The following is a 41,816-nucleotide window of genomic DNA, read 5'->3' as shown; positions in this document are numbered from 1 at the left end:
GAGGTGAACACGACTCCGCCCGCTCGCAATTGCGGCAGAGCTGAGAATACGGTGTCGAACTCTTGCTCGGTGCTGGCGTGCAGGACGAATTCCTCCCGAACCACCACATGCTTGGAATAGCCGCCCTGCGTCATCTCCCGCGTGAGGCGGTCGAGACCCCTGTAAGTGCCCGTATTGCCTTCCCGGCAGAGCTGCTCTTCGCCCTTCCGGCACTGGTCGCAGCGCTGACAGCTATCAACCATGCAGCCCACCGCCACATGATCGCCTGCATTGAAGCGCGTGACCTCCGGGCCGACCTCGATCACGCGGCCGACGATCTCATGGCCCGGGACGACCGGATAGGCTGACCAGCCCCAATCGTTGCGCGCCCAGTGGAGATCCGAGTGGCAGACGCCACAGTAGAGGATCTCCATCGCGACGTCGTTCGCGCGCAGCGCGCCGCTCGAAGGAGAAGGGCTGAAGGCGCGCGCCGGCGGACAGAGCGGCGTAGCCGAAGGTCTTGTAACGAAAGCTGGCCATGGTGTCGTTTCCACTCGTTGGATCGATGTTCTGAAAGGCAAACCGACGATCCGGCACCGCAACCAAATTCTGCAGGCGCCGGCTTCGTGCCGATCTTGAACGCAAACTTGTGTTCAGACTCCGGTCATTCTCATCAACGGCTCGGGATAACGCGCCCGCGAGGCTGATCTCGGCCGCAGCACGCTCCGTCTCGTCGAAATCGCGTAGCGTTAGCGCGAGGTCGACCGCGCCGAGGTTGTCCTCGAGACTGTGGGGACTGGTAGTGCGGGGGACCGACACGATCCGGCCTACTGCTGTTATGACGTCGCTCGCAGGTCTGCGTAGGCACACTGGTATTGGCCACGGTCTCGACCAACTTGGCGGCCTGCAACTCACCGCCGCGACTTCCAGTCTGGCAGCCTAGATCACTGGCGGCGCATGGCGCTCAGCTCGGGCCCGCCAATGTGCTCGGCAGCATCCGCACGGCGGTAGCTACTTTCCCCGACCCGAATCCGTATCCCGATTCCGGTTGGGGCCGAAGTTGGGGCCGGAAAACCTACCGAATAAAAAAATTATTAGTAATCAAATACTTAAACTATAATATTGGCGGAAGGGGTGGGATTCGAACCCACGGTGGGCTTGCACCCACGGCGGTTTTCAAGACCGCTGCCTTAAACCACTCGGCCACCCTTCCATCTGACGCATCGCTCTTTCGAGCGCCCAGCATGGCGTACCTGCTGTCTAAGGCGGTGGGCCGTTCCCCGTCAACATGCAATGGCCACGTCACGGGGGGAGGGCAGGGAACGCCCCATCATGTGACCCAAACGCGTCATGGCGTCGAAAAACGGGGGATATCGGGCAGCAATCGCCCAATTCGTTGCGCAGGGTTAACGAGACGGGCCTCGTTCGCCGCTAAGTCCCGTTTTTGGCGGCCAGGCGTTGCAGAAAACCCCTTTAAGGTCTTGCCTCGTCTGGGTTCCCGTGTGGCCTCCCACGCCGGCTCGGCGCGGTTGGATTGAAGGCAAATTGTGTCCCGCCCCTGTCCGCCGCGACCGTCGAAAAGCGGCGCAGGGAATCGGCAATCTCGACGACGTCGTTGATTTTTCAGTGGTTTCTCGCTGGTGAGAGAGAATTGCGCCGTCCGAGCTTCGCCATTGACAAGCGGGGGCATTTCACCTTCTTTTAGCCGCCGGAGGGCCACGTATGGGGCTTTTCCGGAGTTGCGAAACTGGCCGCACGCCTTGCGGTCGAGGGGATGCAAAGCAGGATGCAGTCAGATAGCGCCGAATCGAAAGCCGGATTGGACGGGACTTTTCGCCGTCCCATTCCTCTCCTTCGCATCGTTGGCGTCACCGCAATCGCGCTGACCGCCGCCAATTGCTCCTCGAACGTTCGGGGCGGCATCGACCCCAAATATGGCGTGGCCGCGAGCCCCCGGGTCATTCGCGACGGTGAACCCGTTCCCAAGGGCGGCGGACGTGAGCAGGTCGGCAAGGCCTACACGGTTGCGGGGCGCACCTATGTCCCGCAGGTCAATCCCGGCTACAAGAACGAGGGTCTGGCTTCCTGGTACGGGTCGAATTTCCATGGCCGCCGCACGGCCAATGGTGAAGTGTTCGACCGTGGCTCGGTCGCGGCCGCCCACACCACGATGCCGCTGCCCAGCTATGCGCGCGTCACCAACACCCAGAACGGTCACTCCATGATCGTTCGCGTCAATGACCGCGGGCCTTTTCACGGCAACCGCATCATCGACGTGTCGGAGCGCGCCGCCATTGCCCTTGGCTTCAAGCAACAGGGCACCGCGCGGGTGAAGGTCGAGTATGTCGGCCGCGCCTCCACCAATGGCAGCGACGACCAAATCCTTCTTGCGAGCCTGCGCACCGATGGCGCGCCCGCCTCGCTCACCGGCGGCCGTCCGACGATGCTCGCCGAGGCAACGCCGCGTCCGGCGCCGGTGCTGACAGCTTCACGGGCGTCGGAGCCGCTCGAGATGGATGAGCCGATCCAGACCTATGCGCCACCGCGCGTCATGGCGTCGGCGGTTCCGGCCTCCGTTCCTTTGCCGCCTGAGCGGCCCTTCGATCTCGGAACCATTCCGGGGGCTGTGACGCCGGTGCGCGTCAGCTCCGTTTCGCCGAATATCCTGCAGCCCCGCCCGGTGGTCGCCCGCCTCTATTACGCAGAGAATCAGAAGGCGCAGGCCGGATTTCAGAAGAGCAGCGGCTTCGCGCCTCTCGATCAGTCGCGTTTCCTGACGCGCTGATCCGCGAGCTGGCGGCTCGCCTCCTTTCCCGACCCCGCGGGGGCGGGCGGGGTGTACCCGGCCACTGTAGGGCAGCCATTAAGCTTTCCGAAAAGAAGCTTGGCGTTGATTTTCCGCCTTCATGCTACAGATTCCAGCTCTCCCAAGGGAAGAGTTCGGCATGGCTGGAAAAACGCACCTCATCACCGCCCGCGTGAGCGGCATGAAATACCTTGTTTTCAGTCTCTTACTGGGCGTTCTTGGTGCGCCGCACGAAGCGTCCGCGCAGGCGTTTCAGACCATCGCGCCGACCGCGATTCTCCTCGATGCGGATACGCGCGCGGTTCTCTTTGAAAAGAGYCCCGACGAGTTGGTGGCGCCCGCCAGCATGGCCAAAATCATGACCGCCGAGATTCTCTTTAACGAACTGAAGAGCGGCAGGCTGACCATGGACCACGAGTTCACCGTCTCGGTGAATGCCTGGAAGAAGGGTGGGGCCGGTTCCGGCGGCTCCGCGATGTTTGCGAAGGTCAACACGCCCATCCGGATCGAGGACCTGCTCCGGGGGCTGGTGGTGCAGTCGGGCAACGACGCCGCGATCACCATCGCCGAGGGTATTTCCGGAACGGAGGAGAACTTCGCGCGGCGGATGACCGATCGCGCCCGCGAACTCGGTCTCACGAAGTCCACGTTCCGCAACGCTACCGGCTACAGCGAACCCGACCAGAAAGTCACGGTCCGCGATCTGGCGAAGCTTGCGCTCCACGTGATCGAAACCTACCCGGATTATTATCCGATGTTCGCCGAGCGCGAATTCACCTGGAACAAGATCCGTCAGCTCAACCGAAATCCCTTGCTCACCATGGATATCGGCGCCGATGGCCTGAAAACCGGGAACGTGGACGAATCCGGCTACGGGCTCGTCGGCTCCGCCGTCCAGAACGGGCAGCGTCTCGTGGTCGTCGTCAACGGCCTGAAGACCGCCCGCGACCGGGCCGCCGAGTCCCGCAAGCTTCTGGAATGGGGGTTCCGCTCGTTCGAGCCGCATCTGCTGTTCGAGGCCGGACAGCCGGTGGGCGATGCGGATGTGTTTGGCGGAGATCGCAGGTCCCTGCCGCTTGTCTCGGACCGGCCGATTCGTGTACTCGTTCGTCGCGGGGACGGTGAGCGGCTCTCGGCGCGCATCGTCTATCAGGGTCCGCTGAAAGCTCCCGTGAAGAAGGGTGCCCAGGTGGCCCGTATCGAAGTCACCCGCGGCGACACGAAGGCTCTCGAAATGCCGCTTTACGCCAGCGAAGATGTGGGAGTCGGGACGTTGCGGCAGCGCGCGTTCGACGGTTTGCTGGAGGTGAGCACGGGCTGGGTCAGGCGCGCGCTTTCGGATGCGTTCAGCGGTATTTGATGGCGGGTCACTTCATCACATTCGAAGGCGGCGAGGGGACCGGCAAATCGACCCAGATCGGGCGGCTTCGGGCTCGCATCGAGGCCTTGGGGAAATCGGTCGTCGCCACCCGCGAGCCCGGCGGCTCTCCCTATGCGGAAAACGTCCGGGCTTTCATTCTGGGCGGAAAGGCGAAACCGCTCGGACCGTTTGCCGAGGCGCTTCTTTTCACCGCCGCGCGCATCGACCATATCGACCAGACCATCACCCCGGCGTTGCGCGAGGGCAGCCACGTGTTGTGCGACCGCTTCGCCGATTCGACCCGGGCCTATCAGGGGGCATCCGGCGAGGTCGACACGACCCTCATCAATGCCCTTGAGCGCGCCGCCCTGAACGGCCTTCGCCCCGACCTGACGCTTGTGCTCGACCTTCCCGCTGAGGAAGGCCTCAAGAGGGCAGGCGCTCGTCGGGAAACGAAAGGGGAGGGCGTCGACCGGTTCGAGGAGGAAGACCTCGCATTCCACAACAAGCTCCGCGAGACCTTCCTCTCCATCGCCAGAGCAGACCCGTCGCGTTGCGTGGTGATCGCGGCGGATCGTTCACCCGACGAGGTCGAGTCGGCCATCTGGGAGGCGGTCGAGGCTCGCCTGCCGAAACTGGCGGGCAGGGCCATGAGGCCGAACCATGGCGCGTGAAATCAGCGAGACCGAGCCGGACGCCTTCGAGGGCGCGCCGCACCCGCGCGAACAATTCGCCTTTTTCGGCCACCGCGAGGGGGAGGCGGCGTTCCTCGACGGATTGCGCCAGGGCAGGCTTCACCACGCCTGGCTGATCGGCGGGCCCCAGGGCATCGGGAAGGCGACCCTCGCCTACCGGGTCGCGCGGGCCGTGCTCGACCCGACGAGAAGTCACGATCGCTTCATCGACACGCTCGATTGCCCGCCGGATTCCCGGGTGGCGCGGCAGGTCATGGCGCTCTCCCATCCGAATCTCACCGTGCTGCGCCGCACGCCGGCAACGGACAAGAAGGCGGCCTCCACGACCATCCCGGTCGATGCCGTGCGCAAGACCATCGAAATGTTCGGCTCCACCTCGGCCGACGGCGGCTATCGCGTCTGTATCGTTGATTGCGCCGAGGATCTCGCCGCCGCCGGCGCCAATGCGCTCCTGAAGGTCATCGAAGAGCCGCCGCCACGCTCGATCTTTCTCATCGTCAGCCATGCCCCCCAGCGGGTCCTGCCGACCATCCGCTCGCGATCGCGGCGATTGCTCCTGCGGCCGCTGGCGGATTCGGATGTGAATTCAGCCATCGCGTCTCTGGGTGGGCCCTGGACGGAGGTGTCGCCGGATCTTCTCGCCGAAGCCCGCAAGCTCGGCGAGGGGTCGGTCCGGCGCACGCTTGAATTGCTCGACGCCGACAAGGTCGCGCTGGTGGGGCAGATCGGCGCGATCCTCGAAAAGCTGCCGCGTACGGACCCCAAGGCCATTCTGGCGCTCGGTGAAACGCTCGCGAGGCGCGACGCCGATGCGAGCTACGAACTGGCCCTCGAGACCATCGACAGATGGGTGTCGGCGCGGCTTCACGAGACGGCGGCGCTTGGCGCCGCGCGCCTTGCGCCCCTTGTGGAGGTATGTGAGAAGATCGCCCGGCACGCGCGCGAGATCGACATCTACAATCTCGACCGCCGCCCGCTCGTTCTCGGCATGTTCGACGATCTTGCGGAGGCGGTGCGCAAAACGGCGTGACGATCGCCGCCACCGCTTCAGGAACTGACCAAGGTTGCCCCATGGCCGACAAACAGAAATTCTACCTCACGACGGCCATTTCCTACCCGAACGGTGCCCCTCATATCGGGCACGCCTATGAAATCATCGCGTCCGACGCGGTGGCGCGTTTCAAGCGCATCGACGGATACGACGTGTTCTTTCTCACGGGGACGGACGAGCACGGGCTCAAGATCCAGCAGACGGCGGACCGCGGCGGAACCACGCCGAAGGCCCTCGTCGACGAAATGGCTGCGAAATTCAAGGCCATGGCCGACCGGATGGGCGCGACCTATGATCGTTTCATCCGAACCACCGATGCCGATCACGTCGCCTCCACGCAGGAGCTCTGGCGCCGGATGGAGGAGCGGGGAGATATCTATCTCTCCAAATATTCCGGCTGGTACTCGGTCCGCGACGAAGCCTATTACGACGAGGCCGAGCTGACGAAACAGCCCGACGGGAGCTGGCGTGCGCCGAGCGGCACACCCGTCGAGTGGATCGAGGAGGAGAGCTATTTCTTCCGCCTTTCCGCCTATCAAGACCGCCTGCTCCAGCATTACGCCGACCATCCCGATTTCGTCAGCCCGGCGACGCGCCGCAACGAGATCGTCAGTTTCGTGCGCGGCGGCCTGCAGGATCTCTCGATCAGCCGCACCACCTTCGATTGGGGCCTTCCCGTTCCGGGCGACCCGAAGCACGTCATGTATGTGTGGGTCGACGCGCTTGCCAACTACATCACCGGCTGCGGCTTCCCGGACGAGAGCACCGATCGCTGGGCCTATTGGCCGGCGGACGTGCACATCATCGGCAAGGACATCGTGCGCTTCCACACGGTCTATTGGCCGGCCTTCCTCATGTCCGCAAATCTCCCGTTGCCGAAGCGGGTCTTCGGCCATGGCTTTCTGTTCAACCGCGGCGAGAAGATGTCGAAATCGGTCGGCAACGTGATCGACCCCTTCTCGCTGGCCGATACCTACGGCGTCGACCAGCTGCGCTACTTCTTCATGCGCGAGGTGCCGTTCGGCCAGGACGGCAACTATTCGCACGAGGCCATCGTCAACCGCATCAACGCCGATCTGGCGAACGACCTCGGCAATCTGGCCCAGCGCTCGCTGTCGATGATCGCCAAGAATTGCGACGCGGCAGTGCCTTCGCCCGGCCCGTTCGCCCAGGCCGATCAGGATATGCTCTGGCTTGCCGACGCTCTGCCGGCGAAGGCGAGGGCGGCGATGGGCGATTACGCGCTCCATACGACACTTGCCGAAATCTGGGCCGTGGTGGCGGAAGCCAACCGCTATTTCGCCTCGCAGGAGCCTTGGAAGCTTCGCAAGAGCGATCCTGAGCGGATGGCGACCGTTCTCTACGTGACGGCCGAAATCCTCCGCGCCGTCGGCATTCTGGCCCAGCCCTTCGTGCCCCAGGCCGCAGGTAAGCTCCTGGATCTTCTGGCGGTGGCCCCGGAAGAGCGGCAGCTTTCTCACGTCGGGCCGACCCACAGGCTGGTGGCCGGCAAAGGACTTCCGCAACCTGAGCCCATCTTCCCGCGTTACATCGAGGCGGAGGCCTGACGCTTCCGCTCAACGGGGGCCTTTGGCCGCGAGCGGGAGACAAGATGTTTTCGACCTTCATGTTCGCAACCGGGATCGAGAACAGCATCCCGACGATCAACAATGGCCGGACGCGCATCGACGAGATGGAAAAATGCGGCCACTACAAGCTGTGGCGCAAGGATTTCTCCCTGCTCGACGAGCTCGATATCCAGGTTCTGCGCTACGGCCCGCCGCTCCATACCACCTTCATCGGCCCCGGCCGCTATGACTGGTCCTTCGCCGACGAAACCTTCGCCGAACTCAAGCGGCTCAACGTCATTCCGATCGTCGATCTCTGCCATTTCGGCGTGCCCGACTGGCTCGGCAATTTCCAGAACCCCGATTTTCCCGAGCTTTTCGCGTCCTACGCCGAGGATTTCGCCCGTCGGTTTCCATGGGTCCAGCTCTACACGCCCATCAACGAAATGTTCGTCTGCGCGCTGTTCTCGGCCTCCTACGGCTGGTGGAACGAGCAATTGACGAGCGATCAGGCGTTCGTCACGGCGCTCAAGCATCTGGTCAAGGCGAATGTGCTGGCCATGGAGCGCATTCTCGAGGTGCGGCGGGACGCGATCTTCGTCCAGAGCGAGAGCTCGGAATATTTCCACGCCGAGAATCCGGCGGCGATCAGGCCCGCCGAGGTGATGAATTCCAAGCGCTTCCTGTCCCTCGACCTCAATTACGGCCGCCGCGTCGATTCCGAGATGTACGAGTTTCTCATGGGCAACGGCATGACGCGGGAGGAATACCATTTCTTCCTCAACCGCTCGTCGCTGCGCCACCACTGCATCATGGGCAACGATTACTACGTGACGAACGAACATCGCGTCCATGCCAACGGCACGACGGTGTCGGCCGGCGACATCTTCGGGTACGACGAAATCACGCGGCAATATTACGACCGCTACATGCTGCCGGTGATGCACACCGAAACGAACCTTATGGAGGGTCCGCGCGGCGATGAGGCCGTCAACTGGCTGTGGAAGCAATGGGCCAACGTCCTGCGGGTGCGCAACACCGGCGTCCCGATTCTCGGGTTCACATGGTATTCGCTGACCGACCAGATCGACTGGGATACAGCCCTTCGCGAGGAGAACGATCGCGTCTGCCCCGTCGGTCTCTATGATCTCGACCGCAACATCCGTCCTGTCGGAACCTCCTACAAGCAACTGATCAAGGATTGGTGCGACGTGCTCCCGGCCCAGAGCGTCTGCCTCACGCTGCCGCTGACGATGCCGCAGGAATACGAGGAGGAGATGGCGTTGCCCCGGCATCGTAGCCAAGTGCTGCAACGCCTGTGCCACGCCACCAAGGACGACATCCAGCAATCCTCCCAATGATGGCCGCGGGGTGGACGAACGGGCGGCTATCGGCTTTATGAAATCCGTCGCGCCGGAGCAGGGGGCGCCGGCGGAACAGGGACGCTCTCGGTATGTTGGTCGACAGTCATTGCCATCTGGATTTTCCCGAGCTTCAGTCCCGGTTGCCGGAAATCCTCGCGGCCGCCGACGCGGCAGGCGTCGGGCGCATGGTGACGATCTCGACCTACGTGTCACGTTACGACACCTATCGGCTGCTCGCCGAGACGCACGGAAACGTCTTCTTCACCGTCGGAACGCACCCCCATAACGCCGCGCAGGAGCCGGACGTGCCGACGGCCCGGCTCGTGGAATTGTCGCGTCATCCGCGTTGCATCGGGATCGGGGAGGCGGGGCTCGATTATCATTATGACAAGAGCCCACGGGACGTGCAGCGGCAGGTCTTCCGGACCCACATCGCCGCCGCGCGCGAGGCCCGGCTGCCGTTGATCATCCATGCCCGCAACGCCGACGAGGACATGATCGAGATCCTGACCGACGAAATGGGAAGAGGGCGCTTCGATGCCGTCCTGCACTGCTTCTCGTCCGGCGCCACGCTCGCCTCGATCGGTGTGGAACTCGGACTCTCCGTCTCGTTCTCGGGAATTCTCACCTTCAAGAATTCCGAGGATATCCGCCGGATCGCGGCCGCTGTCCCGCACGATCGGCTGCTGGTGGAAAYGGATGCGCCCTACCTCGCGCCGGCGCCCCATCGCGGACGGACGAACGAGCCGGCTTATGTGGCGAATACTGCCCGCGTGCTCGCCGAGGTGGTGGGCTTGAGCGAAAGCGACATCGCCCGTGTGACGACCGAGAACTTCTATCGCCTGTTCGAAAAAGCCAGAGCCGCCGATCGGGTCTCCGCCTCATGACGCACAGGGTGACCATACTCGGCTGCGGCTCGTCCGGCGGTGTGCCTCGGGTCGGGTCGGGCTGGGGCGCGTGCGATCCGCACAACCCCAAAAACCGCCGCCGGCGTTGCTCGATCCTCGTGCAGACCGGAAGCGGCGACGGCACCACGAGCGTGCTGGTGGACACCTCGCCTGACCTGCGGGAACAGCTACTGGACGCCCACGTGAAGCGCCTCGACGCTGTGCTCTTCACGCATTCCCATGCCGACCACGTGCATGGGATCGACGATCTCAGGCCGCTCGTCATCGCCATGCGGCGCAAGATCCCGATCTACGCCGACGTCATGACGAGCGAACTCCTGCAGGCGCGGTTCGGCTATTGTTTCGAGGCACCGGCCGGCAGCGACTATCCGCCGATCCTCGTGGCGCATCACCTCGATCGCGAGGCCGCGACCTCGATTGCCGGCCCCGGAGGAACGATCACCGCGATGCCGTTCCGCATGATCCACGGCGACATGGACGCCCATGGCTTCCGCTTCGGAAAATTCGCTTACGCTCCGGACGTGAACAAGATGCCGGCGGAGAGCGTCGAGATGCTGCGGGGTCTCGACGTCCTGATTCTGGACGCCTTGCGGTACACGCCGCACCCGACGCATTTCTCGGTCGACGAGGCCCTGGCGCTGATCGCCGAAGTCAAGCCGCGGCGCGCCATCCTCACCAACATGCACACGGACGTGGATTACGACACGCTGCGCCGACGAATCCCGGACGATGTCGAGCCGGCCTTTGACGGGATGGCGTTCGAAGCGGGTTGAGGAAGGTTGGAGAGTGGGGGCTGTTCAGATGCCGGTATGGCCACGTGGCGAGGCCCGGCCGGTCGGTCTCACGGCTATCCCTTTAACACTTAACGAGCTTTTTAGTTCCATAATATATCTTATGCGAATTATATCTATAGGCACGCGGCCGGGCGCGACAGCTCCTCCTCCTCACGCCTCTCGCAAACACGGCCCATCGATGATGACCTGGGAGCACCGCCTTGAGCATCTCTCGATCCTGCCGTCGACCTTGTAGATGTCCTTGAGAAGCCCGGGCGTGATCACCGTCTCGGCCGGCCCACATCTCACCATCGTCCCCGCATCGATCACCATGACGCGATCGGCTACGCGCAGGACCTGGTTGAGGTCGTGAATGGCAAGCACCACGCAGATCTGCCGCTTGCGCGCCATTGCCTGGATCAGCGCCAGCACTTCGACCTGCCGGTGAAGGTCAAGGGCGCTCGTCGGCTCATCGAGCAGCAGAATCTCCGGATTGCGCACCAGGGTCTGGGCCAGCGAGACGAGCTGGCGTTGGCCGCCGCTGAGCTCACACAAGCCCTTGAATGCGATTCCTTCGATGCGCAGCTCTCCCAGAACGTCATCCACCGCTTCAAGGTCCTCGTCGGTGACCCGGGGATCGGATTCCTGCTTGCGCACCAGCAGGATTGACTCGTAGACCGTCAGGACCGTGTTCACGGAAGTGTCCTGAGGCATGTAGCAGAGGCCGCGGGATGCAAGTCCGGTCGAGAGGCCGCCGATCGCGATGTCGCCCGGCCCGCCGAGAAGGCCCGCGATCCTTCGGAACAGGCTCGACTTTCCAGCGGCGTTCGGCCCGATCACGGCCGTCACCTCGCCTCCTTTCAGCACCGGTGTGGAGATGCCCGAGAGCACCTCCTGCCTTCCGTAGCGAACCCCGACGCCGTTGAGTTGCAGTGTGGCTACCATGCCCGTCCCCTGTTCATCATGATGAGGCTGAAAAGAAACGGCACGCCCACCAGGGCCGTGATGATGCCGATGGGAATGATGCTGCCGGGGATGAGCGATTTGCTGATCACGGATGTCAGCGACAGCATGGCGGCGCCCGCGAGCGCGGATGCCGGCAGGAAGAATCTCTGATCCTCGCCGATCAGCATGCGGGCCACGTGAGGACCGACGAGACCGACGAATCCGATCGTGCCGACGAAGGCGACGGGAACCGCGGCGAGCACGCTGACGACGAGCATCGTCTCGAGCCTGAGCCAGCGCACATTCACCCCGAAACTCGCCGCCTTGTCCTCGCCGAGGCGAAGCGCCGTCAGGGCCCAGGAGCGGCGGAAGAAGAGCGGAAGCGACACGGCAAGGATCGCGGCCGTGATGGTTAATTTCGGCCACGTCGCCCGGGTGAGGCTGCCCATCGTCCAGAAGACGACGGCTGCGAGCGCCTGCTCGGAGGCAAGAAATTGCACGAGTGCGAGCAAGGCGTTGAAGGTGAAGACGAGAGTGATGCCCAGCAGGACGATGGTTTCGACCGTCACCCCTCGCCTCTGGCTCATGAGGTGAATGAACAGAGCGGCGGCCATCGCCATCAACAATGCGTTGATCGAGACCACGTATTCGATGGCGAAAGGCAKGAGACCGACTCCGAACACGAGGGCAAGCGACGCGCCGAAGCTCGCGGCGGCGGAGATCCCGAGCGTGAAGGGGCTCGCCAGCGGATTGTTCAGGATCGTTTGCATCTGCGCGCCCGCGGCCGACAGGGCCGCTCCGACGACCACCGCCATCAGGGCCACGGGCATCCGGATCTCCCAGATCACGACGCTGATCTGGTGTGACACTTCTTCCGATCCCGATAGGGCGAGCAGCACCTCCCCCATCGTATAGCGAGCCGGCCCCAGGCCCAGATCCGCGATGACAGACAGCGCCAGAACAATGGTGAGCGCCAGGAGTACGAGTTTCTTGCGCTGGACCAGGGCGCGGTAGGCCCCGCGCCCCGGCTGAACTCCAATGGATGCGGGGTGAGCCAAGACCTATTCCTTGTCCGACAGCGAGACCCAATAGCCCGGCTTGTAGGAAACCGGGAGGAAGCGCTCGTAGAGCGTGCGCATTGTCTGGTCGGGGTCGAGGTCGCGGAACAGCTCCGGGTGCAGCCACTTCGCCATCTGCTGGATGGCGACGAACTGATAGGGGCTGTTGTAGAACTGGTGCCAGATGGCATGGACCTGCTTGTTCTGCACCGCCTTCACGCCCGTGTATGCCGGACGTTTCATCAGCGCGTCGAGCTTGGCCCTGGCATTCGCCTTGTCGGCGCCCGAGCCCACTCCCACCCACTTGCCCCCGGGTACATAAAGTTCCCAGTTCGATCCCGTGACGATGACCTGATCCGGATTGGCGGCGATGACCTGCTCCGGATTCACGACGCCGAAGGTTCCCGGGATGATGGTGCCGGCGAGATTCGTGCCTCCGGCCATCTCGACCATCTTGCCGAAGTTTTCATTGCCGAAGGACATGCAGCAATCGTCGCCATAGCCGGCCGCGCGCTCCATCATCACGAGCGGTTTTGCTGCATTGGCCTTGGCGAGACGCCCGGTGACGCGCTCGATCTGCTCCTTCCGGAAGGCGATGAACTCCTCTGCCCGCGCTTCTTCGCCGAACAGCTTGCCGATCAGGCGCATGCTGGGCTCGGTGTTCTCGAAGGGCTTGTCGCGGAAATCCACGAACACGACGGGAATGCCGACCTTGGCGAGTTTCTCGATGAGCTTCGAGTCGTCGGTGGCCGTCTTCGCCTCGATGTTCATGATCATGACATCGGGCGCCAGCGCAACCGCCTGCTCAATGTCGAACGTGCCCTCCTTCGATCCGCCGAACTTCGGAAGGTCCGCGATCTGCGGATATTTCGCGAGGTAGTCCTTATAGCCGTCGAGATCCGCCTTCTCGAAATCATCCCGCCAGGCGACGACGCGCTTGAACGGAGCCGCGGTGTCGAGAGCCGCAACGAAATAGACCTGACGCCCCTCGCCCAGGATCACCTTTTTGGCCGGAGACTTGATCGCGACCTGACGGCCGGCGATGTCGGTGACGGTGATCGTCGTGTCGGCCGCTTTCGCTGGGAGAAGCGAGACGAGCGCGAGGGCCGCGCCGAGCGCCAATTTGGACATTTGCATCATGTGTCTCGCATAGAAAAGAAGAACTCCCTCCTATGGAGTCAAAATAAGTATATCAAGCTCTATCTTTTAGAATTACTATAATCAAACAAGTTAATATGACACATTGGAATTATTATATTCTGTAGTTTGGAAAAACTATAATGTATTCATGACGGTCGTAATTTGACGAACCTGAAATTTGACGGTAGAGCCGGCCGCCGCATATCTGGAACAGGTCCAATGTCGTCAAATTACAGCCTTCGCGATGAAATCCGTGACTACTGGTCCGCTCGCGCCCCGACATTCGACAAGCAGGTGGGGCATGAGATCTTCTCAGAGGCTGAGAGGCAGGCGTGGCGCGAACTTCTTCTTCGCCATCTCGGCCACGGAGCCGAGCGCCGTGCGCTCGACCTCGCAAGCGGAACCGGAGTGATCTCGCATCTGCTCGACGAAATCGGTTTCCAGGTGACCGGGCTCGACTGGTCCGAGGCCATGCTGGCCCGCGCCCGCGCCAAGGCCGAATCACGCGGGGCGCGCATTCATTTTGTCGTGGGTGACGCCGAGCGGACGCTGGAGAAGCCGGAGAGCTACGACGTCATCGTCACGCGTCATCTCGTCTGGACGCTGATCGACCCGCGGGCTGCGTTCAGCGAATGGCATTCCCTGCTGAAGCCGGGCGGAAAAGTTCTCATTGTCGACGGCGATTTCGTCTCAGACACGCTCGTGAAGCGGATGATCAGGGTGATTGAACGGCTGACGCGGCGAACCTCCCTTGCATCCCATACACCGGACGCGATGCGCGAAACACATGAGCGGATTTTGCGACAGGTCCACTTCTCGGGGGGAGCGCGAGCGGGCGAGGTCTCGGACCTGCTGCGCGAGACAGGCTTTGCCGAAGTCACCGTGGATCACGATCTCAAACGTATTCACCGCGAGCAGGCAAAACACCTGCCGCTGCTCAAGGGCCTGGAGCGTGCAACCCAGCACCGCTATGCGATCGCGGCGACGAAGCGTTGAGGGTATTGCGGCGTCGATGCGCCCTGCCCCGGCGGGCCGCATGGGGTCCGCCGGGGTGGGCCACTTCACGGATTCGTCATCAGCGACCGACTGGCTCGATGCCAGAGTTCACTGTGATCCTGAACGGCACAGACGGTGCCGTGTCCTTCGGTGGTCGGGCCTCAGATCACCAGGAAGTGGTCTGCGGTCAACGCCGTGCCAGCCGCTACTACCGCGAACTTGACCGCCGCTTGCGCGCCTGTCCCATCCACATCCAGAAACAGCTCGCCGCTGCCCTTGTTGTAGAGAATTTGTGGCCCGGCTGCCGTGGCGAATGTGCCCAACTTGAACGCCGAGGCCTTCAGAGCACTAGGCGCAAATCCCGCTAAGGCGCTTTGGCTCAGATGGATGCGATCCTCGGTCGTCACGAAGTCGAGGATCTGATCGACGTTGCCGGAGTCTGGCGTCGTATCGAACAGGAACGCGTCGCTGCCGCTCCCGCCTATCAGGACGTCGTTGCCCGCGCCGCCGACGAGAGTGTCGAGGCCGCTGCCACCATCGAGCGTGTCGGCGCTGCCGCCGCCGCTCAACAGATCGTTGCCGCCGGCGCCAGAAAGCACATTGGCCACCTGGTTACCGATGAGTTGGTCGGCATAGCCCGATCCGCTCAATCCTTCGACCGCGATGAAGCTGTCGCCCGTCGCATCGCCGGTGTTGATCGACGAATTGGCAAGGTTGGCGATCACGCCGCCTGAGGCCGTCGCGTAAACCGCCACGTCCATGCCCGCACCGCCATTGAGCGCATCGGCTCCTGCGCCTCCCACGAGGTTATCGTCGCCCGCACCGCCATCGAGCGTATCATTGCCCGCATCGGCCCTCAGATAGTCGTTGCCGCCATTGCCTGAGAGCGTGTTGGCGCCCGCGTCGCCGGTAAGCTGATCGTCGAAGTTGGAGCCCCGAAGTCCCTCGATGCCGATCAACGTATCGCCAGCCGCAACGCCGGTCGCGAGATTCACGATCACGCCGTAGCCGGCATCCTCATAGGAAGCCACGTCAAAGCCGGCGCCGCCGTCGAGCAGGTCGAGGCCGCTATTGCCCATGAGCACGTCATTGCCGTCCCCGCCGCTCAATTGATCGCTGTCGTCACCGCCATCGATCGTGTCGGCGCCCTCCGAACCGTAGAGCGTGTCGTTGCCCCTGCCCCCGTTGACGATATCGTCGCCGCCACCGGCGATCATCCAGTTGGCGTTGAGGTTGCCCCCCAGGATATCACTGTGAGCCGAACCGAAGACGCCGTTGACGTCGACGAAGACGTCACCCGCCGCCAGATCGCCTGTGCTGCTGCCGGAATTATTCAGGCGAACGGTCACTGCGCTCTGCGCGTTGCGGTAGTCCGCCACGCCCCAACCGCCGGCGCCGTCGAGCGTATCGGCGCCCGCCCCGCCATCGAGGATGTTGTTGCCGGTGCCGGCCACGAGGTAATCGTTGCCGTCGCCGCCGAGCAGCGTGTCGTCGCCGTCCGAGCCGTAGAGCGAGTCGTTGCCGGCTTGGCCATCGATGAGATCGTTGCCGCTATCGCCGACGAACCAGTTGGCGTTGCCGTCACCGACCAGCGTGTCGCCGAACATCGATCCCCAGGCGCCCATGATGTTGATGTACACATCGCCTTCCGCCGCAGTCCCTGTATTCTCCGAGCTGTCGGCGAGATGCACCGTCACGGCGCTGTAGGCGCGTCGATAATCGGCGATGCCGCAGCCGCCGCTACCATCCAGAGTGTCGGCGCCGTGTCCGTCTTCAAGCAGATTGTTGCCGGTGCCACCGACGAGATAATCGTCGCCCTCGCTACCTCAGCGTATCGTCGCCGTCCCCGCCGAAGAGCCGGTCGTCGCCCCAGCCGCCACCGATGAGATCATTGCCGCCATTGCCGACGAGCAGGTTGTCGCTGTCGTCGCCATAGAGCTTATCGTCATGGGCCGAGCCCAGCACGCCCGCGATGTTGATGAACACATCGCCTTGCGCCTCGTCGCCCGTGCTGCCCGTGCCGTCGAGACGCACCGCCACACCGCCGTGGGCATGGCTGTAATCCGCAAGCGAGACGCCGTCGCCGCCGCCCACCAGCGTGTCAGCGCCATACCCCCCCTCGAGGAGGTTGCTGCCCGCGCCGCCCTTGAGGCAATCGTCGCCTTCGCCGCCGATCAGCGTGTCGTCGCCATCCTCGCCATCGACCCGGTCATCGCCCTGCTTTGCGGCGTCGCCGCTGCCCCACTTCAGCTTACCTTTGTATTTCGGTGGTCCTGTCGGAGGTCCAATCCTGAAATCCCAAGTCACACCCCAGCCAGTGCCGCTCGGTGCATTGCTTCCACTGCCCGATTGATCGCCTGTCGGCCCACCATTGGCGGCCGGTGTGCCCGCCAAAATCCTCTGCTCCAACAGCTCCATTTCGGTTGCCAGATCCATATCGTCCTCCGTGTATCATTCTCTTCCGCAACTTCAGGTTATGGTGTAACGTTCCTGAGGGCTTTCAAGGAGCGGTTTTAAGATTTTGTCCCGTCTCGGACTGCGATGTGCCAAATCGCACGGCTGGCCTTGGYCCTCCTCCCCGGTCTATGAAGGCGGCATCTCGAAACGGAGCCAACCGTGACGCCCTCCTCCGAAATCTCCCGCCTCATCGAAATCATGGCGGCGCTCCGCGCGCCGGGCACCGGTTGCCCGTGGGACCTCGAACAGACCTTCGCGTCGATTACGCCATACACCATCGAAGAAGCCTATGAGGTGGTGGACGCCATCCAGCGGGGCGATCTCGCCGACCTTCGGGACGAACTGGGCGACCTGCTGCTCCAGGTGGTCTTTCACGCCCAGATGGCGCGGGAGCAGGGCGTGTTCGGGTTCGGCGACGTGGTCGAGGCGATCACCACCAAGCTGATCCGGCGTCATCCGCACGTCTTCGGCGCGGCGCGCGACCTGTCGCCGGCCGAGGTCAAGAATCTGTGGGACGACATCAAGCGCACCGAGAAGGACGAGCGTCGGTCAAACCGCCTCGAGGCCGGTGTCGCGGACGAACCCGAGGAGGGCTTCCTCGGCGGTGTTCCCATGGCGCTCCCCGCCCTGACCCGCGCTCACAAGCTCACGGCGAAAGCCGCGAAGGTCGGTTTCGATTGGCCGGAGGCCGCTCAGGTGGTCGAGAAGATTCACGAGGAACTGGACGAGGTCGGCGAGGCCGCGGCCTCGGGCGATCGGGACAGGGTCGAGGATGAGATCGGCGACCTTCTGTTCGCCGCGGCCAATCTCGCGCGCCATTACGGCATTGATCCGGAGACGGCGCTCCGGCGCACCAATGCCAAGTTCGAACGCCGTTTCGGGTCGATCGAAAAGGCTCTCGCGCGGCAAGGCCAGTCGCTCAATGAGGCCGATCTCGACACCATGGAAAAGCTCTGGGTGGAGGCCAAGAACGCAGAGCGGGGCTGACGGCGTCTAAACCGTCCGTGCGCCGGGAAACCGGTTGAGCAGGCGAGGTTCCTTGCCCGACATGACCCGCACCCGCAGGATCGAACGCCCACCCTCGGTGGTTTCCCGGTCGAGGATCTCAGCGTTTTCGTGGAGCCATGCGAGCCCCTGCCCGTCAGCGGGCTCGACCTCGACCCGATAGCTCACCCGACCTTTGGAGAGATGCTCCTCGATGGTCGAAAGCAGCTCCGGAATCCCCTCGCCGGTCAGCGCCGAGATCAGGACCGGGCGGCGCTCCTCGTCGGTGCGGCTTGACTTCACCGCCAGTTTGGCGCGGTCGTCCTCCGACATCAGGTCCGCCTTGTTCCAGACCTCGATGATGCGTTTGGTGTCATCCGGATCGATGCCGAGCTCCCGCAGAACCACTGCCACGTCGCCTGCCTGCGCGTCCGTCTCGCCATGCGAGACGTCGCGCACGTGAAGCAGCACATCCGCCTCGACCACATCCTCCAGGGTCGCGCGAAAAGCCGCGACCAGCATGGTCGGAAGCTCGGAGATGAAACCGACGGTGTCGGACAGGATCGCCTTCTCGCCATGCGGGAGATCGATCGCGCGGGAGGTCGGATCAAGGGTGGCGAACAGCATGTTCTCGGCCAGCACGTCGGCCTCCGTCATGCGGTTGAAGAGGGTCGACTTGCCGGCATTCGTGTAGCCCACCAGCGCGATGATCGGGTAAGGCACCCTCCTCCGGCTCTGGCGGTGGAGCGAACGTGTCTTCACGACCGTCTCGAGCTCCCGCTCGATCCGCGTCATGCGCTCCTGAATCATCCGGCGGTCGGCCTCGATCTGCGTCTCGCCCGGGCCGCCGAGAAAGCCGAATCCGCCCCGCTGGCGCTCGAGGTGGGTCCATGAGCGGACAAGGCGGCCTTTCTGGTATGACAGATGGGCCAGCTCGACCTGCAACGTCCCTTCCTTGGTGCGTGCGCGGCGGCCGAAGATTTCTAGAATCAGGCCCGTCCGGTCGATGACCTTGGCGCCCCATTCCTTTTCCAGATTGCGCTGCTGGACCGGGCTCAGCGCGCAATCCATCACCACGAGGCCGATCTCCTCGGCGCGGATGATTCCGGCGATCTCCTCGACCTTGCCGCTGCCGATATAGGTCGCCGGGCGCGGGGAACTCAACGGCGCGATGAGCGTGTGGACGATGTGCAGGTCGATGGCCGCCGCGAGACCCGCGGCCTCGTCGAGACGAGCCTCCGCGGGGCGGGGATTGGCGCCCTCCTCGTCCGGCTTTCGCGGGCCGCCCAGACGCCATTTCCGTGTCAGATAGGGACCGACCACAAGCGTGTTCGTGCCGGCCGCGACATCTTTCTCGGGCTCGGCCAGTTGCAGGAGGCGCTCTTCACCTGGCGTACGCGGTTCGGTCACTTCAAGCCTTTTCGACGACCTCGTCGACGGGGTCGAACAATTGCACCGGCTGTCCGGGCATGATCGTTGAGATGGCGTGCTTGTAGACCAATTGCGAGTGGCCATCCCTGCGCAGTAGGACGCAGAAATTATCGAACCAGGTGACCACGCCCTGGAGCTTGACGCCATTCACGAGGAAAATTGTCAGGGGTATTTTTTGCTTCCGGACATAATTGAGAAAGGTGTCCTGGAGATTCTGCGCGCGATCGCCCGCCATGTAAGTTGCCTCGCCAGCCCATCGCCGCCGGTCTTGGCTATGGGGCCGCTTATATGGTTGTCCGCTTTCGTGCGGTCGGTGACCGGCTTCTTATTACAAGGCCAACCTTGCCGTTAGGCAAGAGGTCATCGCCCCAAAATTGCCCGGAGCGTGTTTTTTGACACGCCCGCGCTATCCGCCGATCCCCAGGGACTTGAGCTTTCGATGCAGGGCCGAGCGCTCCATCCCGATGAATTCCGCCGTGCGCGAGATATTTCCGCTGAACCGCGCGATCTGCGCCAGCAGGTATTCGCGCTCGAAGATCTCGCGGGCGTCGCGCAGCGGCAGGCTCATGAGCTTCTCGCCCCCTGCCCCGCCCGGCGTCGATGGCACCAGGGCGCCGATCTCGCTCGGCAGCATGTCGCTGGTGATCGGCGCATCCGGCTCGCCGGTGGTGAGAATCATCAGACGCTCGACGTTGTTGCGGAGTTGGCGGACGTTGCCGGGCCAGTCGTGCGATTGCAGCACCGCCATCGCGTCCTCTCCGATCTGCCGTTTCGGCAGGCCGGTGGTGGCCGAGATCTGATCCATGAAGAATTCGATCAGTTCGGGCACGTCTTCGCGCCGCTCGGAGAGAGACGGCACGCGAATCGGGACGACGCCCAACCGGTGAAACAGGTCTTCGCGCAGGCGGCCCGCGGCGATCTCGGCGGGCAGGTCCCGGCTCGACGAGGAAATGATCCGCACGTCCACATGGACCCGCGTCGTTCCGCCGACGCGCTGGAAATTTTGATCGACGAGCACGCGCAGGATGCGACTCTGGGTCTCCCGGGGCATGTCGGCGATCTCGTCGAGATAGAGAGTGCCGCCATGGGCCTCCTCCAGCGCGCCGACCCGGCGGCCCTTGCCGTCGTCGCCTTCCCACCCGAACAACTCCGCTTCCATGTTCTCCGGCGTGATGGTGGCGGCAGACACCACCACGAACGGACCGTTGGCACGGCCGGAGAGGCCATGGATCGTGCGCGCCGTCAGCTCCTTGCCGGAGCCGGGCGCACCCGTCACGAGGATGCGGGCATTCGTCGGAGAGGCCCGCTCCACTGCCTGCCGCAACTGGTTGATGGTAACGGACTTGCCGGCAATCCGGCTCGCCTGCACCGAGCGGGCGCGCAGGTCCCGCACCTCGCGCTTGAGCCGCGAGGCCTCGAGCGCGCGTTCCGCAACCAGCACCAGGCGGTCGGCCTTGAAGGGCTTCTCGATGAAGTCGTAGGCGCCGGCCTTGATGGCCGATACCGCCGTTTCCACGTTGCCGTGCCCGGAGATCATCACGACCGGCAGGTCAGGGTGGTCGGCCTTGATGAGGTCGAGAACCTGCAAGCCGTCGAGGCGGCTGCCCTGCAACCAGATGTCGAGAAACACCAGATGGGGCCGCCGTGCTTCGATGGAGCCCAGCGCCTCGTCGGACGAACCCGCCGTGCGCGTGCGGTGCCCTTCATCCTCCAGAATGCCTGCGACGAGATCCCGGATGTCGGCCTCGTCATCGACCACGAGAATATCAGCGCTCATCACGACACCCCGCTCGTCTGCGTGTCGGCAGGGCCGGACGACGATTCTTCCAATGCAACATGCTTCCTCTTCGGTATCCACATGCGAACCTGTCCGCCCCGCCCTTCCGGGTTGTCGACAAGCTCCATGCCACCGCCATGGTCTTCGAGTATTTTCGCGACGATCGGAAGTCCGAGGCCGGTGCCTCCTTCGCGCGTGGTCATATAGGGCTCAAGCAACCGTTGCCTCCCCTCGATTGGAAATCCCTTGCCGTTGTCGGTGATCGCCAGAATGAAATAGTCGGGATGGGTGCCATCGAGCACCACCGAGATGGCCCCCTGTCCGCGCTCGCTTTCCGGCACGGCGGAGATCGCCTCGGTGGCGTTCTTGACGATGTTCTGGACGGCCTGAGAGAGCAGGCGCCGATCGAATGGCGCCGGCACCGGACCGTTCGGCAGCGCGTCGTCGATGGCGATGTCCGGATGCGCGATCCGCATCATGAACACCACCTGCCGGACCATCTCGGCGAGATCGTCCTCTCCGATGGTGGGCTTGGGCATCCGCGCGAAGGACGAGAACTCGTCCACCATGCGCTTGATGTCGTCCACCTGCCGCACGATGGTGTCTGTGCATTGGTCGAACACCTCGCGATCGGTGGTGATCACCTTCCCGTATTTACGGCGGATCCGCTCGGCCGCGAGTTGAATGGGCGTCAGCGGATTCTTGATCTCGTGGGCGATGCGCCGCGCTACGTCGGCCCAGGCGGACGTTCGCTGGGCTGACACAAGGTCGGTGATGTCGTCGAGCGTGATGACAAGGTCGCGCTCGTCGCTGCGCGCCTGCTCGCTCGTCACCCGGACGTCGATGATGCGCTCCTTGCCCCGGCGCGAAATCATGATCTGCTTCTGCATCAGACGATGCCGCCCCTGCCGCATCTCCTCGACGAGATCGGCGACTTCCGGCAGCACGGTCGAAATGGGCGCGCCGAGCAGGCTTTCCGCCGAGGTCGACAGCAGGGCCTCGGTTGAGGGATTGACGATGGTGATGACGCTTCTGGCGTCGATGCCGATGACGCCTGCCGATACGCCGGCGAGCACCGCCTCGGTGAACCTGCGTCGGCGATCCATGAGGTCGCTCGCGGCGGTCAGCCCGTCATGCTGGTGGCGCAACTCGGAGGTCATCTTGTTGAAGGTCTCGCCCAGATGGGCGAGGTCGCCCTCCCCGCGCCGGACCGGAACCTGGACGTAGAAATTGCCGGTCGCCACCTGATCGGTTGCGTGGATCAATCGTCGGATGGGGGCGACGAGCCGGTTTGCGAAGTTCAGCCCGAACCAGATCGCGGACAGCAACACGATCAGCGCGATGAGCGCGAACATGGACGCGAAGGCGATCTGGATGCCCGCGCGTTTCTGCTCGAGCGCCTGGTAGTGACCGAGGCCCGCTTCCGCGACGGGGACGAATTCCACGGATCGCGGGTCCACCGGGCGGGCGACGAACAGGATGCGCCCGCCATGAGCGGAGAGTTTCAACACCGAGCGGAACAGGTTGCCTTCGAAGAGGCAAAGCGCCTCCTCGGTGTTGGCCTCCGCGAGGTCTTCCGGAGACGGAGGGGCGATGCCCTCGATCTTCTTGGGCTCGATCCGCTCCACAACCGTTCCGTCCGGCTCCAGAATCATCGTGAGCGGAAAACTGAGGAAGACCGCGCGGGAATTGACGAAGTCGCGGAAGACCGCCCTGTCGGCGTCGTACAGCACCTTGGCGCGGTTGATGTCCGCCGCCATCAGCTGCGTTTCGCGCGCCAGCGAGGTRCATTGCAGGTCCCGGTAGGCGCGGGCGATGGAGACGGTATTCTCCATCAATTCCTTGATCGATCCGGTGAACCAGGGATCGAGCCCGCGTTCGAGCGTCACCGTCGCAACAAGGGCAACCAGAATAGCAGGAACGACCGCCAAGAGGCTGAAAAGGCCGACGATTCGCACGTGGAGACCGGCGGCGGCAGCACCGGCGCGACGCTCGCGGACCAGACGGCGGGTCTGCCAGGCGACAACCCCCAGGAGCAGCAGGATGAGCGCGCCGTTGAGCACGAACACCCAGATCACCACGAAGTGCGTGGGAACGATGGGGGTCAGGCCCGCAAGGACAAGGAATGTCGCCAGCGCGGAGGCCAGCGCTGCGAGAACCGCCGCCGGTCCGAGCCAGCCGAGCCCGAGCTGGCTCGTCTCCTGCCCCTGTCTCACCGCTTGGGCGACCTGTCGATTCAATAAAATGCCCCATGTTGCCGGCGCTTCGAGGGCCGGACCTGTGCTTGGTGATGCACCAACACAACACTGTGGTCAAATGACCACATTAAGGCAGCATCGCTCATTCCGCGGGCGGAGAGGATTTTCCTGTTAACGGCTGGTGCGCACGACCTGCAACTCCAGATCGCGCACCTTCTTCCGCAAGGTGTTGCGATTGACCCCGAGAAGTTCGGCCGCCCGGATCTGATTACCCCGCGTGGCCGCCAGCGCCGCGCCGATCAGAGGTCCCTCGATTTCCCGGAGAATGCGGTGATAGAGGCCGGGTGGCGGGAGGTTGTCCTTGAAGCCGGAAAAATAATCGAGGAGGTGCCGTTCCACCGCGTCGGAAAGTCCCTCACTCCCCTCCTGACCGTCCCCCCGCCCGGCGGAAAGCGGCGTCGCGATGGGCTGCGCATCGAGCTCCGTATCGATGATCGCGCCGCTGATGACATCCTGTGGATAGAGCGCCGCGAGGCGACGCACGAGGTTTTCCAGCTCACGGACGTTGCCCGGCCAGCGATAGCGCTTCATCCGGTCCATCGCCTCGGAATCGAGCTGCTTGCGCGACAGGCCTTCCTTCTCCACGAGGGCGAAAAAATGCCGGGCAAGGTCGGGGATATCCTCCACCCGCTCCCGAAGCGGCGGCAGGCGCAGCGGCACGACGTTGAGGCGGAAGAACAGGTCCTCGCGGAAGAGCCCCTGCTGGATCAGAATCCGCAGGTCCTTGTTGGTGGCGGCAACGATCCGGACATTGGTCTTGATGGGAACGCGGCCGCCGACGGTGGTGTACTCGCCCTGTTGCAGCACCCGGAGCAGGCGCGTCTGGGCCTCCATCGGCATGTCGCCGATCTCGTCGAGGAAAAGCGTGCCGCCTTCCGCCTGTTCGAAACGGCCGGTGTTGCGGGCCGTCGCGCCCGTGAATGCACCTTTCTCGTGGCCGAACAGATCGGACTCGATCAGCTCGCGGGGGATCGCCGCCATGTTGACGGCGACGAACGGACCCTGGCGGCGCTTGCCATAATCGTGGAGAGCCTTGGCCACCAATTCCTTGCCGGTACCGGATTCCCCCGTGATCATCACGGTCAGGTCCGTCGGCATCAGGCGGGCCAGTGAACGATAGATGTCCTGCATCGCCTGGGACCGGCCAACGAGCGGGATCTCCTCCTGGTCGGACGAATGCGGTGCGCTCGATGGGGCGCGGGGCCGCGACAGGGCCCTGCCGACCACCGCCACCAGTTCCTTGAGGTCGAAGGGCTTCGGCAGATACTCGTAGGCGCCGCGTTCCGATGCCTTGATGGCGGTCATGAAGGTGTTCTGCGCGCTCATGACGATGACGGGGRGGTCCGGGCGCAGCTTCTTGATGCGGGGCAGAAGGTCGAAGGCGTTTTCATCCGGCATCACCACGTCGGTGATGATGAGGTCGCCGTCGCCCTGCGCCACCCATCGCCAGAGCGTCGCGGCATTGCCGGTGGAGCGTACTTCGTACCCCGCCCGCGACAGGGCCTGGTTGAGAACCGTGCGGATGGCGGCGTCGTCGTCGGCGAGAAGGATCTGTCCACTCGGCATGGCGTCAGGTCTCACATTTCGGAGGCGCGGCCGTCATCGGCGCGGTGCATGGGAAGCAGGATGCGGAAGGATGTGCGGCGCGGAGCGGGATCGCATTCGACGATGCCGCCATGGTCGCCGACGATCTTGGCCACGAGCGCAAGGCCAAGGCCGCTGCCCTGCGCCTTCGACGTGACGAAGGGATCGAAGAGATCGCTCACGAGATCGGCAGGAATGCCCGGCCCGTTATCGCGAACGCTGAGTTCAATCGGCAAAGACACGCGCTCGTTAGCGCCCGGCATCTGTAGCCTGACGCCAGTGCGAAATGCCGTCGACAGAATGATTTCGCCCTCGGAGGCGTCGATGCCGATGGCTTCCGCCGCGTTCTTCACGAGGTTCAGCACCACCTGGATGAGCTGGTCGCGGTTGCCGAACACGGGCGGGAGCGAGGGATCGTAGTTTTCGACGAAGCGAATGTGGCGGGCAAAGCCCGACTGGGCGAGGCGCTTCACGTGGTCGAGCACCCCGTGGACGTTGATCGGTCCCCGTTCGGAGGGTCGCTCCTCGCCGAACAGCTCCATCCGCTCGACGAGCTTCACGATGCGGTCGGTCTCGTCGCAGATGAGCCTCGTGAGCTGCCGGTCCTCGTCGTTGGCGGATTGCTCCAGCAACTGGGCGGCGCCGCGAATCCCGGAGAGCGGGTTCTTGATCTCGTGGGCCAGCATCGCCCCCAGCGCCGTGATCGACCGCGCCGCGCCGCGATGGGTGAGTTGCCGGTCCATCTTGTCGGCGATGGTGCGCTCCTGCAGCATGACGATGACGTCTTCGCCCGCATCGCCCATGGGACTCGCGAACACATCGACGATGCGCTCGGGGCCGAGGCGCGGGGACCCGATATCGACCCGGTGCTCACTGACGCTCGACCCGCGCTGCCGCACGTCCTCGACGAGCGCCATGACGGGTGAGCCGAAGGGAATGAAGTCGCTGAGCTTCTGACGCTGCATGACGCGAAGGCTCATGTCGAAGAATGCCTCGGCGGCCGCGTTCGCGTGCGTGACCGCGCCCGAGGCGCCGATGGTCAGGACCGGCAAGGGCAGCGCGTTCATGACGCGATCGTTGACGCCGACACTCATGCGGCCTCCTGCACGCGGTCCGTGTAGAGAGACTGCAACAGCGCGATGACGGTCCTGGAATCGTCGGTTGTGACGAGCTTCATGCGGGCTGGGGCGTCGAAGGCAAAACCCGAACTGATCGCAACATCCGCGTAGGCGGCGAGATGCTTGCGCGCGTGCCGGATGGCGACCTTCTCGCCATAGAGGGCGATGAGACCCTCGTAATGCGCGATGGCGATGGCGGTCATCTCCTCCGGCGACGGGTCCCCGATCGCGCGGCCTTGCAGGCCCRCCCCGATCTGTCCGACGAGCCAGGGTCGTCCGACGGCGCAGCGCCCCACCATCACGGCGGCGGCGCGCGATTGCGCGAGGCAACGCCGGGCATCATCGAGCGAGCCGATATCGCCATTGGCAATGACCGGGATCGTCACGGCATCGACGACGGCTGAAATCGCCTTCCAATCGGCCTCGCCCTTGTAGAATTGCTGCCGTGTGCGGCCATGCACGGTGATGGCCTGGACACCGAGCGCCTCGGCGCGACCGGCGAGCTCCGGCGCGTTGAGGCTGCGCTCGTCCCAGCCAAGCCGCATCTTCACCGTGACGGGCACCGTCGCGGCCGAGACGCTCGCTTCGATCAGCCGGCAGGCATGGTCGAGGTCCCGCATCAAGGCCGACCCCGCATAGCCGCCGATGACACGTTTCGCCGGGCATCCCATGTTGATGTCGACGACCCGCGCCCCCGCCGCTTCCGCGATCCGGACGCCTTCGGCCATCGAGCGGGGGTCGCAGCCGGCAAGCTGCACCACATGCGGCTCCACGCCGCTGCCCTCGGCCCGAAGCTGCGCCTCCGCGTAGCCTTTCACCAGCTCGTCGGACACCACCATTTCGGAGACGACGAGACCCGCGCCGAGACCCTGGGCCGCCCGACGAAAGGCCACATCGGTGACTCCCGACAGAGGCGCGAGGATTGCCGGGACCCGGACCGGCACGTCTCCAATGGTAAAATCGGGCACGCCTATTTTTTGATCAGTTCGCATTGTGCTCAATGAATAGCCAAATATGCGCGAGGCGCAAGTCCCCGCTGGTGTCGTCAATCCGTCATGTTCATGCGGCATTTGCGTTCGCATCGCTCGCCGCTTAGGAGAGCGAACCCCATGCGGAGTGTTCAAGCGAATGTCAGTTGCCGCCCTCATCGTCGCTGCCGGACGTGGTGTCCGGGCGGGAGACGGCCTGCCGAAGCAATATCGCTCCCTCGCCGGTCGGACAATCCTCGCGCGGACGCTTGAAACGTTCCTCCGGCATCCAAAGGTCGACATGACCCTTGTCGTCATCCATCCGGACGACGAGCATTTCTACCGCCACACCATCGCGCAGCTCGAATCGCACGGTGCGAGCCTATCGGCGCCGCCTGCTCATGGAGGCGAAACGCGGCAGGATTCGGTCCACCGGGGCCTGGAAGCGCTGGCGCAGCGGGCGCCGGACCTCGTCCTCGTGCACGACGCCGCCCGCCCCTTCGTCGATACGGATTTCATCGATCGGGCGATCGCCGCCGGTAAGGCCTCCGGCGCCGCGGTGCCGGGGTCGCCGGTGTCCGACACGATCAAGGTCGTCAACGAGCAGGGCAAGGTCCTGCTCACGCCGGACCGTTCCACCCTGCGGGCCATCCAGACCCCCCAGGCCTTTCGCTTCGACACGCTTCTGGACGCCCATCGCCGCGCCGCCGCCGAAGACCTGCATGGCTTTACCGACGACGGGGCGCTGATCGAGTGGGTGGGGTTGCCGGTCCACGTCTTCGACGGCAACGTGCGAAACGTCAAACTGACCCACGGGGCGGATGTCGAAGCCGCCGAAGACCGCCTGAAAGGTCGCGCCATGACCTATGTGACGAGGCTGGGAACGGGCTTCGACGTTCACGCCTTCGCGGACGGCGACCATGTGTGGCTCGGCGGCGTGAAGGTGCCGCATGAGCGGGGCGTCGAGGCGCATTCGGACGGCGACGTCATCCTGCACGCCCTCACCGACGCGGTTCTCGGGGCGCTCGCCGAAGGGGACATCGGCACGCATTTCCCCCCCAGCGACCCGCAATGGCGCGGGGCCTCCTCGGACCGGTTTCTCGCCCACGCCGTGGCGCTCGTCCGGATGCGGGGCGGCATCGTCGATCATCTGGACGCGACCCTCCTGTGCGAGAGGCCCAAGCTCGGGCCCCATCGCGATGCGATCCGTGCCCGCATCGCCGAGATCGCGGGGCTTCGGATCGATCAGGTCTCGGTCAAGGCCACCACCACCGAGAAGCTCGGGTTCACCGGGCGCGGCGAGGGCATCGCGGCCCAGGCCGCGGCCACCATCCGGCTGCCGGAGATCCATTGATGTCGCCACACCTGAAAGACCGCGCCGCCGCCCTGCTCCGCGCCTTCGAGGAGCGGAATTGGATGATTGCCACCGCGGAATCCTGCACCGGCGGCCTCGTTTCTTCCCTTCTGACGGAAATTCCCGGTTCGTCGGCCGTGGTCGAGCGGGGCTTCGTGACCTATTCCAATGAGGCCAAGAGCGAAATGCTCGGCGTGCCGGCGGGTCTCATCGGCACCCACGGCGCGGTCAGCGAGCCTGTCGCGAGAGCGATGGCCGAAGGCGCCCTCGCCCATTCCCGCACAAACGTCGCGGTGTCGATTACCGGTGTCGCGGGTCCAGGTGGCGGCAGCGACGCCAAGCCCGTGGGCCTCGTCCATTTCGCCTTGGCGCAAGAAGGCAGGGAAACGCGCGCGCTGGAGAGACGCTACGGCGATCCGGGGCGGCAGGAGATCCGCGCGCGGGCGGTAGAGGACGCGCTGGGCCTGCTGGAAAGCGCCCTCGACGCGTAAGACCGACTCAGATCAGCCAACCCGGCCAGCCGCATTCGCCCCCCGGGAGAAATACACAAAATCAGCCCGTTCTTCAAAAGCTTCGGCGAATTTTCTGAAAGCTTTGTCGAAGACCGCGCCCATCAGCAGGCCGAGCGCGAAACTCTTGAACTCGTAATTGATGTAGAACCCGACCTCGCTCCCGTCCGGAGTGTCGCGGAAGGTCCAGCGGTTTTCGAGATATTTGAAGGGCCCATCCACGTATTCCACATCGATGCGAAGTCGCGGATGGTCGAGTTCGACCCGGCTCGTGAAGCTCTCGCGGATCGCCTTGTAGCCGACGCTCATGGCCGCCACGATGGTCTCGATCCCCTCGCCGCTTTGCGCCCGTCGAACCACCCGCAGGCTCTCGCAGAGCGGCACGAATTCCGGATAGCGTTCCACATCCGCCACGAGGGCGAACATGTCGGCGGCGCTGTGCTTCACCTGACGCGTGGAGCGGAATGTCGGCATCGTCAGGCGGCCTCGGTTGTTGGCATCAATCGTCTTTCCAGGTCGGCGAGATCGCTCGCCGATCGTATGATGTGGCCCCGCTGCGGCGGGCGAATCRCCTTCATCATACGCGCGGTCCTGATGCCCATATCGTTAGGATAGGTCCAGATCCATCGCATGAAGGACCATTTGAACCGTTCCCGACAATCCGGACCCATGTCCGGCCGCGCGTCGCCCCAATATCGGATGACGCGAAAGCAGACCCGGATCAGGCAGGTCCAGCGTGGAACATCGAGCCAGACGACGTCCGTGGCGCGCGGAACGCGGATGTCGAACGTGCTGGCGTAGTTCCCGTCCATGATCCAATCGGGACGGGCCGCGAGCTCGCCGGCACGCCGCCGCCACGCCTGCTTTTCGGTCTCGGTCCAGCCCGGCCCGAAATATTCGCGGTCGAGATGGATGACCGGGATTCCCAGGCATTCGGAGAGGCGCCGCGAAAGCGTGCTCTTCCCCGCGCCGGGGCTGCCGATGATCAGGATACGCCGCATCGCGAAAGGGCGCCGTCAGGCGAGCGTCGACAGGCGCGCCGCCTTCAGCCTCGCGAAATCCTCGCCCGCGTGGTGGGACGAGCGGGTGAGCGGGGCGGAGGAAATCAGGTGGAAGCCCTTGGCGTAACCGGTCGTCTCGAACGCCTTGAACTCGTCGGGCGTCACGAAGCGGATGACCGGATGGTGCTTCTTGGTGGGCTGGAGATACTGGCCGATGGTCATGAAATCCACATCCGCCGAACGCAGATCGTCCATGAGCTGCAGAACCTCGTTCCGCTCCTCACCCAATCCCACCATGATTCCGGACTTGGTGAAGATGGTGGGGTCGATTTCCTTCACGCGCTGGAGCAGCCGGATGGAGTGGAAATACCGCGCGCCGGGGCGGACCTTCAGGTATTTCGACGGCACCGTCTCGAGGTTGTGGTTGAAGACGTCGGGCTTTGCCTCAACGACGATCTCGAGCGCTCCCGGCTTGCGTAGAAAATCGGGCGTCAGGATCTCGATGGTGGTGCCGGGAGAGCGGGCCCGGATAGCATGGATCACGTCGGCGAAATGCTGCGCCCCGCCATCGTCGAGATCGTCGCGGTCGACGGACGTGATGACCACGTGTTCGAGCCCGAGTTTCTGCACCGCGATGGCGACGTTTTCAGGCTCGTGCGGATCGAGCGCCTGCGGCATGCCGGTCTTCACGTTGCAGAAGGCGCAGGCCCGCGTGCAGGTATCGCCCATGATCATGAAGGTGGCGTGCTTTTTCTCCCAGCACTCGCCGATATTGGGGCAGCCGGCCTCTTCGCAGACCGTGACGAGCTTGTTCTCCTTCACGATCCGGTTGGTCTCGGCCCACTTGGCCGATCCCGGCGCCTTCACGCGGATCCAGTCGGGTTTTCGGCTCTGAACGGGCTGATCCGGGCGGTGAGCCTTTTCCGGATGGCGGGGACGGTTATCCCGGTTCAGAAGGTCGAGAACGACGGCCATGGATCCAGAATCCTTGAGCGAGATCGGCGCAAGGTGCGCCTGAAGCATGACTTAAGGGTTCAGGCCGTCATTCGCAAATCGGGAACCGCGTGCCGGGCGCATGGCAGCTCGGCGCGCCGGCCCGGAATGGTCAGGCCAGCCCCAGCATCAGGCGGATGTTCTGCACCGCCGCGCCGGACGCACCCTTGCCGAGATTGTCGAGCCTCGMGACCAATACCGCGTGGGGATAGGACGGATGCGAGAAGACCCGCAGCTCCATCCGGTCCGTATCGTTCAGCCCTTCCGGCTCGATCCGCTCGACCATTTTGCCGCCGTCGATGGTCGCGACCACCGAAACGTTGCCGCCCTTGGCGTAATAGGCGCTCAACGCAGTCTCCAGGTCCCGCGCCGTGGGGCTGCCGGGCAACAGGTCGAGGTGAAGCGGGATGCTGACCAGCATGCCTTGCGGGAAATTGGCGATCGAGGGCACGAAGATCGGCCGGCGGGTGAGACCGGTGAAAAGCTGAAGCTCCGGCAGGTGCTTGTGCTCGAAGCCGAGGCCGTAGAGCTCGAAGGACGGCGCCGCGCCGGATTCGAACAATTCGATGGTCGGCCGCCCGCCCCCCGTATAGCCGCTGACCGCATTGACGGTAATCGGGTGATCGACGGGGATCAGTCCGGCATCGACCAAGGGCCGCAGCAGCGCGATGGCGCCGGTGGGATAGCAGCCCGGATTGCCGACCCGATCGGCCTTGGCGATCAGCTCGGGCTGGCCGGGCGTCAGTTCCGGAAAGCCGTAGACCCAGCCGGGCGTGACCCGGTGGGTGGAGCTGGCATCGATGATGCGAGGCCCCTTCCCGCCAAGGCTGTCCACGAGGGCGACAGTGTCGCGCGCCGCCTGGTCGTGCAGACAGAGCACGACCAGATCGACCTCCTGAAGGATCTCGCGTTTCGCAGCCGGGTCCTTGCGCAGTTCCGGCGCGATGCTCCGCACGGTGACGCCGTCGACCTGCCGCAGACGGTCGCGGATGCCAAGGCCGGTGGTGCCGGCCTCGCCGTCGATGAAGACGGTCCTGGTAGTCTGGGCTGCGCTTGCGCTTGGCGTGCTGGTGGTCATCGCGATTTTCCCGTCGTCTGTCGGTCTCGAACGTCTGCTTATCGGAAAGATAGGGCCGGAGCCCATAAAAAAAGCCGCGCTCCCGGCGCGGCTCACGATCAGGCTCGGACAGCCGTCATCGCGCTCGCGCAGCGGGAGCGACCGGTCCGCGTCGGAAGGTGGTCGAGCCTGTCTTCATAGAAATTCTGTAGTGGCGAAAGTCGCGTTGTGTCAACGGGTCGCGCCGGCGGCGGTGGCCCTGGCCCTGGACGTGAGGAACGCCGACATTCGCGACCGGAGGTGCGCAAAGCCCCTTTTCAGTCGCGAGCGAGCGCTTCCATCAGGTCGACCAGCTTCCCGCGCACGGAATTGTTTTCGATTTGCGACAGGGCTCGCGCAAGACGCAGGCTTTCGCGATCCGTCAGGCCCGCCAGGGGGTGCGAAGCCGAAGTATCCCCGCCGATCGTCGGAAGCCCCTCGTAAAAGAACGACACGTGTACGTTGAGCACATTGCTGATGTCGTAGAGCCGCCCGGCGCCAACGCGGTTCGTGCCTTTCTCATATTTCTGAACTTGCTGAAAGGTCAGCCCGAGACGCTCGCCGAGTGTCTCCTGGCTCATGCCGATCATCAATCGCCGCAGGCGAATTCTTTGACCGATGTGGCGGTCGGCGTCACCAGGTGTCTTCTGCATCTTTGTCCGCGCTTGTTGCCCTCAGTGCAGAACGCGGGGGCGAACCGGCATCCGGAAGGCCAGGATACGGCTGAACTCGGTGTTCAGACTTTCCCGTTTGTGGCCAGGAAGACCCGCAATCCGTTCCAACACGTAGGATTGCAGGCGCGCCATGTCATCGCCGCAGCGTTCTACCGCCTCCCGGAATAGCTCACCCCAGCAGAGTGCGACACCATCATTGCTTTCAGCCAAAACATCCTCCCTTCAACGCTGATGTAGAACCGCGAAACATCTTAGCCACTATCAAGCCGGTCCGACGGCATGTTTCCTGAGCGCAACGCCAATAAACGCAAGGATTTGCCATGGAACCGGAAAGTCACGGGACGGCCTCCCACGACAATCTCATCCGAGCCGAAATTGTCACCACTCCCGAACAACTCCTGCACGCCTATGCCATCCGGGCGATCTGCTTCATGGAGGAGCATGGGGTCGCGGCGCGGCAGACTTTCGACGGCAACGATTATCAGGCGACCCACATCATCGTTTACGCCGGCTCCGAGCCGGTCGGCACGGCGCGCATACGGTGGTTCAAAGACTTCGCAAAGATGGAGCGGACGAGCTTCCGTAAAGAATGGCGCAACCCGCGCACAATCAAACGTTGCGCAGAGTTCATCTTCGATCACATCAGCCGCAAGGGTTACGACAAGGTCATCACGCATGCGAAGCCGAAATACGCCCGGCTCTGGCGCGCGCTTCTGGGCTTCAAGCAAGTGTCGGCCAAGGAACCGTTGTTCTTCGAAGGTCATGACGAGCCCTATCTCGAGCTCGTGAAGGAGCTCGTGCCGCCACGGGACGCGATCACCGTCGAGACCGAGACGGCCGTGCTCTTCCGCATCGAAGGGTTCTGGGATTCGCGCTCCGAGTATGAGGCGGCGGCCGAACTATGAACAGGCGGGACAGCCAAGAGTATTCGCAAATCCCCGCCGCAAAGAGAGAATTGATCATGGATTATTTTCGCACCCAGCTTCAGGATATCGTCTCGCTCCACACGGCGATGTTCGACAAATTGCTGTTCGATGCCGGGCAGGACGTGCCCCTCGAACTGGCGGAAGTGTTTGAAGATACCGGGAACCGCTATCTGGCCATTTCGGAAAGCATCAGCCGGCTTCATCTCCAACGGCCGCTAAAGATTGAAGAGCATCTTCATCCCGGTATCGAACCGGCTGGGAACTGGATTCAAGCGAAGTTCCTGGYCGAACCAAGGATTGGCGGGTCCGAACATCTCGCAGAGCCAGGCGAAGACGATCCTGACCGGCCGTGAGCGCAGCCGCTCGGTCAGGGCCAGCGCGTAGAGCGGGACCGAGATGCGGATGTCGAGGTCAAGCGGAACGGCATCGCGCTCCAGCACGGTGTAGCTTCCCAGGAGGCCGACCCCGAGGCCGGCCTTCACCAGCATGCCGTAGGCCATCGGCGTGTCGCAGTAGTGAACGACGCTCCCCTGCTCCACGGCGTCGTTCCAGGGCCGCCATAGACCTGTCTTCGCCGTGTAATATTCCGATTGCAGGAAATGGTGACTGTTGAGGTCAGTGCGCTTCGGAATCCCGTGTTCCTGGATGTAGGGCTTCGCCACGACCGGAATAAAATGTAGATAACCGAGCTTGCAGAAGGAGATGTCGGCCGCGTCGACGGGATTGAATCCGATCATCAGGTCGGTCTGGTTCTCGCGCAGATTGACGACATTCGCCGGACTCTTGAGATGGAGCTGGATCTTGGGATGCTCCGCCGAGAAGGTGGACATCGCGGGCGCGATGAAAAACGTGTTGAGCCCGTCCGTCACGCTGACCCGTACGATCCCCTCCGCATCCTTGCTTTCGGCCTTCAGGTCGTTGGTCAGCGAATAGAGCGAATGATTGAGCTTGGTCAGAGACGCCGCGAGCGCCTGGCCTTTCGCGGTGAGCTTGATGCCGTTGCGGGTGGGGACGAAGAGCTGGGACCCCATGAGATCCTGCAACCGCTTCACCTGTCGGCTGACCGTCGGCTGGCTGGTGCTGAGGACCTCGGCCGCCCGATTGAACGATTTCGCCTTGGCGACCGCCAGGAAAACCCGCAACTCGCCCCAAAACTGACCACTGAGAAGATCCTCATCGTCCAGGGGCGATCGGACCAGCGTTCTTTGGTCGTGGTCGAAGGGCTCCATGCAGGTCTCTCTCAGGCTCCGATTATGTTATTTCATAACAGTAGTTGGATGTAAATCACGTTCCGTTGGAGACGGCATGGTGCCGCATCGGGGGGCGCGGATGCGGGCCCAGGGAGGGCGGCGCCAAACAAAAAAGGCGGCCCGGGAGGCCGCCTTTCGAAACTCTTATGTAATCGCTTAGCGCTTCGAGAACTGGAAGCTGCGGCGGGCTTTCTTCTTGCCGTACTTCTTGCGCTCGACGACGCGCGAGTCGCGGGTCAGGAAGCCACCCTTCTTGAGCGGGCCGCGAAGCTCCGGCTCGAAATAGGTCAGAGCCTTCGAAACGCCGTGACGAACGGCGCCGGCCTGGCCCGACAATCCGCCGCCCTTGACGGTGACGGTGATGTCGTACTGGTCGTCGCGGTTCACGATGCCGAGCGGCTGCTTCAGGATCATGCGCAGAACGGGGCGTGCGAAATAGACTTCGAGCGCGCGGCCGTTGACGACGATCTTGCCCGAGCCGGGCTTGATCCAGACGCGGGCGACCGCGTCCTTACGCTTGCCGGTCGCGTAGGCGCGGCCTTGGGCGTCGATCTTCTTGACGTGCTTCGGAGCTTCCGGAGCGACGGTTTCGGCCTGCTGGCCGAGATCGGAGAGGGACTGGAGGGTCGCCATTACTTAGCTCCCACGTTCTTGCGGTTGAGGATGCCGACATCCAGCGCTTCAGGCTGCTGCGCGGTATGCGGATGCTCGGCGCCCTTGTAGACGCGGAGGTTGCCAAGGATCTGGCGGAAAAGCGGGCCGCGGGGGAGCATGCGCTCGACCGCCTTCTCGACGATCCGCTCCGGGAAGCGGCCTTCGAGAATGAACTTCGCCGACCGCTCCTTGATGCCGCCTGCGTAGCCGGTGTGGTGGTAATACACCTTCTGCTCGCGCTTGCGGCCGGTGAAAACCACCTGGTCGGCATTGATCACGATAACATTATCGCCGCAATCGACGTGGGGTGTGTAGCTTGGCTTATGCTTGCCACGAAGGCGCATAGCCACGACCGAAGCGAGGCGACCCACGACGAGGCCCTTCGCATCGATGACAACCCACTTCTTCTCGACCTCGGCGGGCTTGAGCGAAGTAGTCTTCATCGCGCTATATCCCGTTGGAGCTTTTCAGGGCTCAGGTTTTGAAACAAGAAACCGCCGCGATGCGCGGCGGTCGATGGGTCGGGATGTAACCAAGCACCGGCTCGGTGTCAATGAAATTCCTATCCGCAAAAGCCGCAGAATGCCAGCAATCATAAGCCTTTCATGCTAGCGGTATTATGATACCGCATTATTCTGCCGCCGGGATCGAGTACGTCCCGGTGGCATGGCAGACCACCGCCGAATCCCCCTCCGACATCATCGAGACCTCGCCCACCGCCAGCCGCTTGCCGAGTTTCAGGAGCCGGCACTCGGCGATCAGGGCCCGCTGGGCGGGCTTTCGCAGGAAATTGAAGCTCAGGTTGGTGGTGACCGCCAGCGCCACGGGCCCGAGCTGGGCGAGAATGGCAGCGTAGAGGGCAAGGTCCGCCAAAGCCATCATGGACGGGCCCGAAATCGTGCCGCCGGGGCGCAGATGCCGGTCGTGGTAATCCATCCGCAGTCGAGCGAAGTTCGGGCCAATGCCTTCGAGGTGATAGGTCCGTCCGCCGAAATGGATCTGCGGGAATTCCGCATCCAGAAAGGCGCGCAATTCATGGAGGCTCATGATGGGAGCTGGCGTCGTCATCGGTCCTCTTTGTCCATTGAACTGCCCTCGCCTCTCCCATACGGTTCGCCCATGAACCACGACAATTATCCGAACGACTACCTCCGCGGCATTCTGCAGAGCGTCAAGACCATCGCGCTCGTCGGCGCCTCGCAGAACCCGGCCCGTCCGAGCTGGATCGTCACCAAATATCTGCTGGAGCGCGACTACAAGGTCATCCCCATCAATCCCGGCCTCGCGGGCGGCGAATTGCTGGGGCAGAAGGTCTACGGCTCCCTGAGCGACGTGCCGGAGCCCATCGACATGGTGGAGATCTTCCGCAACTCCGAGGCGGCGGGCCCCATCACGGCGGAAGCGCTGGACCTCGCTCCTCTGCCCAAGGTGATCTGGATGCAGCTCTCGGTCCGCAACAATGAGGCGGCCGCCCTCGCGGAGGCGAAGGGAATCAAGGTGGTGATGGACCGCTGTCCGAAGATCGAGTTCGGGCGCTTCTCGGGCGAAATCTCATGGCAGGGCATCAATTCCCGCATGTTGAGTTCAAAAAAGCCCGTGATGTCCGGCAAGGGCTTCCAGAAGCTCAGCATTAATCGCCCGAGATGATCCAGCATGCCGGGGGCCGCGGAGCGAAGCCCGCAACGGGCCGGATCGGAATCGATGTCAGCGGGTATGGGTTCCCGGCTCGCTTCTCGCCCCGGAATGACATAACGGCAACCGCTTCCCTTGACTGACGAACGATCCGTTCTTTAAATAGAACGAATTCTTCGCGACATCACAGAGGGACGCCGCCATGACTGACCGTTTGCCCGGGTTCGACACGCTTGCCATCCATGCGGGAGCGGCCCCCGACGCGGCCACCGGCGCCAGGGCGACGCCGATCTATCAGACCACGTCCTTCGTGTTCGACGACGTCGATCACGCCGCCTCCCTGTTCGGGCTTCAGGCCTTCGGGAACATCTATTCGCGCATCGGCAACCCGACCTGCGCCGTGCTCGAGGAACGGGTCGCGGCTCTCGAGGGCGGCACGGCCGCGCTCGCGGTGGCGTCCGGCCACGCCGCCCAGGTCCTCGTCTTCCACGCGCTGATGCAGCCGGGGGACGAATTCGTCGCCGGCAACAAGCTTTATGGCGGGACGATCAACCAGTTCACCCACTCGTTCAAGAATTTCGGCTGGAACGTCGCCTGGGCCAATCCCGACGAGCCCGCCACTTTCGAGGCGGCCATCACGCCCAAGACCAAGGCGATCTTCATCGAGTCGATCGCCAATCCGGGCGGGGTGATCGTCGACATCAAGGCGATCGCCGCCATCGCCAAGAAGCATCGGCTGCCGCTCATCGTCGACAACACGATGGCGTCGCCTTACCTGATCCGGCCCTTCGAGCACGGGGCCGACATCATCGTCCATTCGGCCACCAAGTTCCTCGGCGGCCATGGCAATTCCATCGGAGGCGTCATCGTGGATGGCGGGTCCTTCAATTTTGCCGGCGACGATCGCTATCCCATGCTCTCCAAACCCCGCCCCGAATATGGCGGCATGGTGCTGGGGGAAACCTTCGGCAATTTCGGCTTTGCCATCGCGTGCCGGGTGCTCGGCCTGCGCGATCTCGGGCCCGCCCTCTCTCCCTTCAACGCCTTCCTGATCCTCACCGGCATCGAAACCCTGCCGTTGCGCATGCAGCGTCACTCGGACAACGCGCTGGCGGTCGCAACCCATCTGGCCTCCCACGACAAGGTCGCGTGGGTCAGCTATCCGGGTCTGCCGGACGACCGCTACTACAAGCTCGCGCAGGAATACTGCCCGAAGGGCGCCGGCGCCGTGTTCACCTTCGGCCTGAAGGGCGGGTACGAGGCGGGCGTCAAGCTGGTGTCGAACCTCAAGCTCTTCTCGCATCTCGCCAATATCGGCGACACGCGCTCGCTAGTGATCCACCCGGCTTCCACCACCCACCGCCAGCTGACGGACGCGCAGAAGACCCAGGCCGGCGCCGGACCGGAGGTGGTGCGCCTGTCCATCGGCATCGAGGACAAGGCGGATCTCATCGACGATCTCGACCAGGCGCTCGCCTCCGCCTGAGCGACGCATGAAAAAGGCACGCCACGATCGATTCGCGGCGTGCCTTTAAAGTTGCTTGAACCCTGCTACGCGGCGCTGCGGGCCCCGCGCGCATAAGCGCCGTGCACCGCCTTCATGGACCGGTCGATGGCGGTCCAGAGACGCTCCATCTCCTCGGCGGCATGCGAGCCGGGCTCGAATTCCTCGGCGCCCTCGCCTTCCGTCAATGCCTGCGAGAAATCCGCCCGGTGGGTGACCTGCCCGGCCCAGACGGGAATCTTGAGGGCGTTCAGCGCACCGCGCGCATCGGCGACGATCGCGACTTCCTGGTTGTTGCGCTTGGGCGGCGCACCGTTGATCACGGCGGCATAGGGCTTGCGCAATTCTCGCGACAATTCCACCGTATCCTGGACGGCCGCGATGTCGAAGACGCCCGGCCGCATGGGAATGATGACCAGCGTTGCCTGCTTGATGGCCTCGACGACGGTCTGAGATTTGTCCGGCGGCGTGTCGATCAGGACCCATTCGTAGCCCTCTCGCTTCGCGGCCTTGAGGGCATCGGCGATGTTGCGTCCGCCATGGCGAAGCGCCGGGTTCTCCTTGCCGCGGATCTTGTGCCAGAACGACAGCGAGCCTTGCGGATCGGCGTCGATCAAAAGGGTGCGGCGCGTCGGGCTGGCGATATAGGTCGCGAGGTGCGCGGCGAGTGTGCTCTTTCCAGAACCGCCCTTCCGTGAAGCAAAAACCAGCACGTTCATGCCTTACTCCTGATCAAGTGCATTCATGAAGCCCGATCGAAGTGCCGGGCCGTTCCGATACAATATCTATTTTGCAGAAGATGTCGCGGATACCCAAGCCGACAGGGCAAATTGTCTCTGGACAATTCGGACCGACGGGTCTGTCGAGGCTAAAACCGAATTTGCAAGCGTGGGCTACAAGCTTGAGTTTAAAGAGGTGATTCGCAGGATCGAAAGACCAGGAAAGCAACGTTTCGCCAGGTTCCGCCAGCCGGCAAACTTTTTTCGCGGAACCACAGAATAAGTTCGCCGTTAGCTCCTCGATTTAGGAAAGAGGAGTTCATCTCATGTCGAAACAGATCCTGTTTGCTGGCGCTATTCTCGCCGTTCTCGCCCCCGCTACTGCCTTCGCACAGACGAATGCTGCCGGTGGCGCTGCGGCGGGTGCGGCGACGGGCGCCGTTGGCGGCGCGGTCGTGGGCGGCCCGGTGGGTGCGGCCGTCGGCGGAGTGACGGGTGCGATCGTTGGCGGAATCGTGGGCGACCAGCAGCCCAAGTTCCGCGAATACGTCGTCACCCAGCGTCCGACGTCCTTCAAGTACGATTCCGAACTTCGGGTCGGTGCGGTTCTGCCTTCGAGCGGCGTGACCTATTACGAGGTCCCGGCCGAATATAAGGTGAAGAACTATCGCTATACCGTCGTGAACGACACGCCGGTCCTGGTCGATCCGGGTTCGCACAAAGTCGTCCAGATCATTCGCTAAGCCTTTGGCTCAAGCCATGATCTGAAGGAGGAGCGGCCCTCGGGCCGCTCCTTTTTCGTGTCGGGGCCTCTCAGCTCAGGCGCGCATGGACCACCGTCATCGCCAATAGCAGCATGGCCAGGACTTGGTGGGCGAGACCGGCCCAGAGCGGCACGACCAAAAGCAACGTGACGATTCCCAGCACCATCTGCGCCAACGCCAGCCCAGCGATTGCGGCCGCGCGCCTCGCTGGGCGGGTTCGGGCATATTGCCGTCCCATGGCGATGGCATGCCACAGGGCAAGTCCGACCACGAGATAGGCGACAAGCCGGTGGTTCAACTGCACCAGCGCCAGGTTGTCGACGAAGTTCTCGACCAGGGGCGACACGCTGAACAGCACCGAGGATGGCGGCACCAGAGAGCCGTCCATGAGCGGCCAGGTATTATACGTCAAGCCGGCTTTCGATCCGGCCACCAACCCGCCGAGCACGATCTGGAACAGGACCAGGCCTAGGAGTACCCGGGGTCCGAGTGGCCTCGAGATCGCTGGAGGCCTCGCCGCATCGGCGGGCCGGATGCCGGCGGCGATCCACACCAGAAGCGCCAGGATGACGCTCGCAACGGTCAGGTGAAGCGCAAGCTTGATGGGCGCGACGGCCGTCATGCCGGGCTCCAGGCCCGACGCGACCATGATCCAGCCGATCCCGGCCTGCAATCCTCCGAGCGCGCCCACGCCCAGGAGCATCAGGGCCAAACGCCCAGTGATCGCCCCGCGAAACCAGAACCACAGGAGCGGCAGGAAGAACACGAGGCCGATCAGCCGCCCGAGCTGGCGGTGGCCCCATTCCCACCCATAGATGAACTTGAACTGGGCGAGAGTCATGCCCTTGTTGAGAATCTCGTATTGGGAAATCTGCCGATACTTCTCGAATTCGGCGAGCCACGCGGCCTCCGAGAGGGGCGGAATGGCACCGGTGACCGGCTTCCACTCGGGGATGGAGAGCCCTGATCCCGTCAGTCGCGTCGCTCCCCCAACGGCGATCATGAGAATCACCAGTCCCGCCAGGCAATAGAGCCAAGTCTTGACGGCGGCGGCGCGACAGRCCGGGCGACTGGTCGCCGATAGGGTTTCGGTGGAGGCTGCGACAGCCATGCGCGTTCTCATCGTCGATTTGGGGTTGAACCCGGGACAGCGCCTGTCCCATAGAGGCAGCATCGTCTCGACGCAATCAATGCCGATGCCGCACCTCCCGGGGCGGATTCCTGGACGGAGATCAGCACACCATGCGAATGCGCACGCGAAAGCTCGTCGGCACCGTCGTGATGCTGGCCTTTATCGGATTTTACGTGCTGTTTGCGATGGCGGCTGCCGAGGGCACCATCACACGGGCCCCGAAGCTTCTCCAGACGGTCTTCTACATTGTCCTCGGACTGATCTGGATCCTGCCGCTCCTGCCCCTCATCCGTTGGATGGGAAAACCGGACGAACGGTAAGATATCGCTCGCAAAAAAGGCCCGCATCGCGGGCCCTTTTCGCGCGCCGTCGACACGCAGGTCTATAC

Annotated in this window: 42 protein-coding genes and 1 tRNA gene; 17 read left to right on the top strand and 26 right to left on the bottom strand. The window is 63.7% G+C overall.

Annotated elements, in window-relative coordinates:
* Positions 1-413: alcohol dehydrogenase catalytic domain-containing protein (locus tag AC1DVM_RS10630; protein ID WP_477254348.1), on the bottom strand; the 413-nt coding region annotated here is incomplete at its 3' end.
* Between the two features lie 689 nt (positions 414-1,102).
* Positions 1,103-1,192 (bottom strand) — tRNA-Ser (locus AC1DVM_RS10625).
* Between the two features lie 573 nt (positions 1,193-1,765).
* On the opposite strand from AC1DVM_RS10625, the gene AC1DVM_RS10620 reads away from it, so the two are divergent.
* From AC1DVM_RS10620 to AC1DVM_RS10585, 8 genes are all read left to right on the top strand, one after another.
* Positions 1,766-2,764 carry a septal ring lytic transglycosylase RlpA family protein gene (locus tag AC1DVM_RS10620; protein WP_477254347.1) on the top strand — a complete coding sequence of 333 codons (999 nt, stop codon included), beginning with the start codon at positions 1,766-1,768 and terminating at the stop codon, positions 2,762-2,764.
* Between the two features lie 202 nt (positions 2,765-2,966).
* Positions 2,967-4,145 carry a D-alanyl-D-alanine carboxypeptidase family protein gene (locus AC1DVM_RS10615; RefSeq protein ID WP_477254350.1) on the top strand — a complete coding sequence of 393 codons (1,179 nt, stop codon included), beginning with the start codon at positions 2,967-2,969 and terminating at the stop codon, positions 4,143-4,145.
* On the top strand, positions 4,145-4,819 hold the full coding sequence (tmk, locus tag AC1DVM_RS10610) for a dTMP kinase (RefSeq protein WP_477254345.1): 675 nt from the start codon (positions 4,145-4,147) through the stop codon (positions 4,817-4,819). Before AC1DVM_RS10615 ends, tmk begins: the two co-directional genes overlap by 1 nt.
* Positions 4,809-5,870: a DNA polymerase III subunit delta' gene (locus tag AC1DVM_RS10605; protein ID WP_477254344.1), complete on the top strand. Its 1,062-nt coding sequence runs from the start codon at positions 4,809-4,811 to the stop codon at positions 5,868-5,870. The genes tmk and AC1DVM_RS10605 overlap by 11 nt, the downstream gene beginning before the upstream one ends.
* A gap of 41 nt (positions 5,871-5,911) precedes the next feature.
* Positions 5,912-7,459 carry a methionine--tRNA ligase gene (gene metG, locus AC1DVM_RS10600; protein WP_477254342.1) on the top strand — a complete coding sequence of 516 codons (1,548 nt, stop codon included), beginning with the start codon at positions 5,912-5,914 and terminating at the stop codon, positions 7,457-7,459.
* Between the two features lie 44 nt (positions 7,460-7,503).
* Entirely contained in the window at positions 7,504-8,820 is a 1,317-nt protein-coding gene (locus AC1DVM_RS10595; protein ID WP_477254340.1) for a family 1 glycosylhydrolase, read from the top strand.
* A gap of 92 nt (positions 8,821-8,912) precedes the next feature.
* Positions 8,913-9,710: a TatD family hydrolase gene (locus AC1DVM_RS10590; protein ID WP_477254338.1), complete on the top strand. Its 798-nt coding sequence runs from the start codon at positions 8,913-8,915 to the stop codon at positions 9,708-9,710.
* Positions 9,707-10,504 carry an MBL fold metallo-hydrolase gene (locus tag AC1DVM_RS10585; RefSeq protein ID WP_477254336.1) on the top strand — a complete coding sequence of 266 codons (798 nt, stop codon included), beginning with the start codon at positions 9,707-9,709 and terminating at the stop codon, positions 10,502-10,504. The genes AC1DVM_RS10590 and AC1DVM_RS10585 overlap by 4 nt, the downstream gene beginning before the upstream one ends.
* A gap of 171 nt (positions 10,505-10,675) precedes the next feature.
* Here the strand turns inward: AC1DVM_RS10585 and AC1DVM_RS10580 are convergent, their stop codons facing one another.
* The 3 genes from AC1DVM_RS10580 to AC1DVM_RS10570 are packed head-to-tail and all read right to left on the bottom strand — an operon-like array spanning position 10,676 to position 13,647.
* Positions 10,676-11,449, bottom strand: a complete 774-nt coding sequence (locus tag AC1DVM_RS10580) for an ABC transporter ATP-binding protein (protein WP_477254335.1) — start codon at positions 11,447-11,449, stop codon at positions 10,676-10,678.
* The gene (locus tag AC1DVM_RS10575) at positions 11,443-12,507 is read right to left on the bottom strand and encodes a FecCD family ABC transporter permease (RefSeq protein WP_477254333.1); all 1,065 of its coding nucleotides are present in this window, start codon (positions 12,505-12,507) and stop codon (positions 11,443-11,445) included. Before AC1DVM_RS10575 ends, AC1DVM_RS10580 begins: the two co-directional genes overlap by 7 nt.
* Positions 12,508-12,510: 3 nt before the next feature.
* Complete coding sequence (locus AC1DVM_RS10570) at positions 12,511-13,647, bottom strand: ABC transporter substrate-binding protein (RefSeq protein ID WP_477254331.1); 1,137 nt, start codon at positions 13,645-13,647, stop codon at positions 12,511-12,513.
* 219 nt (positions 13,648-13,866) lie between these two features.
* On the opposite strand from AC1DVM_RS10570, the gene AC1DVM_RS10565 reads away from it, so the two are divergent.
* The gene (locus tag AC1DVM_RS10565; protein ID WP_477254329.1) at positions 13,867-14,643 is read left to right on the top strand and encodes a class I SAM-dependent methyltransferase; all 777 of its coding nucleotides are present in this window, start codon (positions 13,867-13,869) and stop codon (positions 14,641-14,643) included.
* 161 nt (positions 14,644-14,804) lie between these two features.
* Here AC1DVM_RS10565 and AC1DVM_RS10560 read toward each other — a convergent pair whose 3' ends face one another.
* Positions 14,805-16,283, bottom strand: a complete 1,479-nt coding sequence (locus AC1DVM_RS10560; RefSeq protein ID WP_477254327.1) for a calcium-binding protein — start codon at positions 16,281-16,283, stop codon at positions 14,805-14,807.
* Positions 16,284-16,464: 181 nt separating this feature from the next.
* Positions 16,465-17,079, bottom strand: a complete 615-nt coding sequence (locus tag AC1DVM_RS10555) for a calcium-binding protein (RefSeq protein ID WP_477254325.1) — start codon at positions 17,077-17,079, stop codon at positions 16,465-16,467.
* A 180-nt stretch (positions 17,080-17,259) separates the two neighbouring features.
* On the opposite strand from AC1DVM_RS10555, the gene mazG reads away from it, so the two are divergent.
* Positions 17,260-18,087, top strand: a complete 828-nt coding sequence (mazG, locus tag AC1DVM_RS10550; protein WP_477254324.1) for a nucleoside triphosphate pyrophosphohydrolase — start codon at positions 17,260-17,262, stop codon at positions 18,085-18,087.
* Positions 18,088-18,093: 6 nt separating this feature from the next.
* On the opposite strand, the gene hflX is transcribed toward mazG, so the two are convergent.
* The 7 genes from hflX to dusB form a co-directional block, all read right to left on the bottom strand.
* The gene (hflX, locus tag AC1DVM_RS10545; protein WP_477254322.1) at positions 18,094-19,494 is read right to left on the bottom strand and encodes a GTPase HflX; all 1,401 of its coding nucleotides are present in this window, start codon (positions 19,492-19,494) and stop codon (positions 18,094-18,096) included.
* A 1-nt stretch (position 19,495) separates the two neighbouring features.
* The gene (hfq, locus tag AC1DVM_RS10540) at positions 19,496-19,750 is read right to left on the bottom strand and encodes an RNA chaperone Hfq (protein ID WP_477254320.1); all 255 of its coding nucleotides are present in this window, start codon (positions 19,748-19,750) and stop codon (positions 19,496-19,498) included.
* Between the two features lie 171 nt (positions 19,751-19,921).
* A complete protein-coding gene (gene ntrX / locus AC1DVM_RS10535; protein ID WP_477254319.1) occupies positions 19,922-21,292 on the bottom strand; it encodes a nitrogen assimilation response regulator NtrX in 1,371 nt (456 codons plus the stop codon).
* Positions 21,292-23,532 carry a sensor histidine kinase NtrY-like gene (locus AC1DVM_RS10530; RefSeq protein ID WP_477254317.1) on the bottom strand — a complete coding sequence of 747 codons (2,241 nt, stop codon included), beginning with the start codon at positions 23,530-23,532 and terminating at the stop codon, positions 21,292-21,294. Before AC1DVM_RS10530 ends, ntrX begins: the two co-directional genes overlap by 1 nt.
* A 129-nt stretch (positions 23,533-23,661) precedes the next feature.
* Positions 23,662-25,116 (bottom strand): nitrogen regulation protein NR(I), encoded by a 1,455-nt coding sequence (gene ntrC / locus AC1DVM_RS10525; RefSeq protein WP_477254315.1) that lies wholly within the window; start codon positions 25,114-25,116, stop codon positions 23,662-23,664.
* 11 nt (positions 25,117-25,127) lie between these two features.
* The gene (locus tag AC1DVM_RS10520) at positions 25,128-26,228 is read right to left on the bottom strand and encodes a two-component system sensor histidine kinase NtrB (RefSeq protein ID WP_477254314.1); all 1,101 of its coding nucleotides are present in this window, start codon (positions 26,226-26,228) and stop codon (positions 25,128-25,130) included.
* Positions 26,225-27,244 (bottom strand): tRNA dihydrouridine synthase DusB, encoded by a 1,020-nt coding sequence (gene dusB, locus AC1DVM_RS10515; RefSeq protein WP_477254312.1) that lies wholly within the window; start codon positions 27,242-27,244, stop codon positions 26,225-26,227. The genes AC1DVM_RS10520 and dusB overlap by 4 nt, the downstream gene beginning before the upstream one ends.
* Before the next feature lie 136 nt (positions 27,245-27,380).
* On the opposite strand from dusB, the gene AC1DVM_RS10510 reads away from it, so the two are divergent.
* The gene (locus AC1DVM_RS10510; RefSeq protein WP_477254310.1) at positions 27,381-28,574 is read left to right on the top strand and encodes a bifunctional 2-C-methyl-D-erythritol 4-phosphate cytidylyltransferase/2-C-methyl-D-erythritol 2,4-cyclodiphosphate synthase; all 1,194 of its coding nucleotides are present in this window, start codon (positions 27,381-27,383) and stop codon (positions 28,572-28,574) included.
* Positions 28,574-29,065 (top strand): CinA family protein, encoded by a 492-nt coding sequence (locus AC1DVM_RS10505; RefSeq protein ID WP_477254309.1) that lies wholly within the window; start codon positions 28,574-28,576, stop codon positions 29,063-29,065. Before AC1DVM_RS10510 ends, AC1DVM_RS10505 begins: the two co-directional genes overlap by 1 nt.
* A gap of 12 nt (positions 29,066-29,077) precedes the next feature.
* Here the strand turns inward: AC1DVM_RS10505 and AC1DVM_RS10500 are convergent, their stop codons facing one another.
* The 6 genes from AC1DVM_RS10500 to AC1DVM_RS10475 form a co-directional block, all read right to left on the bottom strand.
* Positions 29,078-29,557 carry a type II toxin-antitoxin system RatA family toxin gene (locus AC1DVM_RS10500; protein ID WP_477254308.1) on the bottom strand — a complete coding sequence of 160 codons (480 nt, stop codon included), beginning with the start codon at positions 29,555-29,557 and terminating at the stop codon, positions 29,078-29,080.
* A gap of 2 nt (positions 29,558-29,559) precedes the next feature.
* Positions 29,560-30,084, bottom strand: a complete 525-nt coding sequence (locus tag AC1DVM_RS10495) for a P-loop NTPase family protein (protein ID WP_477254306.1) — start codon at positions 30,082-30,084, stop codon at positions 29,560-29,562.
* A gap of 15 nt (positions 30,085-30,099) precedes the next feature.
* Positions 30,100-31,059, bottom strand: a complete 960-nt coding sequence (lipA, locus tag AC1DVM_RS10490; protein ID WP_477254304.1) for a lipoyl synthase — start codon at positions 31,057-31,059, stop codon at positions 30,100-30,102.
* A gap of 130 nt (positions 31,060-31,189) precedes the next feature.
* A complete protein-coding gene (argC, locus tag AC1DVM_RS10485; RefSeq protein ID WP_477254303.1) occupies positions 31,190-32,155 on the bottom strand; it encodes an N-acetyl-gamma-glutamyl-phosphate reductase in 966 nt (321 codons plus the stop codon).
* A gap of 296 nt (positions 32,156-32,451) precedes the next feature.
* Positions 32,452-32,826 carry a helix-turn-helix domain-containing protein gene (locus AC1DVM_RS10480; protein WP_477254301.1) on the bottom strand — a complete coding sequence of 125 codons (375 nt, stop codon included), beginning with the start codon at positions 32,824-32,826 and terminating at the stop codon, positions 32,452-32,454.
* Positions 32,827-32,847: 21 nt separating this feature from the next.
* On the bottom strand, positions 32,848-33,057 hold the full coding sequence (locus tag AC1DVM_RS10475) for a hypothetical protein (RefSeq protein WP_477254299.1): 210 nt from the start codon (positions 33,055-33,057) through the stop codon (positions 32,848-32,850).
* A gap of 110 nt (positions 33,058-33,167) precedes the next feature.
* Between AC1DVM_RS10475 and AC1DVM_RS10470 the strand changes: the two genes are divergently transcribed.
* Complete coding sequence (locus AC1DVM_RS10470) at positions 33,168-33,752, top strand: GNAT family N-acetyltransferase (RefSeq protein WP_477254297.1); 585 nt, start codon at positions 33,168-33,170, stop codon at positions 33,750-33,752.
* A gap of 236 nt (positions 33,753-33,988) precedes the next feature.
* Here AC1DVM_RS10470 and AC1DVM_RS10465 read toward each other — a convergent pair whose 3' ends face one another.
* The 4 genes from AC1DVM_RS10465 to AC1DVM_RS10450 all read right to left on the bottom strand — a co-directional run bounded on the left by AC1DVM_RS10465 (position 33,989) and on the right by AC1DVM_RS10450 (position 36,745).
* Positions 33,989-35,002, bottom strand: a complete 1,014-nt coding sequence (locus AC1DVM_RS10465) for a LysR family transcriptional regulator (RefSeq protein WP_477254295.1) — start codon at positions 35,000-35,002, stop codon at positions 33,989-33,991.
* A gap of 177 nt (positions 35,003-35,179) precedes the next feature.
* Positions 35,180-35,656: a 30S ribosomal protein S9 gene (gene rpsI, locus AC1DVM_RS10460; protein ID WP_477254293.1), complete on the bottom strand. Its 477-nt coding sequence runs from the start codon at positions 35,654-35,656 to the stop codon at positions 35,180-35,182.
* Entirely contained in the window at positions 35,656-36,120 is a 465-nt protein-coding gene (rplM, locus tag AC1DVM_RS10455; RefSeq protein ID WP_477254291.1) for a 50S ribosomal protein L13, read from the bottom strand. The genes rpsI and rplM overlap by 1 nt, the downstream gene beginning before the upstream one ends.
* A gap of 187 nt (positions 36,121-36,307) precedes the next feature.
* The gene (locus tag AC1DVM_RS10450) at positions 36,308-36,745 is read right to left on the bottom strand and encodes a PaaI family thioesterase (protein ID WP_477254289.1); all 438 of its coding nucleotides are present in this window, start codon (positions 36,743-36,745) and stop codon (positions 36,308-36,310) included.
* A 51-nt stretch (positions 36,746-36,796) separates the two neighbouring features.
* Between AC1DVM_RS10450 and AC1DVM_RS10445 the strand changes: the two genes are divergently transcribed.
* Both AC1DVM_RS10445 and AC1DVM_RS10440 read left to right on the top strand, forming a co-directional pair.
* Positions 36,797-37,324, top strand: coding sequence for a CoA-binding protein (locus AC1DVM_RS10445; RefSeq protein WP_477254287.1), 528 nt, complete (start codon positions 36,797-36,799; stop codon positions 37,322-37,324).
* A gap of 187 nt (positions 37,325-37,511) precedes the next feature.
* Entirely contained in the window at positions 37,512-38,795 is a 1,284-nt protein-coding gene (locus AC1DVM_RS10440; RefSeq protein WP_477254286.1) for an O-acetylhomoserine aminocarboxypropyltransferase, read from the top strand.
* Positions 38,796-38,860: 65 nt separating this feature from the next.
* Here AC1DVM_RS10440 and AC1DVM_RS10435 read toward each other — a convergent pair whose 3' ends face one another.
* On the bottom strand, positions 38,861-39,532 hold the full coding sequence (locus AC1DVM_RS10435) for an AAA family ATPase (protein ID WP_477254284.1): 672 nt from the start codon (positions 39,530-39,532) through the stop codon (positions 38,861-38,863).
* A 326-nt stretch (positions 39,533-39,858) separates the two neighbouring features.
* Here AC1DVM_RS10435 and AC1DVM_RS10430 point away from each other — a divergent pair, with 326 nt between their 5' ends.
* A complete protein-coding gene (locus tag AC1DVM_RS10430) occupies positions 39,859-40,275 on the top strand; it encodes a DUF1236 domain-containing protein (protein ID WP_477254282.1) in 417 nt (138 codons plus the stop codon).
* A gap of 70 nt (positions 40,276-40,345) precedes the next feature.
* Here the strand turns inward: AC1DVM_RS10430 and AC1DVM_RS10425 are convergent, their stop codons facing one another.
* On the bottom strand, positions 40,346-41,407 hold the full coding sequence (locus tag AC1DVM_RS10425) for a COX15/CtaA family protein (RefSeq protein ID WP_477254280.1): 1,062 nt from the start codon (positions 41,405-41,407) through the stop codon (positions 40,346-40,348).
* Between the two features lie 131 nt (positions 41,408-41,538).
* Between AC1DVM_RS10425 and AC1DVM_RS10420 the strand changes: the two genes are divergently transcribed.
* Positions 41,539-41,748 carry a DUF2842 domain-containing protein gene (locus tag AC1DVM_RS10420; protein WP_477254278.1) on the top strand — a complete coding sequence of 70 codons (210 nt, stop codon included), beginning with the start codon at positions 41,539-41,541 and terminating at the stop codon, positions 41,746-41,748.
* Positions 41,749-41,816 lie beyond the last annotated feature (68 nt).

Source organism: Microvirga sp. P4_A5, from assembly GCF_056402495.1.
This window is presented reverse-complemented; position numbering and strand designations above follow the sequence as displayed.

What these genes read in the sequence shown, in the direction of transcription:
- lipA (WP_477254304.1), bottom strand. Translation starts at nt 31,059, where the DNA reads ATGGCCGTCGTTCTCGACCTTCTGAACCGGGATAACCGTCCCCGCCAT.
- AC1DVM_RS10440 (WP_477254286.1), top strand. Translation starts at nt 37,512, where the DNA reads ATGACTGACCGTTTGCCCGGGTTCGACACGCTTGCCATCCATGCGGGA.
- AC1DVM_RS10585 (WP_477254336.1), top strand. Translation starts at nt 9,707, where the DNA reads ATGACGCACAGGGTGACCATACTCGGCTGCGGCTCGTCCGGCGGTGTG.
- ntrX (WP_477254319.1), bottom strand. Translation starts at nt 21,292, where the DNA reads ATGAGCGCTGATATTCTCGTGGTCGATGACGAGGCCGACATCCGGGAT.
- AC1DVM_RS10570 (WP_477254331.1), bottom strand. Translation starts at nt 13,647, where the DNA reads ATGATGCAAATGTCCAAATTGGCGCTCGGCGCGGCCCTCGCGCTCGTC.
- rplM (WP_477254291.1), bottom strand. Translation starts at nt 36,120, where the DNA reads ATGAAGACTACTTCGCTCAAGCCCGCCGAGGTCGAGAAGAAGTGGGTT.
- AC1DVM_RS10450 (WP_477254289.1), bottom strand. Translation starts at nt 36,745, where the DNA reads ATGACGACGCCAGCTCCCATCATGAGCCTCCATGAATTGCGCGCCTTT.
- AC1DVM_RS10520 (WP_477254314.1), bottom strand. Translation starts at nt 26,228, where the DNA reads ATGAGTGTCGGCGTCAACGATCGCGTCATGAACGCGCTGCCCTTGCCG.
- AC1DVM_RS10445 (WP_477254287.1), top strand. Translation starts at nt 36,797, where the DNA reads ATGAACCACGACAATTATCCGAACGACTACCTCCGCGGCATTCTGCAG.
- AC1DVM_RS10430 (WP_477254282.1), top strand. Translation starts at nt 39,859, where the DNA reads ATGTCGAAACAGATCCTGTTTGCTGGCGCTATTCTCGCCGTTCTCGCC.
- AC1DVM_RS10620 (WP_477254347.1), top strand. Translation starts at nt 1,766, where the DNA reads ATGCAGTCAGATAGCGCCGAATCGAAAGCCGGATTGGACGGGACTTTT.
- AC1DVM_RS10420 (WP_477254278.1), top strand. Translation starts at nt 41,539, where the DNA reads ATGCGAATGCGCACGCGAAAGCTCGTCGGCACCGTCGTGATGCTGGCC.
- AC1DVM_RS10595 (WP_477254340.1), top strand. Translation starts at nt 7,504, where the DNA reads ATGTTTTCGACCTTCATGTTCGCAACCGGGATCGAGAACAGCATCCCG.
- AC1DVM_RS10605 (WP_477254344.1), top strand. Translation starts at nt 4,809, where the DNA reads ATGGCGCGTGAAATCAGCGAGACCGAGCCGGACGCCTTCGAGGGCGCG.
- tmk (WP_477254345.1), top strand. Translation starts at nt 4,145, where the DNA reads ATGGCGGGTCACTTCATCACATTCGAAGGCGGCGAGGGGACCGGCAAA.
- AC1DVM_RS10480 (WP_477254301.1), bottom strand. Translation starts at nt 32,826, where the DNA reads ATGCAGAAGACACCTGGTGACGCCGACCGCCACATCGGTCAAAGAATT.
- AC1DVM_RS10470 (WP_477254297.1), top strand. Translation starts at nt 33,168, where the DNA reads ATGGAACCGGAAAGTCACGGGACGGCCTCCCACGACAATCTCATCCGA.
- AC1DVM_RS10565 (WP_477254329.1), top strand. Translation starts at nt 13,867, where the DNA reads ATGTCGTCAAATTACAGCCTTCGCGATGAAATCCGTGACTACTGGTCC.
- AC1DVM_RS10435 (WP_477254284.1), bottom strand. Translation starts at nt 39,532, where the DNA reads ATGAACGTGCTGGTTTTTGCTTCACGGAAGGGCGGTTCTGGAAAGAGC.
- AC1DVM_RS10510 (WP_477254310.1), top strand. Translation starts at nt 27,381, where the DNA reads ATGTCAGTTGCCGCCCTCATCGTCGCTGCCGGACGTGGTGTCCGGGCG.
- AC1DVM_RS10500 (WP_477254308.1), bottom strand. Translation starts at nt 29,557, where the DNA reads ATGCCGACATTCCGCTCCACGCGTCAGGTGAAGCACAGCGCCGCCGAC.
- AC1DVM_RS10580 (WP_477254335.1), bottom strand. Translation starts at nt 11,449, where the DNA reads ATGGTAGCCACACTGCAACTCAACGGCGTCGGGGTTCGCTACGGAAGG.
- metG (WP_477254342.1), top strand. Translation starts at nt 5,912, where the DNA reads ATGGCCGACAAACAGAAATTCTACCTCACGACGGCCATTTCCTACCCG.
- hfq (WP_477254320.1), bottom strand. Translation starts at nt 19,750, where the DNA reads ATGGCGGGCGATCGCGCGCAGAATCTCCAGGACACCTTTCTCAATTAT.
- AC1DVM_RS10505 (WP_477254309.1), top strand. Translation starts at nt 28,574, where the DNA reads ATGTCGCCACACCTGAAAGACCGCGCCGCCGCCCTGCTCCGCGCCTTC.
- rpsI (WP_477254293.1), bottom strand. Translation starts at nt 35,656, where the DNA reads ATGGCGACCCTCCAGTCCCTCTCCGATCTCGGCCAGCAGGCCGAAACC.
- AC1DVM_RS10555 (WP_477254325.1), bottom strand. Translation starts at nt 17,079, where the DNA reads ATGGATCTGGCAACCGAAATGGAGCTGTTGGAGCAGAGGATTTTGGCG.